Origin of the sequence: Chloracidobacterium sp. (assembly GCA_016715795.1) — a bacterium.
Taxonomy (GTDB): Bacteria; Acidobacteriota; Blastocatellia; order Pyrinomonadales; family Pyrinomonadaceae; genus OLB17.
This window is the reverse complement of the sequence record JADJXP010000002.1, coordinates 173,015-230,685: the sequence shown is the minus strand read 5'-3', so window position 1 is coordinate 230,685 and position 57,671 is coordinate 173,015. Positions and strand designations below refer to the sequence as shown.

Sequence of the window (57,671 nt, the reverse complement as noted above, 5' to 3'; positions counted from 1 at the left end):
TGCCGTTCGCTTCGGGCCGCTTTGTCGTTATCCATTCGAGCAGTTGGTTGAGTTTTTCACGAAGGACATCGTGGTAATCGTCGCCCCAGGCGTAGCGAGATATCTTACCCGCGTCGGCGTGCTTATGCGGCGTGAAGTAGTTGTGGAGGACGACGACGATCGATCTGGCCTCGGGCATCAGCCGACGCGGATCGGTGCGTTTTTCAGGTTCGCGCTCCATCCAAGCCATCGTGCCGTGAAATTCGCGGCCGAGCCAGCCGCGCAGGTGATCGCCCTCAGTATCGAGCGACGCGGCCGCAACAATACCGACGGCGTCAAAGCCGATATCGCGGGCGGTGCGTTTGATTGCGTCGCCAAGGGACATTACATCAGGTATATCAATTGCCGTCCGCTTTAGCGAACGGTTGCCTTGGCCAGACAAATTGGGCTTTAGCCCAAACGCGCGGTTGGGCTAAAGCCCGGTGTCCTAGTTCGATTCGGACCGTTGCCTGAAGGCAACGGCAATAGAAGATATGAAAGAAAGGCCGGGCGGCATTGCGGCCGCCCGGTGGATCAGAGTGGAGAGAAATGTGCCGACTAGAAACCGACCTTGACGCCGAACTGAAACTGTCTCGGATCAAAAGCGGCCTGCGGCTGGCTATAGTATTTACCGTTTCCTGCCCGCTTGTCAAAGGCATTGACGACTTGATAGAACGGGTTGGCCGACGCCTCGTTAAAACGATTGAGGAGATTGAAGCCCTCGGCGATCAGATCGAGCGAGACGCGCTCGCCAAACTTGATCCGCTTTGTCAGGCGGGCATCGAACGACAGGTAGTCGTGCGTGATGCCCATGTTGCGAGGCAGGTTTGGCGTGGTCGGAAAGACGCCCGTAAAGCAGTTGGGATCGACGCCCGTCTGGCAAAGCGTGCCGTCAGAGCGGACGCTGGGACGCTCGTTTGACGAATTAAAGTCGCCATTCGCATCGCCGACGGCGAGGATATTGAACGGGCGGCCCGAGCCGTATTCGACGATCGGTGCAAAGGTGAATCCGTGCAGGAAGCTCTTGAATCCGCCCTTTGAACGCCATGATTCGGGCGTGGACATAAAGCCGCTGAACACAAAGCGATGACGCTGGTCAAAGAGCGAATCCGAACGCTCGCCGCCCATATCGCGAAGGTCCTGCGGCAGCAGCAGCGTCTGCAGGTCGGACGAATCATCGACCGAGTGCGACCACGTGTAGGAGGCGAGGAACTGCATGCTGTTTGAGAACCGCTTCTTCAATTCGAGGTTCAGTGCCTTGTAGTCCGACTTGCCGTCCGAGGTCTGAGCGTTCACCGAGCCGTACGGATTGATCGGCCCAACGCTGCGGAGCGTGCCCGCGAGCAGCGGGTCGAACTGGGCCTTGTTCAGCCCCGTAAGGGCCTTGACAAAGAAGTAGTTAGGCCCAAGCTGGCGGAAATAGTCCGCCGCGATGGGGCTGACGACGCGGCTGTTGAGGTTAGCGACCGGTGCGGCGATAAAGCCCGGAACGATCGCCGCCCATGTCGCAGCAAGGTTGGTAAAGCACAGCGGAGCAGGAACGCCCGGCGGGCATGCAACTACACGCGGATCGGCCGCCGACGACGGGATGCTGATGCCAAATGCCGCGGCCGACAGGCTCGGCGGCGGGCCGCCAAAGAAGCGGCGGAAATTCTCGACCAGCGCCGCCTGATCGACCTGATTCGCGTCGCCGGGATGTGCGAGGTGCTTGACGTTGACCCTGATGTAGCTTGCGGTGAGCAGCGTGTTGCGCCCGAGCGCCTGCTCAAAGGTGATGTTGCCCTGCAGCGCGTCGGGATACTGGAAATCCTTTGCCACATGGAGCGTAAACGGCAGGATCGGCCCAAAGCCTGTAAAGGTTGACGGATCAAAACGCTGCTGTCCAAAGAGGTAGTTGGCCGACTGAGCAATTGCGGGCGTTCGCGTGCCCGGCGGCGCGGCCGCGAGGGCGGCGGCACAATACGGGCTGGTGGCCGTTCCGCGGTTGCAGACCGTGCCGTGGAATACCTGAAACGCATTAAACAGGCCCGTCGGCGATGGCCCGCCGATGGGCAGGAGCGTCGCCTGCTGCTGCTGCGAGCCGTCGGCAATGTTCGAGTTAAAGGCGACCACGAGCAGCGGATGGTCAAAGAACCGCCCGATCGCCCCGCGGATCACCGTAGAACCCTTGCCCGTGACGTCCCATGCAAATCCGACGCGCGGCGCCCAGTTGTTCTTGTCACGCGGGAAGCCCTGCGTTACGCCAAGCGCGTCCTGCGCCGTCTGGATGTCGGCGGCCGAGAGCGTGATGCCTGTGAGCGGGTCGGTAAATGGAACGGGTGAATACTGGTTGGTAAACTCGTAGTCGTAGCGGAAGCCGTAGTTGATCGTAAAGCGCCGCGCGATCTTCCAAGTGTCCTGGGCAAAAAATGCGACGGGCTTATTGGCGAGCTCGCTGTTCGGGTCGCCAAAGCCCTGAATGAACGCCGCCGGAAATCCGAGGCCGTATGCCTGAACGGCCGTCAGTGCAGGGCACCGCTGGGCGAGAGCCGCATTGTCGCAGGCTATCGCCGGATTAGCCGGGCTCGGCGGCGCTCCCGGATTGTTTGGGACCGAAACGAGGCCTCCGCCCGCCTGCGCGCCAAAGTTAAAGAGCGCCGGGAAGTTGAGTTCAAATTTCGCGTTGCCGCTGATCCAGTTAATATCGCCGCCGAACTTGAACGTGTGCGAGCCCTTGACGATCGTCATATTGTCGCGGATCTGATGCCGCGTCTCGGTCCTGAACACAGGCGAGAACGGATTTGACCCCATGAACGCCGTGCCCGATATCTGATGAGCAACGCTCGGAACGGCCGACTGGAACGACGCCTGACGGCGGCCGTAATTGTAGAACGCCTCATTGAGGATGTTGTTTGACAAGACGCTGGTCAGCGAGGTGCCGACCGAGATGTCCTCGACCGCAGTAATACCGGTCCGCGAAAAATCATTCTGGCCGACGGTCTGGTTCTGAGATTCATCCTGAACGCCGGTGATATCGATCGGATTGTAGCCGAGGCGGACCGAGAGCTGATTGGCCGAGTTGAATGCGTGATCGACCCTCAGCGACGAATAGGTCGAGTCCTCCGAGATCGGGAAGACGCGAGCAAGGCCGCTGAGCGGGCGAAATGCGATAAGCCGGCCCTCAGAATCGGTGGTGAGCGGCACCGGAGCACCCGAAAGGATGAACCGCGGCCCAACGACCGAGCCGAGCGGAATGCCGATGCCGGGAACAAAATTTGTCAGCGTGCTCGCTCCGTTGAGGGCCGTCTGGCCGCCGGCGGACGCGAGATGCGCGTAAACGAGCCCGCGGCCGACCTGGCCGGCGTTGCCGCTGCCGACGGCCGCCTGGATATAGGCGATCTGTGCGGGCGTAAGGTTAGTAAATGTCTGCGCGATCGGCATAAAGCCCGGTATCGGGCCGAGCGTGACGCTGCCCGTGGCCGCGCCGCTGGCGTCGCGGCCAAAGATGTCGCCGGTAAAGAAGCCGGATTCACGACGCTTGCGCTGCTCCCATGACATAAAGAAGAACGTCTTGCCTCGCTTTAGCGGGCCGCCAAACGTCCAGCCGTACTGGCCGCGCTTGTAGGGCGGCTTAATGCTGGGATCGCCGTCAATGATCGGGGCCAGAGCGTTCTTGGCCTGGATGGACTTGTGCCGGAAAAAGCCAAAGACGCTGCCGTGAAAATCGTCTGTTCCGCGGCGTGTGACGACATTGACGATGCCGCCGGTCGCACGGCCAAACTCGGGCATGTAGCTGTTCGTAGTGACCTGATACTCCTGAACGGCCTCCTGCGAGACGGTCGAGCGGGCGGCGTTGATCGAATTATCCGTAAAGTCAGCACCGTCAACCTGCACAAGTGTCGAGCGCCCGCGCTGGCCGCCGATATTGAGTCCCGACGTCGGTGCCGGGCCGATCGGACGGCCATTGTCGCGGCCGACGGTCGAGATCGTCAGGGCAAAGCCCGTCGCGCTTCGCTCATTGATCGGCAGATTGTTGATGCGGGCCTGATCGATGGTATTGGAGATATTCGTCTTGGTCGGCTCGATGAGCTGAACGTCGTCGCCCGAGACGTTAACGGTCGCTGATGCCTCGCCCAGCTCGAGCTTGATGGTCAGTTCGGCGCTCTGGCCGACGGTGAGCCTGATGCCTGAGATGACGCTCTTTTTGAACGTCGCGGCCTCGGCCGTGACCTCATATTCGCCGGGCGGCAGGCCAATCATGGTGTAGCTGCCCTGCCCGTCGGTGGAAACCGTTCGGCTGACGCCGGCACCTTTGAGCCGGGCCGTGACGGTAGCACCAGACACGACAGCGCCGGTCGGGTCCGTGACCGTTCCCGCAAGATCGGCCGAATTTGCCTGCGCCTGTGAAAGGGCAGGAATGCTGAACACCAGGGCCGCCGCGAGGCACATCGCCATCTTTGCAGCCACGCGCGTAAGCTCAGACGTGAATACTCTCATTATTGTCTCCTTTACCTGCAGTATGGTCGCCGGATAAGGAACTCTCGCGGTGTATTTCGGACACGTTGCGGGCGCCTGGTCGAGGCGGTTTCCCGGTATCGTGTCAAACAACCTAAGGACTATGTCCGGCAGATATTTTTTCGGAACTGATTACTGTTGAAATTTGTAACCCAAAAAGGTGTTTTAGGCAAGCAAAAACACGAGGGTTTTGCCGGAAATTGAATGAATTGCACAAATATCCTCGCTGATTAGTGTAATTAATCCAATTCGTGGCTAATATCTTGTTAATGAAGATCATCCCTCTGGCCATTCCGACGCCGTTCTATGTCGGCGACGTAAATGTTTATCTCATCAAAGAAGATCCGCTGACGCTGATCGACGTAGGGCCGAAAACGCAGGAGGCGGCGGACGTGCTGCGGCGGAGACTCGGCGAGAATGGCGTCAAGTTCAGCGACGTCCGCCGCATACTGCTGACGCATGCCCACGAGGATCACTGCGGGCTCGCCAAACAGGTTCGCGATGAGGCAAAGGACGCCGAAATTTTCGTGCATGACTGGGAAACGGGCCATCTCTTTGGCCGGTTGGCACGCGAGGAACATCGAGCGTTGATGAACCGGTCCGGCGTTCCGGACACCGTTTTTGACGAGATGCAGGCGTTGTATGAGGAGATCAGTTTGCTGACCGATTCGCTTCGCGCGGGCGAATTTCGGCCGCTGGCGGATGAAATGGAGATCGAATTCGATTCAGGCTCGCTGCGCGTGCTTCACACGCCGGGCCACACGCCCGGCTCGTGCTCATTCGTCCGCGAAGCCGACCGAACGCTCATCTGCGGCGATTGCGTGCTAAAACGCATCACGCCGAATCCGATACTGTCGCCCGACCCGACGGATCCGGCCCGGCGTTTCAGGTCGCTCGCCGAGTATCTCGTGAGTCTCGCGCGGCTGCGGTCGCGATCGCCGACGCTTGTTTACGGCGGCCACGGTGAACCGGTGACGGATTTTGAAGAGATATTCCACCGCTACGTCCGCGCCATCGACGACCGCCAGGCCCGCGTCATCTCATTAGTGACAAAAGACGGCGTCACCGCCTTCGACGTCGCAAAGCGTTTGTTCCCTGATTCCTTCAGCCACGACGTTCACAGGTTTCTGGCCATCTCAGAATCGATCGCACACCTCGACTACGCTGCATCAGGAGGCAAGGTCGGCGTGGAGATGAGTGGGGAGGTTGAGTATTACCGGAGCTTGTAGATCAGAAGAGCGTCAGAACGCCCCGCTCGGGGTCGTCCTCAAAAGAACAAATATCTTCAAAATGGTTTCTCAATACCCATTCGACAGTGTCGGTAGAGCAATTTCCACGCCTTATCCAAATGACTTTCGGAGGCCCGCCGAGAAGAGCGTGCAGCTCGCCATAGTCCGCATCCTTTGTGACAACCGCAAAACCTTCATTTGCCGCAAATGATCTAACCTCACGATCGCTCGTTCGGTCCATATCGAGTTCGAAAACGTGAGCCGAACCTGGAAAAAGGTCGTGTAACTGTCTGATGAGTCTGGGAGAAAGATTATGGTCGAAAAGCAGCTTCATGCCGCCACAAGTATCTGCTGTTTCTCACGGTCTGCGGCGTAGGCAAGGCACGCGAGAATATCATCGTTGGTTAGATAAGGAAAATCAGCGAGGATCTCATCGTGAGTCATCCCGGATGCAAGATAATCGAGGACATCGTAAACGGTGATGCGCATCCCGCGAATACATGGTTTGCCGCCACGCTTACCAGGCTCAATAGTGATGATATCTCGATAGTTCATACGCGCATGATACCACGCATTCGCGTTGCGGATTCACTTTTTTGGTCAAGGGCGCCGCCTCGAAGGGGACGTTTGACGTGGCGGCCATGTGGCCGATGGTGTCGGTGATCTTTGTGATGTCGGCAAAGCCTGGGAGCTGGCGCACGCGTTGGGTTACCTTGGTGTCGATGGTATCGAGGCCGTCGCCCTTTGAGAAGAGCGTTTGGACGAGGTATTGCGTGCGTTGTTTGGCGAGCGAGCCCTGGCCGACGGGCGCCCAGAAATGGTTCGCGACAAAACGCGCGATGCGGCGGGCGGCCTTGTTTCGGCTGAGTTCGAGCTTGGCGACGGACCAGTAGAACTGGTTGTGAGCCGATTCCTCTTTGATAATGGCGTCGAGGATCGGGTTTAGCACCGGATGATCGGTCAACGCCTTTAATCTGCGATAGCCCTGCGCGGCCTCCATTTCATGGATCGCGCCAAAGGTCATGTGCGTGGCCGTAAACCGTTTGCCGATTAGGTTTGTCAGCGTGGTGAGCATAAAGGCGTTCGTCCGATATGCATTTGTCACGTTTCGCCGCACCTGCTCCTGCCAATCTTTGTCCGATTCGTAACCGAGCTCGTTGAGGAAACGATCCATCATCTCGCCGTGGGTGATCTCTTCGACGCCCCAGCGTTCCATGAATTTCGAGATGTGCGGGTCCCTGCCTGTCGGCGTTCGCCGCAGCTCACGGTGATACATATCGGTCAGCGTCTCGACGTCGCGCATGTAAAAGAGCACCGGCACGAACCGCTCATCAAAAGGCGTGTCCCGCACCTTGCCCCACGGTATCGACGAGATAAACTCCGGCGTCAGAGCCCGCTCCTGCCGCTCATACCACTCAAGGACATCCTTGTTCGAATCAAATGCCATGAACGCGAATTACGAATTAACAATTACGAATTACGAATTCAGCGTATCAAATACAAATTCGTAATTCGTAATTGATAATTCGTAATTGACCTTGGTTCGGATGCGCCAAACGCGCGGTAAATAATATAATCGAATATATGACAAAGCTGTATTCCTTTTTGTTTATTTTGACTATTGCGTTACCAAATTCAGCCCAGACGTCGCCGCTCGAGGTAAAGGGCGAGCGACATCTTAACAACATCAGGCAGCTTACATTCGGCGGCGAGAACGCTGAGGCTTATTTCTCGTTTGACGGCAAAAAGCTGAGCTTTCAATCCAAGCGCGACGGACACGAATGTGACCGCATCTATACGATGAACATCGACGGCTCTAATGTTCGGCAGGTGTCGAATGGCGAGGGCCGCACGACGTGCGCTTTTTATATGAAGCGCGACAAGCGCGTGCTCTATGCATCGACGCAGGGCGGCGGCAAGGAATGCCCGCCAAACCCAGACTTTTCAAAGGGTTACGTCTGGGCCGTGTATCCCGATTACGACATCTACACCGCAAAGCCCGACGGCAGCAAGATCAAGAAGCTCACAAAAACGCCCGGCTACGACGCAGAGGCCACAGTAAGCCCGGACGGCAAAAAGATAGTCTTTACGTCGGAACGCGACGGCGACCTTGAGTTGTATTCGATGGATGCTAACGGCAAGAACGTCCGTCGCCTGACCCACGAGCCGGGCTACGACGGCGGCGCATTCTTTTCGCCGGACGGCTCGAGTATCGTGTATCGCGGCTCGCACCCGACCGACCCGAAGCTGATCGAGCGCGACAGGCAATACCTGAAGGAACACCTGATCGTCCCGCTGACGTTCGAGATCTGGGTGATGGACGCCGACGGCAAGAACAAGCGGCAGGTGACAAACCTGGGCGTCGCGTCGTTTGCACCGTTCTACACGCCCGACGGCAAGCGGATCATTTTTTGCACAAACTATTTCGCGACCGACCCGCGCAAGCGAAACTTTGACATTGCGATGATAAACCTCGACGGCACCGGCCTCGAACGCATCACATACAACGAGACCTTTGACGGTTTTCCGATGTTCTCGCCTGACGGCAAAAAATTCGTCTTTGCATCAAACCGCAACGCCGCAAAGACGGGCGATACGAATGTATTCATCGCGGATTGGGTGGAATGATGAATTGCCTCCAGCTTTAGCTGGAGGTCATATGGCAACTTATCTCGGGCTTTAGCCCAAGTTTCGGCTAAAGCCGGGATCCAAGACAGATCGAAACCTCCACCTGAAGGTGGAGGCAATTCATAGGAGCAAGATAGACCGGCGTCCTCGTTCTTAAGGGATATGAAAACAGCACTCTGCATTGGATTATTCGTGTTCACCGGTTTCGCCGCATTCGCCCAAACCACCGACAAGGCCGTCAACGCGATCGATAGGCGTTACAAAGATATCGCCGAAAAGGCGCGGCTGTGCGAGACGGACGATGATCAGGGCGAGTTTGGCGAGCTTGTGATGAATACGCTCGACATCAACGCCCGCAGCCATCAGTGGCGGGCCGTGGGCATCTACCGTCCGGTGTATAAGTTCTTTTATAAGCAGGTCGAGAACGATGAGAAGCGGTTGTATCCTGATCATCTCGTTTTTGTCGTGGGCGAACGCAAAGTGTCGGCGATCACCACTCGCGAGGAATTTCTGTTCAGCGACGCGGGAGCGCTGATTTACTATTCCTACACCGATGACATGGGCCGTCCGGAAATAAAAGCATGGTTCGCCGCAGGCAAGGCCATTCGCATCGAACAGGACGGCAAAGGGCGCACGCGGATGACCAAGGCAGATGTCGAGACGACCGGCCAGAGGCTCGCGACAGCGGCGAAGTTGATGCAGGTGTTTAAGAGGTCGATTGAGTTGTGATGCGGCGACGCGTGGACCTGCGTCACGACCTTGAGTGTGCGTAGCACGCGACGATTACGATAGCTACAGGTGGAGCGTAGCGGAACCTGTAGATCGAAGCGGCGGAAAATGCCGAGCGTGTGTAACACGCGGAACAATGCGGGCCCGGCGATTTTATTACGCGTGTTTCACACGCTTGGACCGATTTCTGACCTTATCTACAGGTTCCGTCCCGAAACGAGACTCCACCTGTAGCTATCGGAATCGTCGCGTGCTACGCACGCTCTGCAACGTGGTTCCTTGATACATTGATTCTTATGAAACGCACTAACATACGCATTCTTTTTGTATTACTGCTGTTGGCATCGACGGCGTTTGGGCAGACGGTCAAGGTCGCGAAGGTCGATCCGGTCGAGACGAACCTTCGCAAGACGATCGAGTATCTTGCGTCTGACAAGCTCGAGGGGCGCATGACCGGCCAACCGGGAGCCGTGACGGCGGCCGGATACGTCCAGAATCAGTTTGCCAAGCTCAGGCTCAAGCCCGGCGTGATGGCACAGAATGGCAAGCGGACGTATCTGCAGAGCTATACGTTCACCATTCCGACCAATCCGCACGGCACGCCCGCGGGCGAGACGCCGGCCGCAAAACCGCCGATCCACGGCTACAACGTCGTCGGCATTCTCGACGGGCGTGACAAGGTGCTGCGTAACGAGGCCATCATCATCGGCGCGCATTTTGACCATCTGGGCCGCGGCGGCAAAGGCAGCGGCAGCCTGAATCCCGACTCGTCCGACATCCATCACGGCGCCGACGATAACGCCTCAGGCACGGCGGCGTTGATCGAGCTGGCACGCATTTTTGCGAAAGAGAAAAAGAACAAACGCACCATCATATTTATCGGCTTTAGCGGCGAGGAAGAGGGCCTGTTCGGGTCAAAGGCATACACGGCGAATCCGGTTTTTCCGTTGGATAAGACTGTCGCGATGATAAATCTCGACATGGTCGGGCGGCTTTCTGACGCAAAGTTGAACATCGGCGGCATCGGCACCGCTACCGAATGGAAGCGATTGGTCGAATCCATGAACGTCAATCCCGAGTCGATCGTCCCGATAGCGCTGAACCCGAAAGTAACGTTTAATCCTGCCGCGGCCGGGCCGCATTTTAATCTCGCGCTCAACGAAGACGGTTTTGGCCCGTCGGACCACGCGTCGTTTTATATGCAAAAGATACCGGTGCTGTTCTTTTTTACCGGCACGCACCTGGACTATCACAAGCCGACCGATACGGCCGAGAAGATAAATTACGCCGGCGAGGCCAGCATCATCCGCTATGTCGCCTCGATCGCACGCTCGATCGACCAAAACCCGCAGCGGCCGACCTACGCGGTCGCCAAGTCCGCGAACACCGGCGGACGAGTGGGCTTTAGCGTCTCGCTCGGCACGATCCCGAGCTATGGCGATTCGACAGACGGCATGCTCGTGGACGCCGTGCGTGAAAATACACCCGCCTCGCGCGCAGGTGTAATGGCCGGCGACAAGATCGTCATGCTCGGCGGTAAGGAGATCAAGAACGTGTATGATTACACCGCGGCCCTCGGCAGCCTAAAGCCCGACGTCGAGGTCGAAATAGCCGTGACCCGCGGCGGCGAGAGATTGACGCTCAAGATAACGCCCGTGAAGCGACAGTAGCTTCCTGTCGCTGAAGGCGACACAGGTAATAGCCTGGGGTGGAACGAGCGAAGGGAGTGTAACCCCAGGAACAGGCCCAAACATCCGCCCGACCCTGAAGGGGTCGCACATCAGCGTTAGGTACGACCCCTTCAGGGTCGGAACGGGTTATTGTCCGTTACCCAGGGTTGCGGCCGCAACGGCCTTACCCTGGGCCATTATCGTTGTCCCCTTCAGGTACAGGATATACTGGATCCATATGAAACAGGCCATATTATTCGCCGCAATATGTCTGGCGATTTGCATGTCGTTGTTTGGGTGTCAAAAAGCCGAGGTCGGGCAGCCTACACCGCCGCCGCATGTGCCGCCGGTGAAAAATCTTGATGCCTCGCCCATGCCCCCAGCTTCGCCGAATGCGGGCATTCCTAAGGACGGCAAGTATGATGCGAAGGGCGTGGTGACGAAGATCAATCTCAAACTCGGCTCCATCGAGATCGATCACGAAGACATTCCCGGCATGATGCCGCCGATGAGGATGGAATTTTACGTTCAAGACAAGCGGATGCTTGACGGACTGGCGGTTGGCGATAAGGTCGATTTTGTGCTGGAATACAAGCACCCGACGGAGACAATAGCGACTATCAAGAAAGCGAAGTAGCGTGTTGGGCCAGCTATTTTGAACGCGGATCGGGCAGATCGAGCGGATCAAACCGATCTATCCAAAAATATTATACCCCTAGTGACAATTCCCTTTTCAAAATACCACGGCTTTGGCAACGATTACATTGTGATCGAGCGCGGCATTGGCGAGAAGATCGACCTGCCGGAGCTTGCTGTCGCGATGTGTAATCGCAATACGGGCGTCGGTGCGGACGGTATCGCGGTGGTCGAACAGCGTGACGGCAAGACGGCGGATTTCTTTTGCGAGATCGTCAATCCTGACGGCTCGATCGCGGGATTCTCAGGCAACGGCACACGATGCGCCGTCGCTCATCTCTATCGAAAGGGCGCGTGGGTCGAGCCGAGATTGAGGCTCGAAACTCGGAGCGGCATAAAGAACTACGACCTGTTCGATCGTAAGGGCGACACTGAATTCTGGTTCCGGGCCGAGATCGGTAGGCCAAAATTCGCCAGCGATGAGATACCTGTGCTGACCGACGTTCGTCGCGAACACGTGCTCAATGAGCCCATCGGCGTTGACGGGCGGCATTACACATTCTCTGGCGTCAACGTAGGCAATCCCGTCGTGTGCGTGTTTGTCGATAGCTTTGACTTTGATTGGCGAAGCGTCGGCAAGGCGCTCGAGACGCACCGAAAGTTTCCCGAGCGCGCAAACGTAGTATTCGTCGAGGTCAAGGACCGTGAGAATATCGAACTGCGCATTTGGGAACGCGGCGCAGGCGAAACAGCCGCCTCAGGCACATGCTCCAGCGGCGCCGCCGTGCTGTCGGCATTTCTCCTAAAGACCGAACGCAAGGTCAACGTCCACTCCGAGGGCGGCATCACCGAGGTCACCTGGCGCGATGACGACGAGATCATCCTCACCGGCCGCGCCGACTATGCATTCAGCGGCGAATGGCCGTAGGAAAGTTTTGCCACAGAGAACACAGAGACGAAGAGAAATTAGAAAGGACTTCGGTGATTGACGAAAAACTTGACCAACTTGGCTAAGTAGGCCATAATGGCCATGTTATGAAAACGACCAATATCGCAGAACTGAAAAACAGCCTCAGCAAATATCTCGCCGAGGTCAAACGCGGCGGCGAGGTGTTGGTCAGCGAGCGAAACGTCCCGTTCGCCAAGATCGTGCCGTTCACCTATGACGAGGACGATTACGACGCCGAAGAGCGCGAAATGATCGCCAAAGGCATCCTGCGACCTGCGCAAGACCCGACTGGTCTGACCGATGATTTTTGGGAAGGTGATGAGCTCCCTGATGTCCCGTTGGAAACGGTGCTGAGGATCATCCGAGAGGAAAGGGATGAGGACTGAACGCGCGTTTTGGGACACCAGCGCAATAATTCCTCTTTGCTGTGTTCAGGAGTTTAGCCCCGCCGCCAGCATGACATTTCGTCGTTTTCCGATGCCGGCTATTTGGTGGGGAACCCCTGTCGAAGTTCGAAGCGCTTTTGAGCGGTTGAAAAGTCACGACGCACTTCCGAATGAAAGAAATGCGATCAGGCATTGGAGCAACTTTAGGGCGAAAGCGATCAAAGTGGTTCCTGATGACGCATTGCTCGGCGTCGCGGAATCCATTCCGGCGACATATGGACTCCGGGCATTGGACGCATTCCAGCTCGCGGCCGCGTTGATATGGTGTGATGAGCGGCCCCGCAACCGGCCATTTGTGTGTGCGGATAAGCGATTAGGCGACGCCGCAGGCGAGGCGGGATTTGATGTCGTTTTGCTCGCGTAAGTTTAAATTATGGCAGAACTTGAGACGGCAACGCTTGCGGCGGGGTGTTTTTGGTGCGTTGAGGCTGTGTTTGACGACCTGCGGGGCGTTGAGGATGTGGTGTCGGGATATTCGGGCGGGAATACTGAGGAGCCGACGTATCAGGCGGTTTGCAGCGAGACGACGGGGCACGCTGAGGCCGTGCAGATCAGATTTGATCCGAACGAATTAACCTATGCCGACCTGCTGCGCGTCTATTTCACGGTCCACGACCCGACGCAGTTGAACCGCCAGGGAATGGACATCGGCACGTCGTATCGCTCCGCCATCTTTTATCACACGCACCAACAGCGCGAGACGGCGCACGAGATCATCGCCGAGATCACGGCATTGGGGCTCTACGACGCTCCGATCGTGACCGAGGTGACGGCGTTTGATAAGTTCTGGCCCGCCGAGGACTATCATCAGGAGTACTTCACCAACAATCCAAATCAGCCCTACTGCATGGCCGTGGTCGCACCGAAGCTGGCAAAATTTCGGCAGAAATTTGCATCGCGGTTGAAGCGATAGGAAGAAAATTCACCACGGAGGCACAGAGGACACAGCGAAGACTAATCAGGTCGGTCTGAAGCAGTCAGCCGATCTCATTTCTATAAATCTCAGTGCTCGCTGTGTCTCGGTGGTGAATTCTGATTGGTAAATAATGTTTGACATTGTTTTGCATGTCCTGCTAGACTTTTCATCTGGCTGCTGACCGGCGGCTGATCTCCCTGCTTTACCTGCCAAAAATACGCGCTCCGCACGGAATCCATACCGCGAAAAGTGAAGTTCTATTCGTGAACCCCGCTTGTCGATCCCCTTATTATGAATCCACTCAATTTTGTGTCCCGTCACCGGGCATTGGCCGCGGCCGCAGTCTGTGCGGCGCTCGCGTTGTCGGCAATGTTCTCGAGAGAGATCGTTGCGGCGGCTTCGTCGCTTGGCTTTAACAGCATTTTTCTTTCGGGGACGATCTCCGGCCGCGTCTTTCAAGACTATAACGGCAACGGCAGCTACGACACTGCTTCGGGCGTCAATTCGATCGACACCGGCACGGCCGGCGTGACGGTAAGCGTATATGACGCGGGCGGGACGCTGCGCGGCACCGATGTTACGGATTCATCCGGGAACTATTCGGTCTCGGCGACCGGCACAGGGCCGTATCGCGTCGAGTTTACGGGCCTGCCGGCGGGTTTCGAGCCATCGGCGCGAAGCACGGATTCTGTCCAAGGCGGATCATCTACCAACTCGGGCTCAACGACGCAATTTGTCAATAACGGCAACACGACCGACGTCAATCTCGCCCTCACCGTGCCGGCCGAGTATTGCCAAAACACACCGACTGTCGTCATACCGCGATACGCGCAGGGAGCGTCAAACGGCCAGTATGGCGCAAACGCTATACTCTACGATTTTCCCTACACGGCCGGGACGACCTATACGGACACGACCATCGCGAATTATGACAATCCGCTGACGCATTCGCTAACCGTTACGGCCGCACAGCTTGGCACGATCAATTCGCTGGAATACAACCGGCAGACGAACCGACTGTATGCCGCGTCTTACTTTAAGCGGCACTCGGGCTTTGGCCCCGGAGCGGACGGCGTGCTCAATAACAGCGACGACGCGGGCGCGATCTATGTCATCAATGCCGCCACAAGTGCCGTTACATCAGTATTTACGGTCCCAAATGCAACCACGAACAACCACGACACCGGCGACTATGCCAGTGACAATTACGACACGGGCTGGAACGGCACGGGCAAATCCAGCCTCGGCGGCATGGCATTGTCAGCGGACCAAAGCCGCCTGTTCGTAATGAACCTTCAGAACCGCCGGCTCTACGCCCTCGACGCAGCGACCGGAGCAAATCTCGGCAGCAGCGCATCCATAACGAGCCTGACCTTGCCGACGCCGGGCGGAACAAGCGCGAACTGCTCGACCGGAGGCAGCAATACTAACAAACGGCCATTCGCGGTGACCTATTACAACAATTCGGTCTATATCGGCGTGGTCTGCACGGCGGAGAACGGTGATACCAGCGCGTCAAATCTGTATGCGTATGTCTTTCAGGTAGATCCGACGACGCTGGCGATCAATTCGACGCCGGTCTTTTCGGCACCGTTGAATTATTCGCGCGGTGTTGGCGATCCGGGTGAGCCGGCCGAGTGGCGTGCATGGGTATCGACCATACAGTCCGACTTCGTATATCCGCAGCCGATGCTGACGGACATCGAATTTGAGAATGGCAACTTGATCCTCGGCCTTCGCGACCGTACGGGCGACAGCGCCCTCGACGCCGGGCCTGACTCGAAGCGAACGGCCGGCGACACCATCCGTGCATGCGGATCATTCGGCTCGTGGACGCTGGAATCGAACGGCCGCTGCGGCGGTGACGGCACCGCTCCGCAGAATACCGGCCAGGGGCCGGGCAACGGCGAGTTTTACCACAACGACGATTTCACGACCGCTCCCAACAACGGAAACTACCACGACGAGGTCTCGTGGGGCTCTCTGCTTTATGTCCCCGGCCGCCAGCACGTGATCACGACGCTGCTCGACCCGATCAATCGCCAGATCGCAAGCAATGCGACGTTCGACGGCGGCCTTCGCTACTTTAACAATACGACCGGCAGCGCCGACCGAGCATACCGCATCTACAACGGGCTTGGCGGCGTAGGCCAGCCTGATTTTGGCAAGACCAACGGCCTCGGCTCGCTCGTTGCGATGTGCTCGGCGGCGCCGATAGAGATCGGCAACCGCGTATCGCGCGATGTGAACGGCAACGGCGTTCAGGACCCCGGCGAGGCCGGCATCGCGGGCGTTACCGTCAGGCTCTATCAGGGCTCGACGCTCGTGGGAACGGCCGTGACCGACGCTAATGGCGAATACTACTTCGTCGGAAGCACGTCTGTTGATCCGAATACGACCGACAACATCGGCCAGGTCAACGGCGGGATCCAATTCAACACATCGTATCAGGTGAGGCTCGACCTCGCCGCAAATTATTCGGGCGGCGGCCCGCTGGCAGGCTTGATGTTGACGACCCAGGACCAGACATCGCAGGCCGGCGACGACGACGCATCCGATTCAGATGCCGCAAACATGTCAAATCCGGCAGGCTCACCGTCGGGCACCTGGCCCGTGATCAGCCTGACGACAGGCGGCAACGGCGCGAACAACCACACATTTGACGCCGCCTTCGCTGCGATACCGACGCCGACGCCGACACCAACTCCGACGCCGACGCCTACACCAACTCCGACGCCGACGCCAACACCGACGCCTACACCGACACCGACACCGACGCCGACGCCAACCCCGACGCCGACACCGACACCAACACCGGAACCGACGCCGACACCGACACCAACTCCGACGCCGACGCCTACACCAACTCCGACGCCGACGCCTACACCAACGCCGACGCCAACACCGACGCCTACACCGACGCCGACGCCAACACCGGAACCGACGCCAACGCCAACACCGACGCCGACACCTACACCGACGCCGACACCTACGCCGACGCCGACGCCGACACCTTCGCCGACGCCAACACCGACGCCGACGCCTACACCGACGCCGACGCCTACACCGACGCCTACACCGACGCCGACGCCTACACCGACACCGACGCCGACGCCAACACCGACGCCGACGCCGACACCGGAACCAACTCCGACGCCTACACCAACTCCGACGCCGACGCCGACGCCAACACCGACGCCGACGCCTACACCGACGCCGACGCCTACACCGACGCCGACGCCTACACCGACGCCGACGCCAACACCGGAACCGACGCCGACGCCGACGCCGACGCCGACACCGGAACCAACTCCGACGCCGACGCCGACACCAACACCGACGCCGACGCCGACACCTACACCGACACCGACACCAACACCGACACCGACGCCGACGCCGACGCCGACACCGGAACCAACTCCGACGCCGACGCCAACTCCGACACCGACACCGACGCCGACACCGACACCAACACCGACGCCGACGCCGACGCCGACGCCGACGCCGACACCAACTCCGACGCCGACGCCAACGCCGACGCCGACACCAACTCCGACGCCAACGCCGACGCCAACACCGACACCGACACCGACGCCAACACCGACGCCAACGCCGACACCGACACCGACACCGACACCTACGCCGACACCGACGCCGACGGCGACGGCGACGCCAACACCGACGCCGACGCCGAGCCCAACGCCGTGTCAGGTCATTACGATCTCACCAACCGTTTTGGTCAATGGCGTTGTCGGCTTCCCGTATTCACAGACCGTGACGGCGAGTCCGGCGGGGACATACACGTATCAGGTCACGAGCGGTTCGCTGCCGCCGGGGCTGACGCTCAACCCGAATACCGGCGTGATCAGCGGAACACCGACCACCGCAGGCAACTATGCATTTACGATAGAGGCCGTAGGAGCGGGCGGATGCTCCGGGACGCAGGCTTATACGATGCCTGTCGGAACACCGATCACGATGTGTCAGCAGCATTTCGACCTTGTCGGGGCACCATCGCTTCCGCTGGGGTGGTCGTCGATCAGCGACGGCGCGATGGCAAACTGGATCACCTCGACGGCCAATCCGCAGACGCCCGTTAACAGCGCATTTGCCGCTGCCCCGGCGACAAGCGGCTACAGCGAGCTTGTGACGCCGAGCTATGTGATATCGCCGACGGGCGGGCAGATGCGATTCTCAGCCGCATTCAATCTCGAGGACGAGAGCCCGTTGTCACCCGTCGGCCACGACGGAATGGTGCTCGAGATAAGCATCAACGGCGGCCCGTTCCAGGACATCCTGGCCGCGGGCGGCAGCTTTGCCTCGGGCGGATATAACAAGACGATCAGCACTGCCTATGGCAGCCCGATCGCGGGCCGGGCGGCCTGGAGCGGACTGTCGGGCGGGACCGCCGCAACGCCTGCCTACATCACCATCACGGTGAATCTGCCGGTGGCGGCATACAATCAATCCGTGCAGATGAAATGGCTCGTCGCTACAGACGCCGCGAACGCGCCGTCAGGCGATTCGGGCGCACGCGTTGACGCCATTATCGGCACAGCCTGCGCGACTACGGCCGCAAACGTCGCCCTCGCCGGCCGCGTCGTCCGTCAGGACGGCCAGGGCGTGAGCGGTGCGACGATCAGGATCACGGATGATCGCGGCATTTCGCGAACGGCGGGGTCGAGCTCATTCGGTTACTACCGTTTTGACGACGTCGAGGTGGGCCGCACCTATCTCGTAACGGTCGAATCGCGTAACTACACCTTTAGCCCGCGCGTCGTCCAACTCATGGACAACGCAATGGACATTGATTTTATTGCGGGCCAGTAACCCAGGCAGGCTCGTAATTGAAGTTGCTCCCTTGTAATTTGGGGCGGCCCACACGGGCCGCCCCTTTTTTTCTCCGCGTCCCTCTGCGTCTTCCCTCTGCGTCCTCTGCGTGGAACCTCTTGTGCGGAAGATTCCACGCAGAGGACGCAGAGGGAAGACGCAGAGGGACGCGGAGAAGAGGTTAGAGCTTGCCTAACAGCATCAGCACGCCGATCGCGATAAATGCGACAGCTACGATCCGCTGCAGCCATTCCGTCGGGACAAACTGTGTCAGCACGCCGCCCAACAGGACGCCAAGCGCCGTTACCGCGATCAGAGCAAGACTCGCGCCGATAAAGACCGACAGCTTCGAATCGGTGTTAGCCGACATCGTGATCACCGCAAGCTGCGTCTTATCGCCGAGCTCAGCCAGAAACAAGGTGATGAATGCAGTTCCAAATATCTTCCAGTCCATCGTATTAGCTCCGGCGGCTCGCACGCTCATCGAGTCCGCTTAATGTTGGTGGACGTCCGCCTTTAGCTCCGTTTCGCCTGGCGGCGTCGGCCTTCGCCGCTGAGGTCTGTTTGCCACCTTTTCGGCCGATCTCTTTCATCCATTCCCTTGTTCCGAAACGCCCTGCCAGTAGGCCGCTCACAGTATAATGAGCGTCAAGGGCGTCCCAATGGATAGCGTCACCCAACGGAGTCAGCTTTCCACCCGCAATGTCGGCATCGGCCACGCTGCGAAGCTCCTTGATATGCGACGCCGGAAATAATAGAGCAAACCCGTCGGCAAAATCGAGCCTGATCTCGCGCGAACGGGCATCGTAGCTATATCGCGAGGCACCGCGTTCGTTCCTGTATTCTTTATCACCGAGCCGTCGCGACTCATCAAGCTGCCGTCTGATCTCGGCTTCGGTAAAGGTAAATTTACTCGCTTTGTTTCTTGCCATGGACCTTCTCCCACAGTGCCACCATCTCCCCGTGAGCTTCGCAGCAAAGCTCAAACGCCCGTCGGGCATCGGCATCATTAAAGAACCGGTTCCTCGGCCCCATCTTCGGCATGCCGGTGCCGACGCTGAGATAGATCTTCATCTTTCCTTTGCCCTTTCGCACATCAACGTGTGGCGGATCATGATCGTTAGAATAGACAAAGAAACGAAATCCGCCCTTTCTTATTGAACTCATGCCCCGCCTCCGAAACACTTCGCTCTTGCATGAAGATAACCCAACCGCTTGGGTTTGTCAATCATTTTGAACTCTGATCGGACTGTAACACGAACAAGAACGTCGCCCAACGGTGTTGCGTTTGCATATTTCCGCGTTTTGCTTCAAAATTCGCCTGTTCAACAGTTCCAAAATTTAACGCGGCAACGGAGAGAAAGTATGGCAAGTTCCCTTTTTCGGAAGAAGTCGATTGCACAGATACAGGCTGACGCGGCGGTCGGCTTTGGCGATCATGAGCAGCTTGTGCCGGGCCAGCCTGCGGGCGAAGGCGTGACGGGGCTGAGGCGTTCGTTGGGGACGTTTGACCTGACGATGCTCGGTATTGCGGCGATCGTCGGTGCCGGTATCTTTGCGATGGTCGGCAACGCGGCGAATCGCGGCGGGCCGGCGGTGATCTTGCTGTTCATCTTTGCGGCGATCGCGTGCGGCTTTGCGGCGCTGTGCTATGCCGAGTTCGCGTCAAAGATACCTATCGCGGGCTCGGCATACACGTATGCCTACGCCTCATTTGGCGAGCTGCTGGCGTGGATCATCGGCTGGGACCTGCTCGTGGAATACGCCATCGGCAATATCGCTGTCGCCATATCGTGGAGCGACTATTTTACAAGCCTGATGGCCGCGAACGGCATTCACATTCCGCTGAATTGGACGATGGATTTTCGCACGGCGTATGACGGATTCAATGCCGTTACGTCCGCGATGACGGGTGGCGGCGCGACCGTCGAATCGCTTCGTGCAGGCTGCGAGGCGGCTGAGGCCGCCGTATCATGCGGCAAGCTCGACGCCTTTGAAGCGTATCTTGGCGCACCGACCATCGGTGGCCTGCCGATCATTGCCGACCTGCCGGCTCTTGGCATCGTCGTGCTGATCACTTGCCTCGTTTATGTGGGCATCCGCGAATCAAAAATGGCGTCGAACATCATGGTCGCCGTCAAGCTCGCGATCATCCTGCTCGTGATCGGCCTCGGCGCCTTCTATGTAAAGACCGACAACTGGTCGCCCTTTATGCCAAACGGATTCTCCGGCGTAATGAGCGGCGTGGCAGCGGTTTTCTTTGCCTATATCGGCTTTGATGCCCTGTCAACAACGGCCGAGGAATGCAAGGACCCATATAAGACGCTGCCGCGCGGCATGATCTATTCGCTCGTGATCTGCACCGTTTTATACGTGCTGCTCGCACTCGTGCTGACCGGCATGGTCAGCTATACAAAGCTCGCCGTGGGCGATCCGCTGGCGTTCGTTTTTGGCCCCGAGGGCGTAAATATCCCATGGGTCGCGGGCATCATTGCCGTCTCGGCGATCATCGCGATCGCGACCGTGCTGCTCGTTTTCCAACTTGGCCAGCCGCGATTGTGGATGGCGATGAGCCGCGACGGGCTGCTGCCAAAGATATTCTCGTCAATTCACCCGCGATTTCGCACGCCTTGGTTCTCTACTATCCTCACCGGCGTGCTCGTCGCCGTTCCCGCGCTCTTTATGAACCTGACCGAGGTAACCGACCTGTCGGTGATCGGCACGCTCTTCGCGTTCGTCATCGTCTGCGCAGGCGTGATGGTCAAGGACAAGGAATTTGCCGGGCAAAAGCGCTTTGTGCCCTACATCAATTCGATGCTCATCGGGCCCGCGCTCTTCATTATCGGCTGGGGAATCGTGATGTATGTCAATGGCGACGCCGTGCGCTCGTTCTTTACGGACTTCACGCCGTCGGCTCACGACATAAAGGCCGGCATCGAGACGGCCGGCGCGGTCTTTATGCACCGAATTCCCTACTTCGTTTTTGCGGTATTCACGCTCGTCATGGCCGTGCTCTGCTTCGTCAAACGCCTGACGCTCATACCGGTGCTCGGCGTGATGTGCTGCACGTATCTAATGACCGAACTCGGCTGGACAAACTGGTTCCGCTTCGGCATCTGGCTCGTGATCGGGCTGGTTGTGTATTTCCTGTATAGCTACAGCCATTCGAAACTGAATGATCGACCGACGGAGGAAGGGCCGCCAGCATAGCTTTTTATTAAGGGCGCGAGAAAGGCGGCTTAACGGCCGCCTTTCTTATGCTTTGAGCGGGTCGGCGGTCTTGAGTCCGTCAAACTTTCGGAAATCCCGGTCGCATGACGCAAGAGTTGCCCCGCGCGACATTGCGAGGGCCGCGAGGTGTGCATCCATAACCAAGTTTCCGGATGCATTAACATCGCGAAGGGCGGCGGCGTAGAGCCCCCATGCAGTCTTGTCTAGTGATATTAAGTCAACGTTGTCACGTGAGAGCCAAGTCTCGACTATCTCAACAGCGTCCTCAAGAGACGTGGGAAGCGACGAGATCTTAGGGTTAGTAATGATGCGAAGAAACGCGGTGATCGTATGCCAACTGAGGAACACCTGCTCGTTATCCATCACGCCTGATAACCATGTTTTGGCTTTGGCATGTGCAGCGGCACGTTCGTCGTACGCGTAGATCAGCAAGTTAACGTCCGGGAGTATCATTTCCGCCGGTCGCCTTCGATCTGGTCGAGAAAACCGTCGAGATCATTCCAGTCGATATCCTTCCTCACCCCGATCGGCCGCGAATCTACGACGAAGGGCTTACGCTTTTCCGACGATCCGTCGTTTCTCAACCCGCGTCGAAGAACTTCATTCACCACGACCTTAAAAGGCTTTCGAGGTTCTGCCGCTTTTATCTTTTCCAATCCGAAGGCAACGTCTTTATCAAGTGTCAGCGTCGTTCTCATGCGAGAACGATAACATATCAGCATCAAGACATCAAGTATTTGATGCGTTGATGTCTAATTCTCAAATCTCAGCGTCTCGATGATCTCGGCCATGTATTGTTTGCCGAGGTCGACGTCGTCGCGTTTCAACGAGACGGCACCGACCACGGCGTGGCCGCCGCCGCCGTATCTCTCGCAGATCTCGGCGATGTTGTGGAGCCGCGGGCGCGGCGACCACGGGTTTGAGCCCACGGATATTTTGGTGCGAAATTCGCTTTGCGTGAGGGCGACGTTGTAGGTCGTCTCGGGATAGAAATAATACGGAATAAACTTGTTATAGCCGTCGATGCCCGTATCGCTCAGGTCAAAGGTCACAACGCCGCGATCATACGTCGCGCGTTCTTTTATCAGGCTGACGGTGTTCCAATGGCGTTCGAGGATGGGAACGAGCTTGGCCTGGAGCTCGTCGCTCTCGACAATATCGGTGAGCGAGGCTTCGGTCAGGCGGTGGATAATGTTGTGGACAAATTCGGGGTCTTTCTCGCCCTCGATCACCTGCATCAATTTGAGTGCAGGCGTCCGCAATTCTACGCACTGGGCGGGCGACTCATACAGCGCACCGTCGATGATATGTGCCCACTCGACCAGCTCGGCGAGCGAGGCATCTTCCCAGCCGAATTGTTCTTTGGCAATGCGGGCGATGAATTCCGCACACGATTTGCTCTCGGTATCGAGGAATTTCCTGCCCGATGTGTCGTTCAAAAAGTGCTTCTCGTCCTCCTTCGAGAGGAACGCCGACTGATGATGATCGAACCACCACGTCAGCCGTTCGTCGGGACAATACTTGAAATCGACGATCGCATTCTCATCACCGTCAAACTGCTCGCGGTCAAACGCATTGCCCGCCCGGTGCATCACCGGCGTGTATTCCACGACCGCGTCAGATGCGAAATTCGCACGATAGAATTTAGTAAACACCGCCGCCGACGAGACGCCGTCGAAACAGTTGCCGTGATAGAGTATCCTTAGCCGCATAGCAAAACATTAAAGGCTAGAGGACGCCCTCGGCTAAGTCAAGGAGATGCTTCGAAGTAAGTGAAAAGTGACAAGTAGTAAGGGATAAGTTCGGACTTTTTACTTCGCACTTTTCCCTTATACCTTATTCCGACGTGATATGAATATCAGGCTCGCACATCGTGACGACACCGACGCGTTGGTCGAATTCAACCACGCGATGGCCGTTGAGACCGAAGGCAAACGGCTCGACCGTGACCGCTTACGGCCGGGCGTTGAGGCGGTCTTTGAGGACGAGAATAAAGGTTTTTACGTCGTGGCGACGGACGCAAACGCCATTGTCGGCGGACTGATGGTCACATACGAATGGAGCGATTGGCGCAACGCGTGGTTCTGGTGGATACAGAGCGTATATATCAAACCTGAGGCCCGCGGACTGGGGCTGTATCGGCGAATGTACGAGTTTGTAAAGCAGCGCGCCGAGGAGGCGGGCAACGTGTGCGGCTTTCGCCTGTATGTCGAGACCGACAACGGCCATGCTCAGCGTGTTTATGACGGCGTCGGAATGACGCGTTCACACTACGTCATGTTTGAGGAGGAGTCAGAACCGCCTGCGTAAGCGGGCGGCCAGTTCCCGCCGATGACCACGATAACCGAAGGCGAGTTTGCACGTATATGTCTAGGCATATATGACGACCGCGAGTCGATCATCAAGCACAACCCGATCGGCACTGACGAGGAGATACTGCTCTGGATGCTGCTGGCGTGTTTGACGAGCTATTTGAACCTCGACAACAAGGAGATGCCGTGTTTTACGGGAAAACCGGATGCCGCGACGTATCGGAAGGCGATAGGGTTTGTTCTGAAAGATCGACGACTTGATGATTTCGACGCGACGCAATTCATTGACCAGTTAACATTTACCATTTAGCAAATGTTTGAGAACAACGTAACGCATGATAAAGCCTACCGATTCGCGATTCGTATCGTTAAGGCCTACAAGCATTTGGTTGAGACTAAGCTTGAATATGTGATGTCGAAGCAATTACTACGTAGCGGAACATCGATTGGAGCAAACATCACTGAAGCGAATGGTGCCATTTCTAAGGCTGATTTTTCGAGCAAGATAAGTATTGGCTACAAAGAGTGCCTAGAGACCAAATACTGGCTCAATCTACTCAAAGATACGGGTTACATTGATGAGCAATCGATCGAAAGTATGCATGCGGACGCGGATGAAATAGCTCGGATACTGTTCGCAATCCTCAAAACATCAATAAGCAATCTTGATCAATGTTAAGTGATAAATGTTAAATGTTAACTGAGACATTTGTACTAACGCCGTTCCAGCAGAACACGCGCGTGGTGTCATGCGCCGAGACAAAACGCGCGATCTGCATCGATCCGGGCGAGGCGTCGGATGACGTGAACAGCTACATTCGCGACAACGGCCTGGAATTGCAGGCGATCATTCTGACGCACGGGCATCTGGACCATTGCGGCGGGACGGCGGCGTTAAAGGCCGAGTTTCCCGGCGCAGACGTGCTGCTGCATGAGGAGGAGATGTATCTCTACGAGACGCTGCCGCAGCAGCCGCTGATGATGGGCCTGCCGCTGCATCAATTGCGGGCGATGGGTATGGAATATGGGCCGCCGCCAGTTCCGACGCGATTTGTCGAACATGGCGAAATAATTGAAGTTGGGAATTTGAAGTTTGAGATCCGCCATTGTCCCGGCCACACGCTTGGGCATATCGTGCTGGTAAATCACGACGAAAAGGCCGTGCTGACGGGCGATTGCCTATTCAACGAATCGATTGGCCGCACAGACCTGCCCGGCGGTAATTACGAACGGCTGATCGACTCGATCAACGCGAATGTGATGTCGCTCGATGACGATTATCGCGTGCTGTGCGGGCACGGGCCCGATACTACGGTCGGCCGCGAACGGTTGAACAATCCGTTCTTAAGATAGGCAGAAACACGAGCGGTAGCGAGGGTGCCCCGGGCAGGGTATCGGGCACACTCGCTACCGCTCGTGTTTCTGCCTGCCTTACGCCACGGTTATCGACGTATCGAGATAGACGTCCTGGATGGCGTTGAGGAGTTCGACGCCTTCGGCCATGGGGCGTTGGAATGCCTTGCGGCCTGAGATGAGGCCCGTTCCGCCGCCGCGTTTGTTGACAACGGCCGTGCGGACCGCATCGGCGAGGTCGCCGGCGCCTTTTGACTCGCCGCCTGAGTTGATAAGTCCGCAGCGTCCCATGTAGCAATTGGCTACCTGCCAGCGGACGAGATCGATCGGGTTGTCGGTCGTGAGCTTTTCATACACGAGCTTCGACGTCTTGCCGTAGCTGCCCTGCTTGTTGAGGGCGGGATAGCCGCCGTTCTTTGTGGGCAGTTTCTGCTTGATGATGTCGGCCTGGATCGTGACGCCGATGTGATTGGCCTGGCCGGTGAGGTCGGCAGCGTCGTGCATGTCGCCCTCGGGCGTCTTGAATGCAGGATTGCGCAGGTAACACCAGAGGATCGTCGCCATGCCAAGCTCGTGAGCGTATGCGAATGCCTCAGCGACCTCAGTGATCTGCCGCGTCGATTCCTCTGACCCAAAATAGATCGTCGCACCGACCGCGATCGCGCCCATATCACGTGCCTGATCGACCGTGCCGAACATCACCTGGTCGAACTGGTTCGGGTAGGTCATCAGCTCGTTGTGGTTGATCTTTACGATGAACGGTATCTTGTGAGCGTATTTACGGGCCACGGTGCCGAGCACGCCGAATGTCGATGCCACGCCGTTGCAGCCGCCCTCGATGGCGAGCTTTACGATGTTCTCGGGGTCGAAATACTGCGGATTCGGCGCGAATGACGCTGCTCCCGAGTGCTCGATGCCCTGATCGACGGGCAAGATCGACACATAGCCCGTACCGCTCAACCGGCCGGTATTGTAAAGCGACTGTAAGCTCCTTAAAACATTGGGGTTACGGTCGGATTGTGCCCACACACGGTCGACAAAATCGCCGCCGGGCAGGTGGATGTTCTCTTTTGGTATCGTCGTCGATACGTGGTCGAGCAGCAAGTCCGCCTCGTCGCCTAACAGTTCCCTGATCTTATTCTCAGCCACAGCTAATATCTTCTCCTCAAAAAAGTAATTGCGTTAATAAACTAAAGATTATAGCACAAGAAGCCCGGGCTTCGCTGTCGGCATATTCGGGGGGCGGGACAGTTTGAATCCTAGCCATCGGAGATGGCATTAGAATGTAGCCCAGGGCAAGTGACCTGGGACGGTGCGCATGCGAATCCGCAAGCTGTCGTAGATAGCGACAGACAGGTCGACGCCTGTCACCCGTTACACGGGCTTGGTTCAATCGCGCGTCTGCTTTCCCAGCCCTCGCGGGCTGGGCTCCACGCTGATGCCATCTCCGATGGCCAGGAATCCGAACTAAGCCAGGATCACCACTCATGTCCGCGGCCTCCGCGGAGAGAAAGAAAAAGGAGCAAGGCCGCGAACGGACTTGCCCCTTTTTGCCATGCTCGGCCGTCAGGTCACGGAGTGACCGTCTTTCCGTCCACGTCGAGGATGGTGAGCGGATAGCCGAGTTCGGCAAGCTTTGGCTCGATCACCTTGCGGTCGCCGACAATGACGATGGCCATCTTTGCCGGGTCAAGGTAATGCTCTGCCGCGTAATTCACATCATCGAGCGTGACCGCATTTACGCGCTCGATGTATTCGTTAAAGTATCCGGCCGGCAGATCGTAGGTGACGAGATTGGCCAGCTGGTTTGAGATCGCGTTTGGCGTCTCAAAGCCTCCCGGTGTCAGGCGTATCAGGCGCTGCTTGTAATAATCCAGTTCCTTTTGCGTGATCGGTATCTCGCCCCGGACGCCATTGATCTCTTTCATCAGTTCCCGGACCGATTCCTTTGTGACGGCCGTCTGCATATCGCCGCCGGCGCGGAATGGGCCCGGCCCCCGGCGAAAGGCAAATGAGCTGTTGGCCCCGTAGGTGTAGCCCTTGTCTTCGCGCAGGTTCATCGAGATGCGGGCCGTGATGCCGCCGCCAAGGATGTTGTTCATCAACAGCACCTTGAAGTAATCCGGATGTGAGCGGCCGATGCCCGGCTGGCCGATGCTGACGACCGACTGCGCGGCGTTTGGGCGATCGACCAGATAGATGCCGGTCGTGGCCGGCGATTCGGCCGACGGCAGGTCATTATGAACTATCTCGCCGGGCTTCCAGCCGGCAAAGGCCGCTTCGAGCTTTGCCTTAAGGGCCGCCTTGTCAAAACTGCCGACGACGATCAGCACCGCATTGTTAGGTCGATAGGTCGAATTGTAATAGCTGACGAGGTCATCACGCGTGATGGCCTTGACCGTTGCCTCGGTATCGCTGCGGCCATAGGGATGGTCGCCATAGAGCACCTTGTTATAGACCGTCGCTCCGATTGCGTTCGGGTTAGAGCGCTGCTGCTTGAGGGCGACGAGCGAACGCGCCCTTAGGCTCTCAACCTCTTTTGCGGGAAATGACGGATTCTGGATGACATCGGCGTAGATGTCGATGGCCTTGTCGAGGTTCTTTGTGAGCGTATTGAGCGTGACATTGGTCGAGTCAAAGCCCGAACCGCTGCCGATACTCGCGCCGATAGACTGCAGTTGATTTGCAATATCCTCGGCCGAACGCGTCGTCGTGCCGTCATCGAGCAGGGACGAAGCCATGCCTGCAAGGCCGGTGCGGTCCGCAGGTTCATCGACCGAGCCCGTGCGAAAGACCATATTCATCGACACCAGCGGCAATTCGCGGTGATCGACCATCCAGAGTTCCATGCCGTTGGCGAGCTTTGTCTTCTCGATCGGCGGCAAGGTCAGCTTGGGATCGGGGCCCGGCTTGGGCAGCTTTGCCGCCTGCTCGGCGATCTTTGCGTCATCGCGTTTCTCCGACTTGACGGATGTTGGCCGGTCGGCACCGCGGGTCGCGCGTGCGGCTTCGCCGGTCCGCGGCGTGTAGGTCAGGACGAGCCGATTCGGCCCGAGATAGGTATTTGCCACGCGTTGAACGTCGGCGGCCGTGACCTTTCGGTAACGGTCGAGGTCGCGCTGGAACCAATTTGCCTTGCCAACGTAGCCGGCAAAGCTTGTCAGTTGGCTCGCCTTGCCCAGCACTGTCGAAAGCCCCGCAACCGATTGTGCCTCGATGCTGTTTAGCGCTCGTGACATCTCTTCGGCCGTAGGCGGCGTCGCCTTGATGCGTGCGATCTCGGCGTCGATCTCATTCTCGATATCATCGAGCGACTTGCCCGGCCGGGCCGTCGCCTGGATCTGAATCGTTCCTGCGATCTCGTTCTTCGCCGAAAAAGCCCCTACGTTCTGGGCCATTTCCTTGCCGTAAACCAGATTGCTCTGCAGCCGCGATGTGCGGCCCGACGAAAGAATGAATGTGAGGACATCGAGCGCCGCCTCGTCCGGGGCAAATTCCCTGACGCCGTGCCAGACAAGATACCGGCGAGCAAGCGGCACATTGTCCTCGACCGTCGTGCGTATCTCCTTATCAAGCACAGGCTGCGCATTGTTTGGTCGCTGGATGGCGTCGCCCTTTGGCATCCAGGCGAAATACTTCTCGATCCAGCCCTTTGCCTGCTTCTCGTCAAAGTCACCCGAGAGCACAAGGATCGTGTTGTTTGGCGTGTAATACTGCCGGAAAAAGGCTTTGACGTCGTCCATCGAAGCTGCCTGCAGGTCTTCGAGCGAGCCGATGGTCGTCCAATGATACGGGTGGCCCTGCGGGAACATAATTTGTGTTATCTTCTCGAACGCAGTGCCGTATGGCTGATTATCGACGCGCTGGCGGCGTTCATTCTTTACAACGTCACGCTGGTTGTCGAGTTTTTCCTGCGTCATCGCGGGCAGCAGATTGCCGAGCCGATCGGCCTCCATGAACAGTGCGAGTTCGAGAAAATTTGACGGAACGGTCTCGAAGTACCACGTGCGGTCAACATTTGTCGTGCCGTTGACGATACCGCCGGCCTCGGTCAGCGGCGTAAAGTAGTCGGCATCGTAATTCTTCGAGCCCTGAAACATCATGTGCTCAAAGAGGTGAGCAAAGCCGGTGCGGCCCACGGCCTCGTTCTTTGAGCCGACGTGATACCACGTGCCTACGGATACGATCGGCGTCGATGTGTCGCGGTGAAGAATGACGCGAAGGCCATTCTTGAGCTTGTATTCCCTTACCTTTACGGGCGGGAGCTTCTCGGCCTTTTGAGCACTCACAGCGAGCGGCAGGGCGAACAGCGTCGCTAATATTACGATGAAAAGGAGCCGATTTCGCATAGCTTACTTGAAAAAGAAAGACGGGCAGCCGAGGATGCATCTCACATCGCACGTATCCGAAACAGTCGCATTTGCAGCTATTACGCGCCTCAGGCCGCGCGGGTTTCAACCTTGGCGAGCGCGGCGACCTTTTCGCGCTTTGAGACGACGACGCCGCCGTGGCGTTCGATCGTAATGGCAAACATCTCAGGCCCCGCGGCCTTGAGCTTGGCATTGATGGGAATGACGATCTCGCCCTCGCCGGTGACGTCAAAGATGCCGCCGTCGATCGGCGTCGCCTTGTCCTGTGCCTTATCGAATATCCATAGCTGATAACACGTCGCTGCGGCGTCATTGACCGGCAGGCCGTGAAAGCGAATAAAGCCGGCCTGCTTTGCTTCGCTCCAGACGATGTCGCCCGAGACGTCCTTGATGTCCTTGACATTGCCCGGGGCCAGATTTGCCCTGACGAGATCGCCGCTCGTGCGGATCATCTCTTCGCGAAGCTCGACGGACGTCGGCGGCCTCGGCGGCTCGACCTGTGCCTGTTCCGGCATCGGGGCGTTCGCCGGCCCGATCTGAGTGAACCAGATATTTAGCGCCAGTGCCACACAGGCCGTGGCGGCGGCGGCCCATCCGAGCCAGCCAAGCAAGCCGATACGGCTCGGCGGCGGGCTGAATACATCGCCGTAGATCGTCGGCGGCGGCGCGGGCGGCCACGGTTCCGGCTCGGCTTCAGGCGGCGGCCCAGCCCCGACGATGGCGACCGCGTCGTCAGCGATCATTGCACGCAGGTGGGCCGGCAGCGGTTCGCTTGTGTCGAGCCCGGCCATGCTGATGGCGGCGGCCGTGAGTTCGACGGCCGCCATCTCGCGCTCGGCGATCGCCTGGTCAAACTCGTCAAACGAGCGCTGTTCCGCATCATCGAGGCCCGTCGAGGCCCTCTTGATCAGAAGGTCAAGCAGCATGTCTCTTTCTTCGGTCACGCGGCGGCCTCCTGTGATAGCTCCGCGGCCACGCCTAATGCCTCGCGAACGTGAATGATGCCCCGGCGGGCGTGCGTCTTGACGGTGCCGAGCGGCAAGCCCATGGCGTCGGCGATCTCCTGATGCGACATTCCCTGAATGATCGACAGCCGCAGCACCTGCTGCTGTTCGGGCCTGAGTGTCCGCATGGCCTCGGCCGCCTGCTGCGCCTCGACCGAGATCTGAACGGCACGATCGGCGCGGGTGAACGGTTCGAGCAGGACGTCGTCGAGCGACTCTGCCGATATCCGCCGTGCCGAATGCCGTATCCGGTCGATCAGCCGCCGCCGTGCGATCATCGCGATAAAGGTCGCCTCTGACGCCTTTGATTCATCAAACCGGCCGGCGTTCTTCCACAGGTCCACAAATATCTCCTGCACGGCATCCTCGGCGTCGTCCGAATTGCGCAGCATCTTTCGCGCTATCGACCACACGAGGCCGCCGTAGCGGTCGAGGCACTCCTCGACGGCAAACATGTCTCCGGCGGCGATTCTGTTCAGGATAGCTTGGGCCACTAAAGTCTCAGATCGAGTATTGCTCTAAAGCTACCGTATTTCTTGGCTATCCACAAATTGCCGCCTGGTCCGATATTGGTATTCGTTAGGAATTGGGTGTCGGTTTCAAGCGGGACCCTCGGCGTTCTCCGCGTCTCCACTCTGCGGTATCTGCGTGGAGTTCGGTTCCACGCAGAGGCCGCTGAGGATTTCGCAGAGAAACGCAGAGAGTGAAGCAGCTAACGCCACGGACGAGATGCCAGGGCGATCACAAATAATGTAAACGACGTTAAGGCCGATAGCAGGCAGAATTGGCAGAACGCACCGATGAGAGCTCCCTGGACGTAGATGAGGTATCCGCTAAAGGCGGCCATCAGGAATGCCAGGACCGCGAAGAGCCGCCACATTCGCGTATCGCCAAAGGCCGCGAGCACCGCCAGCGAGAATGCCGCGAAATATGCGATAGCTCCATACAACGCCAGCGGCAGGCCGGCAAATTCGGCGTAGGCGCTCGTCAGGACCGATTCGCAGCCCTCGATCAGGCTGCACGGCACGGGCTCGGCCGTATAGTGGTGTGCGGTCAGGTAGATCGAATCGCCGAGGCCGATGAGCGCAATGACCGCCGCCGCCACTGGCCATTTGCGGCTCGGGGCGGCGCTTCGTTCGTCAGCGATCTCTGTCTCGGGCGTCACTACTTCGCGGCGTTGGCGTTAGCCGGTGCGGAATTGGCTGCGGGATTCGGAGCAGCACCTTCGCCGACCTTCTTAAGTTCCGCGTCGATAGCGGCCTTCAGCGGGGCCGCCTGCATCTCGGCAAACTGGAATGGCACGCCATTGATGTAGAGCGTCGGTGTCGCGTTGATATTGACGCCCTTGCCTCGCTCGATGTCAGCGTCCACGCGGCTCTTGGTCATCGTCGCGATCATGTCATTTTCCCATTTTGTGACGTCGAGCCCGATCTTCTGCGCATACTCCTTGAACATCGTCTTGTAGGTCGGCGAACTGGCCCATGCTTTCTGGTTAGAGAACAGCAGATTCTGCATATCCCAGAATTTGCCCTGATTGCCGGCGGCCTCGGCGGCTACGGCCGCGTCATATGCCTTGTCGTGCATCGGCAGCGGGAAATTGCGGAATACGAAGCGTATCTTTGACCCGTAATATGCCTTGATCTCGTTCATCACCGGATGCACCGAAGCGCACGAGCCGCACTGGAAATCCGCAAATTCCTCTACCGTCACGAGCGCATTCGGCGAGCCAGCCTGATTGGGCGGATTCGCTCCCGGCGGCGCATTCGCCGGTATGGTCGCGGTCTTTGGGTTGGCGGCGTTCGAGTTGGCAGCGGCGGTGTTGCTGTTGTTAGCCGCGGTCGGGGCCTTTGGCTTTGTCAGCAGATACCAGCCGGCCACGGCGCCGACGATCAGGACGAGGCCGATGATCAGCATCGGCGCGTTGCTCTTTGGTTGCGGTTTTGTCTTGTCAGCCATATGAAAAATTTCCGTTGCGAAAATAGTAACAAATTAGCTTACAGATACGCATCCCGCGCTCGATAGGTTCACGGATCGGCGGCGAGCTCGGCCAGCCACTCGAGAAACGAGTCCTCATACACGAGGTAAGGTGAGCGCGCGCTGCTGCGTGGTGCCGTAAGCAGCCTGCCGTCCTCGCACCATGCGATCAGGGTGCGTCTCGACGGCGGCGGAACGATGATCCTGTGTTTACGAATAAGGCGCTCGACCTCAGAAAGGCGGAGGAGCGTTCGCGGCGATAAATCCAATGTTCGTTGTGTGATGTTCATGGTCGTAATGTGTCAAATTGGTTGAATTTACCGCACCGAGCGGGCCTTTGGCCGTGTTGGGCATGGCCCCACGAGAACCGTAAGGCCCGCGATCTGTGCAGTCTATGCAGTTTTGAGCATTTTGCGTCATTTTGTGCATTCTACGTCGTTCTGCGAGATCTGGCATTTCAATTTTCGGCAAAGTGTTCTAGCTTGTGATCATGCCGGGCGAGATGTAAGCGGCGAGGGAAATCTCGACTTATGAAAGGCTCGCCCCATTTCGTCCGGCTGTTTTATCTTATAGCACTATTCCGTTTCATATGCAAGACGTCCATTCACATACGCAGACTTTTTCTGAAGAAGATAAGCTCAAGGCACTATCGATCATCAACATCTTTGAGACCTCGCGGCCGATGGGCGACGCAGCAGCCGTGGCGGTGCTTGATGACGGTGCGGGCGTGTCGTACGGCATCGCGCAGTTCACACATCGGTCGGGCTCGCTGGCGGCCGTGGTCGATGAATATCTCGCGACCGGCTGCCCCGTCGCACGCGAAATTCTCTTTGAGAAGAGGCCGCTGCTCGGCCGCCGAACACCGGCCGCGATCGAACGACTTGCTGCCGACACGCGGTTCAAACGCGCCCTCGAGGCCGCCGCTGTTACGGTTGAGATGAAAACCGCGCAGCGCGAAACGGCGTTTCGGCTGTATCTCAATCCCGCAATCGATATATGTGAACGGCGCGGCTTCGTATTGCCGTTATCACTCGCAGTCGTTTACGACGGCGTCGTGCACGGGGCGTTTGACCGCCTCGCGGAAAAGACGCAAGCCGACACCGAAAAGGCATGGATCATGTCCTACGTCCGCCGCCGCCACCTGTGGCTGACGAATATCGCACGGCTAAAGAAGACCGCATACCGGACACGCTTTTTTCTCGAACAACTCGCGATCGGCAATTGGGAATTGCGGCTGCCGATGAATGTGAATGGTTTTCGGTTAGCAGAAGCGTCGTTGGCAAACAGGGCAGAACCCCCTGCGTCAGCAGGGGGCATTCAAGTTGAGCCTGCGACGGCGCCCGTTGGCGACAACGCTGACACCGCCGCCACGCCTGCTCCGCCCGCTCACGCAGACGGTTCTGCCCTGAATGCCGCGGTCGACCAGTTCGACCGCGTTGACTCGATCGTAAGCGGCGTCATCCATCGCACCGATCGCGTGAAATCGCTCTGGACGACCGTCGGCGGCACGCTCTGGCAAGCCGCGTGGGCCGTATTCGGCTTCCTCGCGGGCCTGCCCCGCGAAGTCTGGATCGTCGTCGCCCTGATCGCGGGACTTCTGACAGTGATGTTCCTTTACCGCCAGATCATTCTCGGAAACATCCGCGAACAGTCAGAACCGCCTGCGTAAGCGGGCGGCCAGTTCGTCACAAATGCGAACGCCCCGGAGAAAGTTATGAACGATATGAAGAACGCCCTGTTAGCCTGGCTCAGCTCGACGCCTTCGCTCGTCGCTGCGGCCGATCCGATAACGATAATCTCAGCCATCATCGTGCCGGTCGTGCTCTTCACGCTCGGCAAAACGGTCGATGTGCTGATCCAACTGTATGTCACCAAGCGACGACGACGTGACTAGCGCGAGCTTGCTCGTCTATTTGCGGAAAAGCTCTGCTTTTCCGTAAAGCGTTTCTCTGCTGTTGCGGCTATGCCGCCGCCCGGCGGAGGCAAGCCTCAAGAGTTTTTTGGAAGCTAGCCGGAAAAGCAGAGCTTTTCCGCAAATAGGGCGGCAAGCCGCAAGAGATATGAAACCACTCACGAAAACATACATCGCCATCGCCGCCGCCGTCCTGCTCGCGGCCACCATCGCCTGGCTCTGGTCAAATCACAGAATTGCCAAGCTCGAAGGTGCGTCCCGCGATGCGATGCAGCGTGCTGAGGCATTAGAACAACGCGCGGCCCAGAAAGAAGCCGAGGCAGGCCAATACCGACAAAAGATCGAATACATCGAGAGCCGGCTCGCCGGTATTCGCTCGATCGCAATTAAACAAGATGAAGAACTCAAAAAACTCAATTCTATTAGCAATAACGCTCGCTCTGATGTCGAACGCGCTCGCCGCACAAGGCCAGTCGCCGTCACCAATACCGAACTCTGCCAAAAGCTCGCCGACCTCGGGCACGGCTGCTAGGGCAGAACCCCCTGCGTCAGCAGGGGGCGTTCAGGCGGAGCAGAGATCAACGTCGTCGCTGAGCGACCGCGTTGATGTCGGCAAACGTTCCGTGCCACCCGCTTACGCGGGCGGTTCTGCCCTGTCTGCCTGCAGCGCGGCCGCTGACGAACTCAACGCGAGCCGCGTCCTGATCGACGCGCTCGACGCCGAGAACGCGGCCTTAAAGTCACGCCTCGCGACCGAACAGCAGCTCAGTTCGCTGTTGACCGAGCTAAACGACACTCGCCGCGCCGAGAACGACGCCCTACGCACGACCGTTGCCGCCAAAAACGAGACCATCGCCGCCAAGGACGCCGCGATAGCTTCTCGGGACAAACTGATCGAGGCCCTAAAACGCAAACGCCCGTCCCCATGGCGCCGCCTCGGCGACATCCTCATCGGCGCCGCGGCGATAGCGGTATTGAAATGAACGAACCGAGACCATGGCGGTGGCATTCGCCCGAAGAGGTACGTGCGGCGGCCGAGCTTTACAGAGAATACGGCCCGGCAAATCGCGGTCTCATCGTTCGCGGGATGATCGCGAAAGGCTGGCTCGAATTCAGGCTTTCCGACATCGTCGGGCGGCCGCACCGAGGTTTCGACGGGCTCGAAAAGCTTCACGGCTGGCTCGACGAATGGCGGGCGGCTCATCCCGAACAGCAACAAAAACTCCTCACGGTGCGCATGCCCGAATTATCGGGCGAGGCCGCACCAGATGGCCCCGCGGCCGCGGCTCCCGAGCCTGCCGCTGCGGTTGCGGGGCCTTCTCCGCCGTCGGCGGCCAATCAGGACCTGCCGACTTGGCTCGAAGCCATTCGTCCGCGGTGGAAGTGGCGTTGGAAATTCCAACTGTACGTTTACAACGAACTCGACAAGCTCACGACGGCACGCAGCGACCGGCTGATGATCTTTATGCCGCCGCGACACGGCAAATCGGAGCTTGTGACGGTTGGTTACGCGGCGTGGCGACTGGCCCGCGACGCACGGCTGCGGATCATCGTCGGCAGCTACAACCAGCGGCTCGCGAACCGCTTTTCGCGGCGGATCAAGGCCATGTATCTCAGTGCGACAAAATCCGGCGACACCGACGAGCCGCAACTTACCGTGAACGCGATGGACGAATGGGAAACGCCACAGGGCGGCGGCGTAAAGGCCGTCGGCGTCGGTTCGGGCGTCACGGGTTTTGGCGCGGACCTGATCATCATCGACGACCCGATCAAAAGCCGCGCCGATGCCGAGAGCAAGAACAATCGCGAGCGTATCTGGGAATGGTTCACCGACGACCTGATGACACGGCTCGAACCCGGCGGCGCGGTGATATTGATACAGACTCGATGGCACGAGGACGACTTAGCTGGCCGATTGCTCGGCCCGCAAATGCAAAATTCAAAATGCAAAATGCAAAATGGCAGGAAAAAGCGTGACAAATGGAACGTCGTGTGCCTTCCGGCCCTCGCTGAGGGCGAGCCAAAGTCCCTGAAGGGGACAAATATAATAGCCCAAGGTAAGGCCTCGGGCCGCAACCCTGGGAACAGTCACAACAACGATCCCGACCCTGTAGGGGTCGAACATGCCGCAAGCGATCTTGCTCCCCTACAGGGAGCCGACGACGTTGTGCGCGATGTTCCTGGGGTTAATCTCGCTACGCTCGAACACCCCGGGCTATTAAATGTGTCACCTACGGCGACAGGAAAAAGACCGCGCGATCCTTTGGGCCGTCGGCCCGGGCAGGCCCTTTGCCACGAACGCTTTCCGCGTCGCGAATTACTCCGCAAACAGCTTGAGATGGGATCGTATTCGTTCTCGGCGTTGTATCAGCAGAGCCCGCTGCCGGCGGAGGGAGCGCTTTTCAAGCGCGAATGGTTTACGCGGATCGTCATATCGGCCCCGCCGCATCTTCGCTGGTGTCGCGGCTACGATCTGGCCGTCTCGACCAAGACGTCGGCCGATTACACGGCGAGCTTTCGCTGCGCGCTCGACAAAAGCACCGGCGACCTCTATATCGCGGACGGTTTTCGCGCACGGATCGAATACCCCGAGCAGCGTCGCTACATCACGGACCGAATCCGCGACGAACGCGACACCGAGCACGGCATCGAACTCGCCCTGCACGGACAGGCCTTTATGCAGGAACTGTGGCGCGAAACGGGCCTCAGCCGCTTCGCCTTTCGCGGCGTCCGCGTCACCACAGACAAATTCACCCGCGCCCTAGCCTGGGCCAACCGCGCCGAAGCCGGCCGTGTCGTCCTGGTCTCAGGCCCCTGGATCGCCGACTTCCTCGACGAAATATGCACCTTCCCCAACGCCGCCCACGACGACCAACTAGACTCCGTCAGCCTCGCCGTGCAGATGCTCGAAACTCCGAGGAATAGGGCTTGGGCGTTTTGAATGTAACGAGGTCTCTTGTGAGAGAAAATTCGGGGGTTAGACTGTGGCGGCATCAGATCAGTGAAAACCGCCACCGTCTATCGGTTCCTTATGCACGTCGGACAAGCACCCATGTCGTAGCATGGCCGCTCCCCAACGAACATGGCGGGAACCTGTTGTTGATCGCCAGCGGAATGGTGTTTGACGGATGTGTCTGGCATCTATACACACCACTCACCTTACATGTTTCACCGGTTCTACCGGACATATGTTTCTCTTGGTGGACTGTCTGGGCCTTGCAACGGGGAGGAGTTTGGTCTACCGTGAAATGGGTTTATCCAAACTCGGCCGCTTTCGCATCCCTCAGACTCTCCAAGGTACAAGGGGATGCGAAGGCGGTTTCACCTTAAACATTACAATTGTTCTCCATCTAAGGACAGATTGTCAAGTAAGCATGATATTTTGTCATGAGGCTCTTCTTGGCAACGCGTAGTCAGACATCGGAGTCTTATCTACCGATGGACTTGACAAGATGTCAAAAATAGTTGACAATCTGTCAATTCAAGATTTACGATTTCAATAGGAGAAGCAAACAAGCTTGCTTTTTCGGTCAAAAAGTAGCATTATGACCAGCCAAACAGGTTCCCCGACATGGCTGCTCCTTATCCTCCTCGAAAAGCCCTTGATCTTATTCGAAAAATCCTCAATGAAGGCGGGTATATCGCCCCGAGCCGCCGTCATGCCCGACAGGGCCGCATGTCGGAACGAGATGTCGATATGCAGGATCTCGAAATTCTCTTATTAGAAACAGGGACAATCACGAGAAAGGCTGAATGGGAAGATGACCACCAAAACTATAAATATCGAGTCGAAGGTAAGGACGATTACGGAGACGACCTCACCGCTATTGTAGTGATTGATGAAACCAACTGGCGCATAAAGGTCGTAACAGTTTTTGACTAGGTTTGGAGATTTTTTATGGATTGCACAGAATGCGGAAATGACATTGTCCTGGTAAAGAAAACCAAGGTTCACTACAACGGAATTCGCGTTGCAGATGTGTACCTTCGGAATTGTGAAGTAGAGGTGTGCCGACATTGCGGCGCCGAATTCCCGGTGGTTCGAAACATTAAACAAGTCCATCTTGCGATAGCAAGGGCCATAGCATTACAGGCGGCACGACTTACGGGGGAAGAGGTCAGGTTCCTGCGTCGTTCCCTTCGTATGACGGTCGCCGAATGGGCTGCTCGCATTGGAATTGCCCCAGAAACATTCTCTAGGTGGGAAAATGGTCGGTCGCCGGCTCAACAGGTTGAAAAACTCGCGCGGATCGATTTTCTGGCTCGCGCGTCGTCCGGTCAAATGTCGGGTTTCGAATTGTCCGACATGATCGCTGAAACGTTGACAACACAGCTCTCAGAACAGCGAGAATCGGCGATTGTAATCGATGTAGAGGATCTCGATTCTAAGCCACGATACGAGAGTCTCACCTCGCCAGAAATGATCACCCCAAGCTTCGCTCATGTTGAAGCATTAACATTGGGTGTTGTCCGTCTAGCGAATGTCAAACTGGCTCGAAGTCAATCGGTTTCCCAATTGGCAACGGGCCTTAATTACGGAGAGATTTGCGATGCCAGCCACCCTGTCCCGGTTGCAGCTTAAGCGCTACTTTCTGAAAGAGCTGTCTTACTTTCTTAAGGACAGCTTGGAAAAGGAACCTAGCGCGAAAGATCATGCAAAGACGATTGACTTGGAAATAGGCGACATGACAACGCCTGTGGGACGATCGGGTCGAGAATGGCGCTGTGAGCTTACTATCAAATCTACCAATCCGGAGCCGGAGCATTTTTATGACTTTCGGATTGTGATGGTAGGTTTCTTTAGTATCCATGAAAGTGTCGACACTAAGACCGCGAAAATTATCGCCGAAACGAACGCGCCAGCGATACTGTATTCAACTTCACGCGAAATTGTCGCAACCGTTACCCGGCGAAGCCCTTATCCAGGGACGTTGCTGCCAGCAGTTACCTTCTTGCGGGAGTCAGAGGAGCCGAAACAACCCTCGAAACGACAGCCAACGCCTAAGACCAGGTAATCACTATTAATGAGTATCGCTCCGACGTCGCTAGTAGTGCGCTCGTAATGTCGCATCGATAGGATATCTATGCAGGATTGCATTCATCACGAAACAACAAAATATGAACAAACACATCGAACAAGCAATTGAGAACCTTCGCTCGGCGGCGGTTAGGGTTGAGAGGCCGGAGAGGTATTACGACGGGAGGCATGACCTGAGGTTTGCTACCGAGAAATTTGAGAACACGTTTGGGACGCTGTTCAGGGAGTTTGCACTGAATCTGTGCCCTGCCGTTTGTGACGCGCTGAAGGACAAGCTGCGCATCGTCGGATTCTCCGTCGATGCTGTCAGCGGTCAGCCGTCAGCCGTCAGCGGGAAGAACGAACCACCCCGTCGGCGAAGCGCCGACACCCCTCCTTCTCAAGGAGGGGAGCTTTCGGAGGCTGCCAGCCTGCGGTCCGACGCGCGGGAGATCTGGTCGCGGAATCGGATGGCGCTGCGCGCCGGAGAGGTTCATAAAGAGGTGCTGAAGAATGGCGATGCATATTTGATCGTGTGGCCCGACGGGCAGGGACGCGCGCGGTTTTATCCGAATCGGGCGGCGAACGTCACCGTGGCCTATGACGAAGAGGACGCGGGGCGCATCAACTGGGCGGCGAAGGCGTGGATCGCGGCGGACAAGCATGTGCGGCTGAATTTGTTTTATCCGAATCGGATCGAAAAGTACGTTTCGAAGGAGAAGTCAGAGGGCATTCTGCCGGAGGCGAAATCGTTCGTGCCTTTCGTTCTGAGTTCGCGCTTTAGCGTGCCTGACGGCGAACGCGGGCAAGCTGAAGCTTGGACTCAGAACAATCCTTACGGCGTCGTTCCCGTTTTCCATTTCGCGAATAACGCCGATCTTGGGACGCTTGGGCGGTCGGAGTTGGAGGCGGCGATTCCGGTGCAGGACGGGTTGAATAAAGCGGTGCTGGACATGCTGGTGGCGATGGAGTTTTCGGCCTTTCGGCAGCGGTGGGCGGCCGGTATCGAGGTCGCGACGGACGAGGAAGGCAAGGCCGTCGTGCCGTTTCAGTCGGGCATCGACAAGGTCTGGATGGCCGAGAACCCGAGCGCGCGCTTTGGCGATTTTGAGGCTTCGCAGTTAGACCAGTTCCTGAAAGTAAAAGACAGCTTTCGCACGGACATCGCTTCGGTGACAGGCACGCCGCTGCATTACTTTATGCAGACGACGCGGGCGTTGCCGTCGGGCGAGGCTTTGCGCAAGGCAGAGACGCGCTTCATCGCCAAGGTCCGCGACCGGCAAGAGGCATTCGGCCAGGTGTGGGCCGACGCGATGGAGTTTGCGCTGCGCATCGAGGGCCGCAGCGTTGATTCGAGGTTGATCACCCAATGGGAAGACCCTTCGCCGCTATCTGAGCGCGAGATGCTGGAGAACATTTTGTTGAAACGACGGATCGGCCTGCCGGTCGAGGAAGCTCTCGTCGAGGCCGGCTACGGCGCGGCGGATGCAGATGGAATGACGGAAATCGCCGCGTAGCGGCGGGGTGATTGTAGCCGTGGGTTTGAACCCACGGTTACGGTCGGTTGACCGATCCGTCGCCGATAGCGACGGTTGAAAACGAACGCGGCGGAGATTCAATCGTCGCTATGCGACGAGGACGAAATCTGACGACGTTCCGTGGGTTGAAACCCACGGCTACATTCACGGGACCGCTACGCGGTCGAAAAGAAACGAACGGGCCGCGCGCGGTCGAATGAATTATGAAACAAGAAAAAACACAAGACGATTCGCCTGCACCGGTGGGCGAGGACATTAACACGGAAGAGCAGGGCGAGGACGCGAGTCTCGCGGAGCTTCAAGCCGAGAACGAGCAGCTTAGGGCGGCGATACGCTTTGGGGCGGCTCGGGATACGGTTCTTGAGGAACTGAAGCGGGCCGGGGCGCGTTCGCCCGTGCTGCTGTTCGATTCGGTAAAGGGTGATCTGCAGTTTGACGACGAGGGCAAGCCGGCGAATACGGCAGCCATCGTCGCACGGCTTAAGACGGTATTTCCCGAGCAGTTCGGCAGCGATGCTCCGCGATCGATAGACGGTGGTGCTGGTCTGGTGCGCAAGCCTTCGCTGACACGAGAGGCATTAAAGCGGATGAAGCCGGCGGAGATCGCCGAGCTGGATTGGAGCGAAGTGAAACGCGTGCTCGCGTCAGCTTGATAAGTTGCCACGGGCTTCAGCCCGTGGTGACGATGACCCCGAAACCGGCTATAGCCGAATGCCCTTTTGGGCTAAAGCCCGGTTATTTGTTGAACAGAAGCCACTAGCTAAAGCTAGTGGCAATTGAAAAGAGAAAAGAATATGGCTTTAGATTTTATACCAACAGTTTGGGCGGCGAGATTGCTTGTCGCTTTGGAAAAATCGCTCGTTTACGGGCAATCGATCGTGTGCAACCGCGACTATGAGGGTGAGATCAAGGAGGCCGGCAATACGGTCAAGATCGCGTCCATCGGCGAGGTCACCATCGACGATTACACAAAGGACACAGACATCAGCGAGCCTGAATCGCTGACCGACACGGAGCAAAACCTGCTGATCGATCAGGCGAAGTACTTTAACTTTTACGTCGATTCCATCGACCGCGCGCAGCAGAACGTGAACGTGCTTGACGAGGCGATGCGGCGCTCGGCCTGGGGCCTGCGAGACGTGGCGGACAGCTTTCTCGCCGGCCTGATGGCGGCGGCGGTGCCCGTCGGCAACACCATCGGCTCGACGCTGACGCCCGAGGTGCCGACCAAGGAAACGGCATATGAATACCTGGTCGATCTCGGCGTCAAGCTCGATGAGGCCAACACGCCGATCGACAGCCGATTTGTGGTCGTGCCGGCGTGGTTTCACGGCCTGCTGCTCAAGGACGAGCGGTTCATCAAGGCCGGCACACGCATGTCCGACACCGCGCTAAAGAACGGCGAGGTCGGCGAGGCCGCGGGCTTCGCCATCCTCAAATCGAACAACGTGCCCAACACTTCGGGTGCGAAGTACAAGATCATCGCCGGCCACAGCCGCGGCACGGCCTACGTCGAACAGGTCGTCGACCTGCAAAACTACAAGCCCGAAAAACGCTTCGGCGACGCCGTCAAGGGCCTCCACGTTTACGGCGCGAAGGTCGTCAGGCCGACGTGTTTGGCAATGCTCATTGCTGACAAAGAGTAAACCGAAGGTGTTAGGTACTAGGTGAAAGGTGTTCAGCCTTCTACCTAGCACCTATCACCTCAACACCTATCACCTATGGAACACTTAGACAAACTTAAACTACTAACGGCGTGGGACGCCGAGCCCGCGTTGACCGAGGAAGAGCTTGAGGAAACGCTCGCGGCGGCGGCATTACAGGACGCGAACGGCCTCGCCCCACTTCACGAAGAATGGACGCCGACCTACGACCTCAACGCCGCTGCGGCCGCTGCCTGGCTCATCAAGGCCTCACGCTCGGCAGCATTGGTCGATGAACCGACCGCCGGTGTGGTCACGTCAAAGATATTTGACAACTGCCGTACGATGGCGAGAATATTCGCCGGCAAGCGCGTTACAAGCGTCTCGGTGCGGTAAACTCTCGATGTGGAGTTAGTCAACATCGTCGGCGGCGGCCTCGCGGGCGTTGAGGCTGCCTGGCAGGCGGCGCGGTTGGGTGCAAACGTGCGGCTGTATGAGATGCGGCCCGTGATGCAGACGCCCGCGCACCGCACGGACAAGCTGGCTGAGATCGTTTGCTCGAATTCGCTCAAGTCTGACGAGCCCGGCAGCGCACCATATCTGTTGAAAGAAGAACTCCGCCGCGGCAGCTCGCTCGTGATGGAAGCGGCGGAAGCAACCCGCGTCCCCGCCGGAGCGGCGTTGTCGGTCGACCGCGCGAAATTTGCCGAATACATCACCGAAAAGATCGAGCAGCATCCGCGCATTGAGATAGTTCGCGAAGAGATTCGGAGTGCGGACACTCTTGTCCGCATGGACGCCGCTTCGGCGTCCAGACGTGCCGCGAGTAGGGGTGAACCGAGTGAAACCGACGTACCGTTCGCCGGAGGAACCGGCGATGCGGACAAGAGTGTCCGCACTCCGACCGGCACTCCGACGGTGATCGCCACCGGGCCGCTCACGTCTGACGCACTTACGGCAGACATTATGCGGTTTACGGGCGGCGATCAGTTGTATTTTTACGACGCGATCGCGCCGATCGTGGCGGCGGATTCGATAGATATGTCGGTCGCGTTCAAGGCCGCGAGGTATGGCAAGGGCGGCGACGATTACATCAATTGCCCGATGAATGAGGCGGAATACGCCGCGTTTTACGAGGCGTTGACCGGAGCTATTTCGGTGCCTGTGAAGCGGTTTGAATCGACGCAGTGGTTCGAAGCGTGTTTGCCGCTCGAAGAACTAGCTCGTCGCGGCGTTGATACTTTGCGATACGGCCCGATGAAGCCTAAGGGCCTATATGACCCGCGAACCGGTGCCGAGCCGTACGCCTGTGTTCAGTTGAGGCAAGAAAATCTCATGGCCGACGCGTTTGGCATGGTCGGCTTTCAAAACCACCTGAAATACGGCGAACAGGCGAAAGTTTTGCGGCTGATCCCAGGCCTCGAAAACGCAGAATTCCTGCAATACGGCCAGATACACCGCAACACCTTTATCAACAGCCCAAAGATCCTGAACGAAACGCTCGCGACGCGTGCGAATCCATTTCTCTTCTTCGCCGGCCAGATCACCGGCGTCGAGGGCTACGTCGAAAGCGTCGCCACAGGCTGGCTCGCGGGCCTAAACGCGGTGCGTGCTTTACGCGGCGAGCAAATGCTCGTCGCTCCCGTAACATCCGCGATCGGCGCGTTATGCCGCTACGTATCGAACGTTGAGACAAAGAACTTTCAGCCGGTGAATATAACGTTTGGATTACTTGAGCCGATGCCCGTAGAACTCCGCAAAAAACACCGCAACAAACGCGAACGGCACATGGTCCAGGTCGAACGGGCGTTGAAAGATTGGGATGAGTGGCTTCATCGCGTAGCGATGCCTGAATGTAGCCGTGGGTTTCAACCCACGGAAGGAGCGTTTCCGTTATCCGCGTCGCGTAGCGACGGTTGATTCAATCGTCGCGACGCGACGGTTGGTTTGCGATCCAATTTCCGTGGGTTGAAACCCACGGCTACAATCATCTTGCCGCTACGCGGCCTTCGGATATGGAACCAACGACATTACTAATTATTCTCGCGATCTTCATTGTTGCCGTGCTGTACTCTTCGGTCGGGCATGGCGGGGCATCTGGGTATTTGGCGGTGATGGCGTTCTTTGCCGTGACGCCCGAGCTGACGCGGCCGACGGCGTTGGTGCTGAACCTGTTTGTGGCGTCGATCGGGACGATACAATTCTGGCGGGCCGGGCATTTCAAATGGGGCACGTTCTGGCCGTTTGCCGTGACGTCGATCCCGTTTGCCTTTATCGGCGGAATGATAAAGCTGCCGACAAATGCGTATCGCGTCGTTCTGGGGCTGGTACTGCTGTTTGCGGCGTTTCGGCTGGCGTGGAAATTTGCCTCCGACGATAAAGAGGTCAAGCAGCCGAACCTCGCGGTCGCTCTACTGATCGGCGCGGCCATGGGGCTGCTGTCGGGGCTCGTCGGCGTGGGCGGTGGCATATTCCTGACGCCAGTGCTGCTGTTGATGCACTGGTCCGAGACAAAAACGGCGGCGGGCGTGTCGGCGCTCTTCATCCTCGTGAATTCCGCATCGGGCCTCGCGGGCAATTACTCTCAGGTCAGCGTGCTGCCCGGCGAGGTTTGGTTCTGGGTCGGTGCGGCCGTCGCCGGCGGACTTGTCGGCTCAACATTGGGTGCAAAGAAGTTTGACTCTCTAACGCTCAGGCGCGTGCTGGCGCTGGTGCTGGTGTTAGCGGCGGTGAAGCTGATCGTCGTATAGCGGGCAGGATGCCCGCGTTCCGACGCCGCGAGAGGCATATTTTGGGGACTTTTCGTAATCAAACATTTCGGTTGATGAGTTCTCGCTCCTTCTTCTTTGTTTTAGCATTTTTCGCGTGTTTCGCGGTTAGTTCTCCTGCGCAGTCGGGAAGGGCAAAGCCGACGCCCACGCCGACGCCACGCTCCATCACCGGCCCGTCGGTTGTTAGCTCACCATCGCCAACGCCAAAGCCGGTTGATACGCCGCCCGACAAAAAGGACGATGGCGACGTGATCAAGGTCGCGGCCGCGCTCGTGCCGATACCCGTCTCGGTCACAGACGAGAGCGGCCGCGTTGTGGCGGCATTGAAGCTCATCGATTTTGACCTAAAGATCGACGGCCGGCCTGCGCAGGTCGCTGAGATGTTCCGCTCAGAAGCGCCGATCAGGCTGGCGATGCTTTTCGACAATTCGTCAAGCGTTCTGCTCGCGCGCGAGTTTGAAAAGGATGCGGCAACACGCTTTTTCAAGCGCGTCATTCGCCCCGACAGAGACATGGCCGCGCTGTTCTCGGTTGCCGACTACACACGTCTTGAACAGCCGCTGACCCGCGATCTTTCCCTGCTTACGAAGGCGATCGAGATGTTCCCCGATCCTAAGGGTGCGACGGCGCTGCTCGATGGGATCATCGAGGTTGCGCAATACTTAAAGTCGGCTGAGGGCCGCCGCGTGATCGTGATCGTGTCAGACGGCGAAGACACATATAGTGACCTCAAGACGACGCTCGACGATGTGACGCGCGCCCTGCAGGTGAACGATTGCCAGGTCTATGTCGTGCGCACAAAAGATTTTGAGAACCTGAAGCGGACGGGAGTGCGCGCCGGCAACGCCAACATCCGCACGCTTGCCGCCGAACGCAGAATGCTCGAGATCACACAGCAGACCGGCGGGGCCGTCTATTCGCCTATCGACGAAGACGAAATGAACACCGCCTTTGCCCGTATCGCCGCCGATCTGTCGCAGCAATACGTTCTCAGCTATTACCCTGAGGACGACACCGGCAAGCCGGGCGATCTTCGCACGATCGAGGTCACGGTCAAAGAAAAAGAAAAGCTCACCGTGCGGGCACGCAAGGGTTATTATGTCCCTAAGAAAAATAACCATTAATAATTAGTAATTAGCCAATTAGTAATTATTAATGACAGACAAGCTTTCGCCGGTCATGCTGCAAGAGTCCTTAGTCCAATTCCTCCAACACCTAAAATACGAGCGCAATGTGAGCCCGCATACGCTGCGGAATTACGCATCGGACCTGGGGCAGTTTCAGCAGTTTCTGTTCAATGTCGAGAAGCGTGACGATGTGCCTATCGATCAGATCGACCGACTGACGATACGCGAATGGATGGCGGGCCTTCACGGCGATCATAAGAAGACATCGGTCGCGAGAAAGCTGGCGTCATTAAGAACGTTTTTCCAGTTTCTCGTCCGCGAGGGCAAGCTCGAATCTAATCCCGCAAAGCTCGTCGCCACGCCAAAGATCGAGCGAAAGCTGCCCAACCACCTGTCGATGGAGGACGCCGTGCGGTTTATCGAGACGCCGGATGTCAACACCGACCTAGGCCGGCGCGATAGGGCGATACTTGAGTTTCTGTACGCGACGGGCATTCGCGTGGGCGAGCTGGTCAATATCGACCTCGGCGATGTGGATTTTCGTGAACGCATGGTCCGCGTCACCGGCAAACGAAAGAAACAGAGGATCGTGCCATTCGGCGAGCCTGCCGCACAGGCCGTGATGCACTATCTCGAAGATACTCGCAGCGTTTTTTTGTCGGGTGCTCCCGAGGCCGAGCGAACAAATGCCCTGTTTCTCCACCGCCGCGGCGGCCGTCTGACGACACGATCGGTCGGCCGGATGATCGACAAATACATCCGCCACTGCGCTGATATCCACGACATCTCGCCGCACAGCCTGCGACACACCTTCGCCACGCACCTACTCGACCAAGGTGCCGACCTGCGAGACATCCAGGAACTCCTCGGCCACGCGCGGCTCTCAACTACACAGATCTACACGCAGGTCTCGATGGAAAAGATGATCGAGGTGTATGACAAAGCGCATCCTAAGGCTTAGGAAGTTGGAACACGGATTACACGGATCTTTGGAGAATAAACACGGATGAAGCCAAGGTCAGATCGTCTGTGTTAATCCGTCTTATCCGTGTTTATCCGTGTTCCAATTCTTGGTATTATTCAGAAAATATGAAAAAAATACCCTTGCTCGTTTTTGTCCTTTTTGCGTTTTTCGCGATTTCTCATGGCCAGGATCGGCTGCTGTCGATTGACGACATTTTCTCAACCGACTCGTCGCGGCGGGTCCGCTTTGGCGGGACGCCGGTGTTTGTGCAGTGGGCGGCGGACGGCAAGTCGTTCAAACAGATCGTCGGCGGCAAGCTGATGCGCGTTGATGCCGTTACGGGCAATGCTGCACCGTATTTTAACAGCGACCGGCTGGCGGCTGAGCTGTTACGCATCGGCGTAAAGCAGGACCAGGCGAATGGGCTCGCAAATTCGCCGGGGCTGCAATTCAATGAGACCGAGAGCGGCATCGTGCTGAGCCATGCAGACGATCTGTGGTATTTTGACGTCGCCGCGGGCTCGCTAAAACGGCTGACGAATACGCGGGACGAGGAGCTCGAGCCCGAATTCAGCCCTGATGGCCGTTGGGTCAGCTTTGTGCGCGGCAACAATCTATTTGTGGTCGATATCGCAAAGGCGAATGAAAAACAGCTCACGCGCGACGGCCGCGAAGGCGATAAGGCGATCTATAACGGCTATCTCGACTGGATCTACGAAGAGGAACTCTACGGCCGCGGGCAGAAACGAGGCTATTGGTGGTCGCCGGATTCGAAGTTCATCGCGTTTCTCAGGCTGGATGAGGACAAAGTGCCCAAGTTTATCCTGCCCAATGACATCCCGAATGATCAGAAGGTAGAGACGACTTTCTACCCGCAGGCAGGCGACCCGAACCCGACCGTTAAGCTCGGCATCGCCGATGTCGGCAAGACGGCCCTCGTGCCGAATGCCGGCCGCATCCCGCGGTTAGGCGAACGTCTGCCGCCATCGCTGCAGCGGCTCGGCGACAGCGTGAAATGGGTCGATCTCACCGGCTACAAGCCCGACGACCTGCTCATCGCACGTGTCGCATGGGCCCCCGACAGCAAGAATGTGATGTTCCAGGCCCTCAACCGCGAGCAGACGTCGCTCGACCTCAATTCGGCCGGGCTCAACGGCAAATCTACCAAGGTCCTGAACGAGATGACGCCCGCGTGGGTCGAGGTGTATGACGATCCTGAGTTCATCGGCGACGGTCAAACGGCCGTCTGGCAATCGGCACGCAATGGATTCAAGCACCTGTATCTTTACGACAATGGCGGCCAGCTTGTCCGCCAATTGACGAATGGGAAATGGGAGGTCCGCAACCTGCTGGGCGTTGATGAAAAGAATGGCTGGGCATACTTCTCGGCAAATAAGGACGGCCAGATCAATGATAACGTCTATCGTGTCAGCCTGAACGGCGGCGAGCCTGAGCGCCTGACAAAAGGTGACGGCTGGCATTCGGCGTCGTTCAACAAGGACCATTCGCTCTTTGTCGAGAGCTACTCAGATGCGATGACGCCGACACAGACGCGGCTCTTTCGCGCTGACGGCACCCTCGTGCGCGTCATTAACGAGAACAAGACGGACGTGCTCGGGCGATACAAGCTCAGCAAGCCCGAATTCCTAACGGTCAAGACACAGGACGGCTTTGAGATGGAGGCGATGATGATCAAGCCGCCGAACTTTGACCCGGCGATGAAGTATCCCGTCTTCCAATACACATACGGCGGCCCGCACGCGCCGTCGGTCTATAACCGCTGGGGCGGCAATCGGATGCTCTGGTTCCAGATGCTCGCGCAAAAGGGTTACATCGTCTGGGTCTGTGACAACCGCTCGTCAAGCGGTAAGGGTGAAGAATCGGTTTGGCCCGTGTATAAACGCCTCGGCGAGCTCGAACTTCGCGACATCGAGGACGGCCTCTCGTATCTTAAGGCGCTTCCCTACGTTGACGGCAGCCGTATCGGCCTGCACGGCTGGAGCTATGGCGGATTTATGACGAGCTACGCCCTCACGCACAGCAATTCGTTCAAGATCGGCATCGCCGGCGGCACCGTTTCTGACTGGCACCTCTATGACTCGATCTATACCGAACGCTACATGGCGACGCCGCAGAACAACCGTGACGGCTACGAGAAAACCTCGGTCGTAAGGGCCGCCAAAAACCTCTCAGGCAAGCTGCTGCTCATCCACGGCCAGATCGACGACAACGTCCATATGCAAAACATGACCCAACTTGCCTACGAGCTGCAAAAGGCCGATAAGCAGTTTGAAATGATGTTCTACCCCACCGCCCGCCACGGCCTCAGCAACCCGGCGCAGGTGAAGCACTGGTACACGATGATGACGGAATTTATTTTGAGGAATTTGTAGCTACAGCTCGAGCCGGGACAAGAGTTCGTCTCGGCTCGACATTCTATAGAATCTCTGTTCGGAACCTAAGGGAGATTATTATGAACAAGATCTATACTCTTGCCTTCGCCGCAGCGATCATGCTGTTTGTTGCCGGTGCCACCTTAGCTCAGACGTGTCCCGGCAGCTATGTGACGTATCTGATCCGCGATAAGAACGGAAAGCCAGTCGATGCCGCCAGTTCCAAAGTGACATTAGCCGCCGGGGCATCGGGCGCCTCAAAACGTTGGAAGGTCAGCCTGAAGGAATGGGCCCCTTCGGGCTCGATTGTCTTGCCGGACGTAATAAAACCGCTCAACGGCACCATCTCAGGCCTTACCACGTCGCAATTCTGCAACTTCCCTGAACCCGCAACGCTCAGCGTGACCATCGGCAGGAAAACGATGCACCTGACGTTCAATTTCCCGCCGATGGACGAATACGATAGCGCCGATTTCGTCGTCGATTCCCCCAAATTCAAGGCCGGCAAATACGCGATCACACTAGCGATGCCCACCGGCCGCCGCGGCGATTACTACGCCGCCACGGGCTGGAAACGCGTTCGGTAGTTAGCTCGCTATATCACACTTTTTCCAACCGCTCGGCGATCCAGACCTTTACGAGGGCTTGGCGACTGATGCCGAGGCGCTGGGCTTCGCGGTCGAGGCGGTTGACGACCCAGCGAGGGAAATCGATATTAACGCGCTGCGGCACTTCATTGATCCTGCGGCCCGAGCCGGGAACCACGTAGGGCATCATATCTTCGCCCTCATCAAATCGCCGCTCTAATTCTTCAGCCGATATCTTCTCCATAGTCTTGTACCTCTCCTGCTCTCGAACGTCGGACTGAAATGATGCTGACCTTTTCATCGCGATACGTATAGATCGCGCTCCAGTGTTTTTCCGCGATCACCCCGACAAGCAGAAACCGTGTTTCCATTCCGGTCCCAAGTAACGACTCCTTTGCCCGCCCATCTTTCCAAAGTTCCTGAGCTTCTTCAAAGTCAATTCCGTGTTTGATCTTGTTCGACTCGCTCTTTTGCGGATCGTATTCAAAATCCATACTGATTATATACCAAAACTATACCATAATACAACTGTTATTCTCCATGTTTATCATCCACGGCAATTTCGGGGTTGGCGGCGACGAACTGATCGCGGGGCGTCGTGTCGATAAGCCCGCGCAGCGGTTTTGAACCGACATTCGGCTTAAAGTTGCCGGTTTCGTCGTAGAGGCGGCGGTATTGGGCGGTGTTACGGATCACGCCCTGGACGTAGATCTTAGTCTCCTTGAAGGGGATGGCCTCGACGAATTCGTCGATCTCGGCGGGCAGGCTTGCACGCCACGGGGCGACGCGGCCCGGGCCGGCGTTGTAGGCGACGGCGACGTATTCTATGCGGCCGAATTTGGCGAACTGGTCCTTAAGATATGCAGTGCCAAGCTCGATGTTGAGCGGGGCGTGATACAGATCAGCCGCGGTTACAGACGAGGTTTTTGAGATGTATTTTTTTGCCACCGAATTCGCCGTCGGCACCAGCAATTGCATCAGGCCATATGCATTCGCGGGCGATTTGGCTCGCGGATCAAATACGGATTCCTGACGGATCAGGCCGGCGACCTGATATGAGTCAAGGCCACGCTGCGCGGCCCAATACTTGACCTCGGCCCAGTTGATGAGCGGGTAAAAGATCTCCCATTCCTCGCGGCCCATCTCTTCGGGGAACATCTGGGCATAGTCAGGATAACTGGCCCTGAGTGCGAGGAAAGCCTTGACGTTGTCGCCCTTCCACCGGTAATGGCGCGCGAGGGCCATGTTGATCGAGGGGCTGTTGCCCGCCGTCCGCTTGGCTTCGTTCAACTCGTCTATTGCCCAGTCAAAAAGGCCGACGATCGATAGCTCGTCGCTCTTTGCCGCACGGTCAAGCTCGGGCTTGCGGGCTGTCTCGGCCGCGACCGTGACGATCTTGAGGTTCGCGGCGGCCTTGGCGATAGTCGGGTTTGGTGCGTATGTTGAGGCACATCGCCGCTGCGAGCGCATCACGGCCATACGCTGTGCGGCGAGATAGCCGTACCAATTCGCCGAATAGCGATACATGACGGCATCGTAAAGCGCACATGCCTCGGCAAACTTTTCGGCCCGCTCTGAGTCACGAGCGGCCCAATAACCGGCCTTCCCGCGATTTGTATTGTCCTTGTCAACGTAACGGGCAAGGTGGTCGATAAACATTTGTGACGAGAGGGCCAGGCTTCCCTGCTCGTGTTGAAACCACGCGGCCTCAAATTGTGCCTGCGCGACCTCGATAGCGTTTGGGTATTCTGTATGCGCGAGGTTTAGAAAATAGCCTTCGTCAGCTCGGCTCTTACCGTCGCGGGCGGCCAGGCCCACGTCGATCAGCATCCTTGGGACCATGGCTCCGTGCGGAAATCTCTGGCGCATCTCATTCGCCACGCGTCGAGCATCGGGCCACATCCGGGCCTTTGCATAGCCGAGAGCGAGCTGATAATAGCCCTCTTCGCGTTCTTTCGTTGCGGCCTCCGGCAGCGAATCAAAGGCGCTTTGGGCGTCGGCCATTTTCTTCAGGTTCGAGGTTACGATTATCCGCCGAACGCGCGTCTGCGGCGTGATCGATGTCGGAAACTGGTCAGCTAACGCAAGATACGTGGCGTGTGCCTGGTCCCATTTCTGCGTTTCAAAGAAACGCTCGGCCCGAGCCTGAAGTTCGTCCGCCGATTGCGGCACCAGCGCTTCGGCTAGCGACGTCAGCTTTGCCTCGGCCTCTTTTGCCGCGGCCGAATCAGCCGCGAAAAAATATGTCCGGCGATAGTACCGGATGGCTTCGGCCTGCGAGCCCTGGGCCTCGTATGCTTTGGCCGTCGTAAGCAGCGCGTCGGCATCATTCTTTTCGCTCAGATCGACGAGCATCGGCGGTGCTTCGACAGCACGTCCGGCGGCTATCGCGGATGACGCCCAGAGAAGTTTTGCATCGTGCATGCGGACAGAATCGCCGTACTGCTTGATGAGTTCGCCGAGCACCACCATCGCCTCGGCGTGTTTGCCGGCCTGGCTAAGGGCTTTGCCGCGAAGCCACAACGCGTGGTCGGCGAGTTTTGTTCGCTTCTTGAAAACGTCCGAATCCAGCATCGCCGCCGCACCCTCGGCGTCGCCGTTCTCAAGCCTGATGCGGGCCCGCAGCAGCTTGGCGAGGGCGCCTGTTCGTTTGCCGGCAAACCTCGACTCTATGGCGGCCACGGCGGCTTCGGCAGGCAGCTTTCCGCTGCTTGTCATCGCGCGCAGGCTCGCCAGGGCCTGGTCCTCGGTCTGCGCGCTGCAGCCGATCGAGAACGCGGCCATTACAAGGAAGATCGATATTGCGGGCTTAACAAGAAACTGGATCATAGCGTTCTATCGAAGGGTTGGATGCGGGCGGGCGCGGCCATTCTGCCCGGCCAAACTACTTTCGAAACATTCTCAGACCGTATTATGATAACAAACATCCTAATCTCATCCGCCGATGTACCAATGAAGCAGCTTTTACTCAGTTCCGCAATACTCCTGCTTTGCGGGCTTCCGGCAGCAGCGCAAGAGGCGACGCCAACACCTGCGCCGCTGGCCGAGGACGTTGTAAAGATCTCGACCAACCTGATCCAGATAGATGTCACCGTCACGGACAAGAAGGGCAACCCCGTCAAGGACCTCAGGCCCGACGAGATCGAGGTCTATGAAAACGGCAAACGTCAGGACGTAACGGCCTTTTCATTCGTCGAGAGCGGCCAGCGGTCGGTACTCAAGGAGCCTTCGGCCAAAGGCAAAGATGCCGGCGCGATACTGCCTCCGCGGCCCGTTCGGCCCGAGAATGTCCGCCGGACGGTTGCCCTCGTCGTTGACGACCTGACGCTCTCATTCGGGAGTGCCAACAGAGTTCAGCACGCTGTGAAAAAATTCGTCAACGAACAGATGCAGGACGGCGACCTCGTGGCGATCATTCGCACAGGCACCGGCATCGGAGCACTTCAGCAATTTACGACCGACAAACGGCAATTGCTAAAGGCGGCAGAAAAGATCCGCTTTAACATGAGCGGCAGCGCCCGCATCGGCGTATTCAATCCCATCGACGCGTCGCTCAAAGCGCAGACGTCCGACGAAACGAGTGACTCAACCGACGAGATCGAATCTGACCGCGACATCGAGCAGGAGATGAACGACTTTCGCGAATCCATCTTTGCCAGCGGGACCTTGGGTGCGGTCAATTATGTCGTCCGCGGAATGAAGGAACTGCCGGGCCGCAAATCTGTCGTCCTGATCACGGACGGCCTTAGGCTGTCGCTTGATAAAGATCGCGGCACCGATCGCGTGCTCGATCTGCTGCGCAAACTCGCAGACCTTGCCACGCGCTCATCCGTGGTGATCTATACGGTGGATGCCCGAGGCCTGGTAGCACCGTTCCTGTCGGCGGAGGACAATGTCGCGGGCATGAGTTCCGAGCAGATCGATGCTGCGGTCGAGGGGCGGCGGCAAGACCTGTCTGATTCGCAGGACGGCCTGCGATTTCTTGCATATGAGACCGGCGGCACGGCCTTTGTCAACCAAAACGACATCTCATACGGCATCCGCAAGGTCCTTGACGATCAGAGCTATTATCTCGTTGGCTACGAACCGGACTCAGCCACCTTTGACCCTAAAACGGCCCGGTTTAACAAGCTTGCCGTTAAGGTAAAGCGCGATGATGTCAGGGTCAGATTCCGGTCGGGCTTCTTCGGCGTATCTGAGGAAAGCCTGGCCGCCACGAAGAAGGTGTCGTCATCACCGCTTCAGAAGCTCTACGACGCCCTAACATCGCCTTTTGCAGAAAACCAGGTGCCTGTCCGGCTGAATGCTCTGATGACGGCCGCCCCCGACCGCACCGTCAATATCCGCTCGCTGCTGCATATCGATGCCGATAAATTATCGTTTACAAAAGGTGCTGACGGCAGGTTCTCGACGTCATTCGACATTGTGATATCGACATTTGGCGACAATGGGGTTCCGGTCGAGGGTCAACGCACAAAGTTCAGCTTTAGCGTTTCTGATGAGGGGCTCGCAACGGTCAAGCGGACGGGATTGATCCATAATTTCATGGTTCCCGTAAAGAAGCCGGGCGCGTATCAGCTTCGCGTGGCCATTCGCGATAATACAAGCGATCAGGTCGGCTCGGCATATCAGTTTATCGAGGTGCCGGATCTGAAGAAGAACCGCCTGACGATGTCCGGCGTCCTGCTCGAGAATGTTGATTACGAAACGTGGAGAACGCTCGACACAATGGATGCCGCCCAGGCCAGACGCGTGATAAACCCGCTCGCCGACACGGCGATCAGGCAGTTCAAGCCCGGCAGCGTTCTCACCTATACGGTCAATATTTATAATCCCCGCACGGGGAAGGAGCAGCGGCTGGACCTCAACGTCCAGGCAAGTATCTATGACGAGAAAGAGCTCGTCTTCGCCGCAAAGCCCGTAGCCATCACGCTCGGCGGGCCGGCGCCGGTTGACGGAGTTCCGGCACGAGGCACGATGCGTTTCGGCAGCGGATTTGCCGCCGGCAACTACACACTTCAGTTGACCGTGACCGACAACAACGTTAAGGGAAAGCGAAAGGTAACGACGCAATTCGTCCCGTTTGAGATCGTCAAATAGCCGCGATTGAAAAAGGACTGTGTAGGGACTAAATTAGTTTTTTACCGCATGCTCGCCATCCGCTCCATCGAACTCGTCGAGATCAACCTGCCGCTGGTCCATTTTTTTGAGACGAGCTTTGGCCGAACATATGAGCGGCGGATAATTCTCGTCCGCGTTGAGGACCGCGAGGGTGCCGAGGGCTGGGGCGAGATCACGTGTGGCGAGACGCCCGGCTACTCGGACGAATGGACCGATTCGGCCTGGGTGACGGCTGAGAAAATTCTGGCGCCGATGGTCGTTGGGAAAGAGGTTGAGTCAGCCGCCGATGTCTGGGGCCTGATGAAATGGGCCCGCGGCCATCGTATGTCAAAAGCCGGAATCGAGACCGCGTGTTGGGACCTTGAGGCGAAAAAACTCGCCGTCCCGCTGTGGCGGCTTCTTGGCGGCGTTAACCAGACCATTGAGTGCGGCGTTTCGATCGGTATTCAGGACAGCATCGAGCAGTTGTTAGACAAAATTCGCGTCGAGGTCGATGCGGGTTACAGACGGATCAAGATAAAAATAAGCCCTCGTTGGGACTACGATGTGATCAAAGCCGTGAGGAAAGAGTTTGGCGACATTCTGCTGATGGGGGACGCTAACTCGGCATATACATTAAACGATATCGACAAACTTCGCTCGCTCGACGAATTCGATTTGATGATGCTCGAACAGCCGCTCGGCTACGACGACATCATCGATCACGCAAAGCTGCAACGCGAAATCAAGACGCCGATCTGTCTCGACGAACCGATCAAATCGCCCGAGGACGCACGCAAAGCAATCGAACTAAAGTCCGGCAAAATAATCAACCTAAAAAACGGCCGCGTCGGAGGCCACACACAATCAAAACTCGTCGAAAAGGTTTGCCGCGAAGCCAACATCCCCGTCTGGTGCGGCGGCATGCTCGAGAGCGGCATCGGCCGCGCCCACAACATCGCCATCTCAACCCTCGCCGGTTACACAATGCCCGGCGACGTGTCGGCGAGTAAAAGATATTGGCACGAAGATATCATCGAACCGGAAGTCGAGGTTTCAGCCGACGGCACTATCATGGCCCCGGACAAGCCGGGAATTGGGTTTGGTATTTCGAAGGGTCGAATCGAGGGTTTTTCGGTTAGATCGGTGGTCCTATCTTAAGGTACCTTAACGATACTGCCGTCAGGGTTTACGAGAGCCTCCTTACCGGTGAACATAAGAAGGCCAGAGAACGCCTCATTCGAGGGCCGAAACTTCCATTTCTTAACCGCACTGCTAAGAGTAACTCGTAACAGTGGGTGGCCCGTAATCGGCTCTGAACAGCCAACGGTCCCGTCCGGTTGAACCCTCATTGCGATCAAAACCTGGCCAACCGCCCTGACGGCCCTCGCCGCAGGCGGATATTCCGGAATTTGTCGACTGACAAGTCGCTCTAAGAGTTTGGTTGGCTTGAGAAACAGAGCTTTTCCACCCTCTAAACATTCCTTTGCCGAGGGCGAGAGTATTCTCGCATCAGGTTTAGGTTCATCGGCAGGGTCGGCCTCTAAGACATAACGCAAACTCGCGAGCCGATCCTTTTTTTCATCCAAAACCCTACCGTTGCTTAGATCTACGCGAACGGGAAAGTATTTGGCCTCTTTTTCATCCCCTCTTGGGCGCTCTACAACCTGTAAAATAAGCTGATCGGCCATGTAGTCAATATAGTGTTGACCACCCCACCAGATTGAACTTACAGATGCAGGAAGTTGATCGATATCGCTTTCGGTCAAAAACTCCGACAATCCAAATTTCCTGACCAAAGCGCCAGTGCCCGCCTGATAAATGGCTACG

At 57.6% G+C, this 57,671-nt stretch carries 57 protein-coding genes (2 of these 57 running past the window's edge); 35 read left to right on the top strand and 22 right to left on the bottom strand.

The window, feature by feature from the left end; translation table 11 throughout:
* Together queG and IPM59_06040 are read right to left on the bottom strand one after the other, a co-directional pair.
* Positions 1-364 carry the start of a tRNA epoxyqueuosine(34) reductase QueG gene (gene queG, locus IPM59_06045; GenBank protein MBK9215147.1) on the bottom strand. 575 nt of this gene lie to the left of the window's left edge, so the window shows 364 of its 939 coding nt (coding positions 1-364); its start codon is at positions 362-364; the stop codon falls past the left edge of the window.
* A gap of 212 nt (positions 365-576) precedes the next feature.
* Positions 577-4,494, bottom strand: coding sequence for a TonB-dependent receptor (locus IPM59_06040; GenBank protein ID MBK9215146.1), 3,918 nt, complete (start codon positions 4,492-4,494; stop codon positions 577-579).
* 287 nt (positions 4,495-4,781) lie between these two features.
* On the opposite strand from IPM59_06040, the gene IPM59_06035 reads away from it, so the two are divergent.
* Entirely contained in the window at positions 4,782-5,741 is a 960-nt protein-coding gene (locus tag IPM59_06035) for an MBL fold metallo-hydrolase (GenBank protein ID MBK9215145.1), read from the top strand.
* A 1-nt stretch (position 5,742) separates the two neighbouring features.
* On the opposite strand, the gene IPM59_06030 is transcribed toward IPM59_06035, so the two are convergent.
* The 3 genes from IPM59_06030 to IPM59_06020 are packed head-to-tail and all read right to left on the bottom strand — an operon-like array spanning position 5,743 to position 7,188.
* Positions 5,743-6,075, bottom strand: a complete 333-nt coding sequence (locus IPM59_06030; protein ID MBK9215144.1) for a DUF5615 family PIN-like protein — start codon at positions 6,073-6,075, stop codon at positions 5,743-5,745.
* Positions 6,072-6,296, bottom strand: coding sequence for a DUF433 domain-containing protein (locus IPM59_06025; protein ID MBK9215143.1), 225 nt, complete (start codon positions 6,294-6,296; stop codon positions 6,072-6,074). Before IPM59_06025 ends, IPM59_06030 begins: the two co-directional genes overlap by 4 nt.
* Positions 6,268-7,188: a hypothetical protein gene (locus IPM59_06020; GenBank protein ID MBK9215142.1), complete on the bottom strand. Its 921-nt coding sequence runs from the start codon at positions 7,186-7,188 to the stop codon at positions 6,268-6,270. The genes IPM59_06025 and IPM59_06020 overlap by 29 nt, the downstream gene beginning before the upstream one ends.
* A 137-nt stretch (positions 7,189-7,325) precedes the next feature.
* On the opposite strand from IPM59_06020, the gene IPM59_06015 reads away from it, so the two are divergent.
* The 9 genes from IPM59_06015 (at position 7,326) to IPM59_05975 (ending at position 18,545) form a co-directional block, all read left to right on the top strand.
* On the top strand, positions 7,326-8,369 hold the full coding sequence (locus IPM59_06015; protein ID MBK9215141.1) for a PD40 domain-containing protein: 1,044 nt from the start codon (positions 7,326-7,328) through the stop codon (positions 8,367-8,369).
* Positions 8,370-8,531: 162 nt separating this feature from the next.
* Positions 8,532-9,098: a hypothetical protein gene (locus IPM59_06010; protein MBK9215140.1), complete on the top strand. Its 567-nt coding sequence runs from the start codon at positions 8,532-8,534 to the stop codon at positions 9,096-9,098.
* A 296-nt stretch (positions 9,099-9,394) separates the two neighbouring features.
* Positions 9,395-10,768, top strand: a complete 1,374-nt coding sequence (locus IPM59_06005; protein MBK9215139.1) for a M20/M25/M40 family metallo-hydrolase — start codon at positions 9,395-9,397, stop codon at positions 10,766-10,768.
* A gap of 283 nt (positions 10,769-11,051) precedes the next feature.
* Positions 11,052-11,405: a copper-binding protein gene (locus tag IPM59_06000; protein MBK9215138.1), complete on the top strand. Its 354-nt coding sequence runs from the start codon at positions 11,052-11,054 to the stop codon at positions 11,403-11,405.
* An 81-nt stretch (positions 11,406-11,486) separates the two neighbouring features.
* The gene (gene dapF / locus IPM59_05995) at positions 11,487-12,332 is read left to right on the top strand and encodes a diaminopimelate epimerase (GenBank protein MBK9215137.1); all 846 of its coding nucleotides are present in this window, start codon (positions 11,487-11,489) and stop codon (positions 12,330-12,332) included.
* A 107-nt stretch (positions 12,333-12,439) separates the two neighbouring features.
* Positions 12,440-12,739: a type II toxin-antitoxin system prevent-host-death family antitoxin gene (locus IPM59_05990; GenBank protein MBK9215136.1), complete on the top strand. Its 300-nt coding sequence runs from the start codon at positions 12,440-12,442 to the stop codon at positions 12,737-12,739.
* 145 nt (positions 12,740-12,884) lie between these two features.
* The gene (locus IPM59_05985; GenBank protein MBK9215135.1) at positions 12,885-13,163 is read left to right on the top strand and encodes a hypothetical protein; all 279 of its coding nucleotides are present in this window, start codon (positions 12,885-12,887) and stop codon (positions 13,161-13,163) included.
* A 9-nt stretch (positions 13,164-13,172) separates the two neighbouring features.
* Positions 13,173-13,712, top strand: coding sequence for a peptide-methionine (S)-S-oxide reductase MsrA (msrA, locus tag IPM59_05980; protein MBK9215134.1), 540 nt, complete (start codon positions 13,173-13,175; stop codon positions 13,710-13,712).
* A gap of 294 nt (positions 13,713-14,006) precedes the next feature.
* Complete coding sequence (locus IPM59_05975) at positions 14,007-18,545, top strand: carboxypeptidase regulatory-like domain-containing protein (GenBank protein MBK9215133.1); 4,539 nt, start codon at positions 14,007-14,009, stop codon at positions 18,543-18,545.
* A gap of 181 nt (positions 18,546-18,726) precedes the next feature.
* Here the strand turns inward: IPM59_05975 and IPM59_05970 are convergent, their stop codons facing one another.
* The 3 genes from IPM59_05970 to IPM59_05960 are packed head-to-tail and all read right to left on the bottom strand — an operon-like array spanning position 18,727 to position 19,712.
* A complete protein-coding gene (locus tag IPM59_05970) occupies positions 18,727-18,999 on the bottom strand; it encodes a TMEM165/GDT1 family protein (protein MBK9215132.1) in 273 nt (90 codons plus the stop codon).
* A 4-nt stretch (positions 19,000-19,003) separates the two neighbouring features.
* Positions 19,004-19,477, bottom strand: coding sequence for a DUF2442 domain-containing protein (locus IPM59_05965; protein MBK9215131.1), 474 nt, complete (start codon positions 19,475-19,477; stop codon positions 19,004-19,006).
* Positions 19,455-19,712 (bottom strand): DUF4160 domain-containing protein, encoded by a 258-nt coding sequence (locus IPM59_05960; GenBank protein ID MBK9215130.1) that lies wholly within the window; start codon positions 19,710-19,712, stop codon positions 19,455-19,457. Before IPM59_05960 ends, IPM59_05965 begins: the two co-directional genes overlap by 23 nt.
* Positions 19,713-19,910: 198 nt before the next feature.
* Here IPM59_05960 and IPM59_05955 point away from each other — a divergent pair, with 198 nt between their 5' ends.
* Positions 19,911-21,755: an amino acid permease gene (locus tag IPM59_05955; protein ID MBK9215129.1), complete on the top strand. Its 1,845-nt coding sequence runs from the start codon at positions 19,911-19,913 to the stop codon at positions 21,753-21,755.
* A 45-nt stretch (positions 21,756-21,800) separates the two neighbouring features.
* On the opposite strand, the gene IPM59_05950 is transcribed toward IPM59_05955, so the two are convergent.
* From IPM59_05950 to IPM59_05940, 3 genes are read right to left on the bottom strand one after another with little or no spacing between them, the layout of a single operon-like run.
* The gene (locus IPM59_05950; protein MBK9215128.1) at positions 21,801-22,229 is read right to left on the bottom strand and encodes a PIN domain-containing protein; all 429 of its coding nucleotides are present in this window, start codon (positions 22,227-22,229) and stop codon (positions 21,801-21,803) included.
* Positions 22,226-22,474: a hypothetical protein gene (locus IPM59_05945; protein ID MBK9215127.1), complete on the bottom strand. Its 249-nt coding sequence runs from the start codon at positions 22,472-22,474 to the stop codon at positions 22,226-22,228. The genes IPM59_05950 and IPM59_05945 overlap by 4 nt, the downstream gene beginning before the upstream one ends.
* Before the next feature lie 54 nt (positions 22,475-22,528).
* Entirely contained in the window at positions 22,529-23,488 is a 960-nt protein-coding gene (locus IPM59_05940) for a phosphoesterase (GenBank protein MBK9215126.1), read from the bottom strand.
* A 139-nt stretch (positions 23,489-23,627) separates the two neighbouring features.
* On the opposite strand from IPM59_05940, the gene IPM59_05935 reads away from it, so the two are divergent.
* Genes IPM59_05935 through IPM59_05920 form a run of 4 tightly spaced genes read left to right on the top strand, consistent with a single transcriptional unit; the run spans position 23,628 to position 25,441 of the window.
* Positions 23,628-24,086 (top strand): GNAT family N-acetyltransferase, encoded by a 459-nt coding sequence (locus IPM59_05935; protein ID MBK9215125.1) that lies wholly within the window; start codon positions 23,628-23,630, stop codon positions 24,084-24,086.
* Positions 24,087-24,107: 21 nt separating this feature from the next.
* A complete protein-coding gene (locus IPM59_05930) occupies positions 24,108-24,398 on the top strand; it encodes a hypothetical protein (protein ID MBK9215124.1) in 291 nt (96 codons plus the stop codon).
* A 3-nt stretch (positions 24,399-24,401) separates the two neighbouring features.
* Positions 24,402-24,767: a four helix bundle protein gene (locus IPM59_05925; protein ID MBK9215123.1), complete on the top strand. Its 366-nt coding sequence runs from the start codon at positions 24,402-24,404 to the stop codon at positions 24,765-24,767.
* Positions 24,768-24,781: 14 nt separating this feature from the next.
* Complete coding sequence (locus IPM59_05920) at positions 24,782-25,441, top strand: MBL fold metallo-hydrolase (protein MBK9215122.1); 660 nt, start codon at positions 24,782-24,784, stop codon at positions 25,439-25,441.
* A 78-nt stretch (positions 25,442-25,519) separates the two neighbouring features.
* Here IPM59_05920 and IPM59_05915 read toward each other — a convergent pair whose 3' ends face one another.
* The 7 genes from IPM59_05915 to IPM59_05885 all read right to left on the bottom strand — a co-directional run bounded on the left by IPM59_05915 (position 25,520) and on the right by IPM59_05885 (position 33,079).
* Positions 25,520-26,590, bottom strand: coding sequence for a class I fructose-bisphosphate aldolase (locus IPM59_05915; protein MBK9215121.1), 1,071 nt, complete (start codon positions 26,588-26,590; stop codon positions 25,520-25,522).
* Positions 26,591-27,012: 422 nt separating this feature from the next.
* Positions 27,013-29,790 (bottom strand): insulinase family protein, encoded by a 2,778-nt coding sequence (locus IPM59_05910; protein ID MBK9215120.1) that lies wholly within the window; start codon positions 29,788-29,790, stop codon positions 27,013-27,015.
* A gap of 89 nt (positions 29,791-29,879) precedes the next feature.
* Positions 29,880-30,755: an anti-sigma factor gene (locus IPM59_05905; GenBank protein ID MBK9215119.1), complete on the bottom strand. Its 876-nt coding sequence runs from the start codon at positions 30,753-30,755 to the stop codon at positions 29,880-29,882.
* A complete protein-coding gene (locus IPM59_05900; protein MBK9215118.1) occupies positions 30,752-31,309 on the bottom strand; it encodes a sigma-70 family RNA polymerase sigma factor in 558 nt (185 codons plus the stop codon). The genes IPM59_05905 and IPM59_05900 overlap by 4 nt, the downstream gene beginning before the upstream one ends.
* Before the next feature lie 218 nt (positions 31,310-31,527).
* The gene (locus tag IPM59_05895) at positions 31,528-31,980 is read right to left on the bottom strand and encodes a vitamin K epoxide reductase family protein (GenBank protein ID MBK9215117.1); all 453 of its coding nucleotides are present in this window, start codon (positions 31,978-31,980) and stop codon (positions 31,528-31,530) included.
* Positions 31,980-32,771, bottom strand: coding sequence for a thioredoxin domain-containing protein (locus IPM59_05890; protein MBK9215116.1), 792 nt, complete (start codon positions 32,769-32,771; stop codon positions 31,980-31,982). The genes IPM59_05895 and IPM59_05890 overlap by 1 nt, the downstream gene beginning before the upstream one ends.
* Before the next feature lie 68 nt (positions 32,772-32,839).
* Positions 32,840-33,079 (bottom strand): hypothetical protein, encoded by a 240-nt coding sequence (locus IPM59_05885; GenBank protein MBK9215115.1) that lies wholly within the window; start codon positions 33,077-33,079, stop codon positions 32,840-32,842.
* A 299-nt stretch (positions 33,080-33,378) separates the two neighbouring features.
* Here IPM59_05885 and IPM59_05880 point away from each other — a divergent pair, with 299 nt between their 5' ends.
* The 18 genes from IPM59_05880 to IPM59_05795 all read left to right on the top strand — a co-directional run bounded on the left by IPM59_05880 (position 33,379) and on the right by IPM59_05795 (position 50,741).
* Entirely contained in the window at positions 33,379-34,458 is a 1,080-nt protein-coding gene (locus IPM59_05880) for a chitosanase (protein MBK9215114.1), read from the top strand.
* Between the two features lie 45 nt (positions 34,459-34,503).
* Entirely contained in the window at positions 34,504-34,683 is a 180-nt protein-coding gene (locus IPM59_05875) for a hypothetical protein (GenBank protein MBK9215113.1), read from the top strand.
* A gap of 166 nt (positions 34,684-34,849) precedes the next feature.
* A complete protein-coding gene (locus IPM59_05870) occupies positions 34,850-35,233 on the top strand; it encodes a hypothetical protein (GenBank protein MBK9215112.1) in 384 nt (127 codons plus the stop codon).
* A complete protein-coding gene (locus IPM59_05865) occupies positions 35,145-35,684 on the top strand; it encodes a hypothetical protein (GenBank protein ID MBK9215111.1) in 540 nt (179 codons plus the stop codon). Before IPM59_05870 ends, IPM59_05865 begins: the two co-directional genes overlap by 89 nt.
* The gene (terL, locus tag IPM59_05860) at positions 35,681-37,642 is read left to right on the top strand and encodes a phage terminase large subunit (protein ID MBK9215110.1); all 1,962 of its coding nucleotides are present in this window, start codon (positions 35,681-35,683) and stop codon (positions 37,640-37,642) included. The genes IPM59_05865 and terL overlap by 4 nt, the downstream gene beginning before the upstream one ends.
* Positions 37,643-38,272: 630 nt before the next feature.
* Positions 38,273-38,584 (top strand): DUF4258 domain-containing protein, encoded by a 312-nt coding sequence (locus IPM59_05855; GenBank protein ID MBK9215109.1) that lies wholly within the window; start codon positions 38,273-38,275, stop codon positions 38,582-38,584.
* Positions 38,585-38,599: 15 nt separating this feature from the next.
* Positions 38,600-39,283 carry a type II toxin-antitoxin system MqsA family antitoxin gene (locus IPM59_05850; GenBank protein MBK9215108.1) on the top strand — a complete coding sequence of 228 codons (684 nt, stop codon included), beginning with the start codon at positions 38,600-38,602 and terminating at the stop codon, positions 39,281-39,283.
* Entirely contained in the window at positions 39,252-39,716 is a 465-nt protein-coding gene (locus IPM59_05845; GenBank protein MBK9215107.1) for a protein-export chaperone SecB, read from the top strand. The genes IPM59_05850 and IPM59_05845 overlap by 32 nt, the downstream gene beginning before the upstream one ends.
* A 103-nt stretch (positions 39,717-39,819) precedes the next feature.
* Positions 39,820-41,235, top strand: coding sequence for a phage portal protein (locus IPM59_05840; GenBank protein ID MBK9215106.1), 1,416 nt, complete (start codon positions 39,820-39,822; stop codon positions 41,233-41,235).
* A 224-nt stretch (positions 41,236-41,459) separates the two neighbouring features.
* A complete protein-coding gene (locus IPM59_05835) occupies positions 41,460-41,909 on the top strand; it encodes a hypothetical protein (protein ID MBK9215105.1) in 450 nt (149 codons plus the stop codon).
* A gap of 141 nt (positions 41,910-42,050) precedes the next feature.
* A complete protein-coding gene (locus IPM59_05830) occupies positions 42,051-42,902 on the top strand; it encodes a P22 coat protein - protein 5 domain protein (protein ID MBK9215104.1) in 852 nt (283 codons plus the stop codon).
* Positions 42,903-42,977: 75 nt separating this feature from the next.
* Positions 42,978-43,295, top strand: a complete 318-nt coding sequence (locus IPM59_05825; protein ID MBK9215103.1) for a hypothetical protein — start codon at positions 42,978-42,980, stop codon at positions 43,293-43,295.
* 9 nt (positions 43,296-43,304) lie between these two features.
* A complete protein-coding gene (gene trmFO / locus IPM59_05820; protein MBK9215102.1) occupies positions 43,305-44,819 on the top strand; it encodes a methylenetetrahydrofolate--tRNA-(uracil(54)-C(5))-methyltransferase (FADH(2)-oxidizing) TrmFO in 1,515 nt (504 codons plus the stop codon).
* Positions 44,820-44,914: 95 nt separating this feature from the next.
* Positions 44,915-45,649, top strand: coding sequence for a sulfite exporter TauE/SafE family protein (locus tag IPM59_05815; GenBank protein ID MBK9215101.1), 735 nt, complete (start codon positions 44,915-44,917; stop codon positions 45,647-45,649).
* 74 nt (positions 45,650-45,723) lie between these two features.
* Positions 45,724-46,794: a VWA domain-containing protein gene (locus tag IPM59_05810; GenBank protein ID MBK9215100.1), complete on the top strand. Its 1,071-nt coding sequence runs from the start codon at positions 45,724-45,726 to the stop codon at positions 46,792-46,794.
* Between the two features lie 58 nt (positions 46,795-46,852).
* Positions 46,853-47,758, top strand: coding sequence for a tyrosine recombinase XerC (gene xerC, locus IPM59_05805; protein MBK9215099.1), 906 nt, complete (start codon positions 46,853-46,855; stop codon positions 47,756-47,758).
* A 128-nt stretch (positions 47,759-47,886) separates the two neighbouring features.
* On the top strand, positions 47,887-50,154 hold the full coding sequence (locus IPM59_05800) for a S9 family peptidase (protein MBK9215098.1): 2,268 nt from the start codon (positions 47,887-47,889) through the stop codon (positions 50,152-50,154).
* An 80-nt stretch (positions 50,155-50,234) separates the two neighbouring features.
* Positions 50,235-50,741 carry a hypothetical protein gene (locus tag IPM59_05795; protein ID MBK9215097.1) on the top strand — a complete coding sequence of 169 codons (507 nt, stop codon included), beginning with the start codon at positions 50,235-50,237 and terminating at the stop codon, positions 50,739-50,741.
* A gap of 13 nt (positions 50,742-50,754) precedes the next feature.
* Here IPM59_05795 and IPM59_05790 read toward each other — a convergent pair whose 3' ends face one another.
* From IPM59_05790 to IPM59_05780, 3 genes are read right to left on the bottom strand one after another with little or no spacing between them, the layout of a single operon-like run.
* Positions 50,755-50,976 carry a CopG family transcriptional regulator gene (locus IPM59_05790; GenBank protein MBK9215096.1) on the bottom strand — a complete coding sequence of 74 codons (222 nt, stop codon included), beginning with the start codon at positions 50,974-50,976 and terminating at the stop codon, positions 50,755-50,757.
* The gene (locus IPM59_05785; protein MBK9215095.1) at positions 50,966-51,235 is read right to left on the bottom strand and encodes a BrnT family toxin; all 270 of its coding nucleotides are present in this window, start codon (positions 51,233-51,235) and stop codon (positions 50,966-50,968) included. The genes IPM59_05790 and IPM59_05785 overlap by 11 nt, the downstream gene beginning before the upstream one ends.
* 37 nt (positions 51,236-51,272) lie before the next feature.
* Positions 51,273-53,570 (bottom strand): transglycosylase SLT domain-containing protein, encoded by a 2,298-nt coding sequence (locus IPM59_05780; protein ID MBK9215094.1) that lies wholly within the window; start codon positions 53,568-53,570, stop codon positions 51,273-51,275.
* 123 nt (positions 53,571-53,693) lie between these two features.
* Here IPM59_05780 and IPM59_05775 point away from each other — a divergent pair, with 123 nt between their 5' ends.
* Complete coding sequence (locus IPM59_05775; GenBank protein MBK9215093.1) at positions 53,694-55,841, top strand: VWA domain-containing protein; 2,148 nt, start codon at positions 53,694-53,696, stop codon at positions 55,839-55,841.
* A 48-nt stretch (positions 55,842-55,889) separates the two neighbouring features.
* The gene (gene menC, locus IPM59_05770; GenBank protein ID MBK9215092.1) at positions 55,890-57,002 is read left to right on the top strand and encodes an o-succinylbenzoate synthase; all 1,113 of its coding nucleotides are present in this window, start codon (positions 55,890-55,892) and stop codon (positions 57,000-57,002) included.
* Here the strand turns inward: menC and IPM59_05765 are convergent.
* On the bottom strand, positions 56,999-57,671 hold the 3' portion of the coding sequence (locus IPM59_05765; GenBank protein MBK9215091.1) for a hypothetical protein. 395 nt of this gene lie beyond the right edge of the window; 673 of the gene's 1,068 nt are visible here — the last part of the coding sequence; its start codon lies beyond the right edge, outside the window — the gene reads right to left on this strand; it ends in the stop codon at positions 56,999-57,001. The genes menC and IPM59_05765 overlap by 4 nt on opposite strands.

What these genes read in the sequence shown, in the direction of transcription:
- msrA (MBK9215134.1), top strand. Translation starts at nt 13,173, where the DNA reads ATGGCAGAACTTGAGACGGCAACGCTTGCGGCGGGGTGTTTTTGGTGC.
- IPM59_05960 (MBK9215130.1), bottom strand. Translation starts at nt 19,712, where the DNA reads ATGAGTTCAATAAGAAAGGGCGGATTTCGTTTCTTTGTCTATTCTAAC.
- IPM59_05785 (MBK9215095.1), bottom strand. Translation starts at nt 51,235, where the DNA reads ATGGATTTTGAATACGATCCGCAAAAGAGCGAGTCGAACAAGATCAAA.
- IPM59_05835 (MBK9215105.1), top strand. Translation starts at nt 41,460, where the DNA reads ATGAAACAAGAAAAAACACAAGACGATTCGCCTGCACCGGTGGGCGAG.
- IPM59_05875 (MBK9215113.1), top strand. Translation starts at nt 34,504, where the DNA reads ATGAACGATATGAAGAACGCCCTGTTAGCCTGGCTCAGCTCGACGCCT.
- IPM59_05970 (MBK9215132.1), bottom strand. Translation starts at nt 18,999, where the DNA reads ATGGACTGGAAGATATTTGGAACTGCATTCATCACCTTGTTTCTGGCT.
- IPM59_05965 (MBK9215131.1), bottom strand. Translation starts at nt 19,477, where the DNA reads ATGGCAAGAAACAAAGCGAGTAAATTTACCTTTACCGAAGCCGAGATC.
- IPM59_05800 (MBK9215098.1), top strand. Translation starts at nt 47,887, where the DNA reads ATGAAAAAAATACCCTTGCTCGTTTTTGTCCTTTTTGCGTTTTTCGCG.
- IPM59_05955 (MBK9215129.1), top strand. Translation starts at nt 19,911, where the DNA reads ATGGCAAGTTCCCTTTTTCGGAAGAAGTCGATTGCACAGATACAGGCT.
- IPM59_05830 (MBK9215104.1), top strand. Translation starts at nt 42,051, where the DNA reads ATGGCTTTAGATTTTATACCAACAGTTTGGGCGGCGAGATTGCTTGTC.
- IPM59_05815 (MBK9215101.1), top strand. Translation starts at nt 44,915, where the DNA reads ATGGAACCAACGACATTACTAATTATTCTCGCGATCTTCATTGTTGCC.
- IPM59_05780 (MBK9215094.1), bottom strand. Translation starts at nt 53,570, where the DNA reads ATGATCCAGTTTCTTGTTAAGCCCGCAATATCGATCTTCCTTGTAATG.
- IPM59_05810 (MBK9215100.1), top strand. Translation starts at nt 45,724, where the DNA reads ATGAGTTCTCGCTCCTTCTTCTTTGTTTTAGCATTTTTCGCGTGTTTC.
- IPM59_05850 (MBK9215108.1), top strand. Translation starts at nt 38,600, where the DNA reads ATGGATTGCACAGAATGCGGAAATGACATTGTCCTGGTAAAGAAAACC.
- IPM59_05920 (MBK9215122.1), top strand. Translation starts at nt 24,782, where the DNA reads ATGTTAACTGAGACATTTGTACTAACGCCGTTCCAGCAGAACACGCGC.
- IPM59_05775 (MBK9215093.1), top strand. Translation starts at nt 53,694, where the DNA reads ATGAAGCAGCTTTTACTCAGTTCCGCAATACTCCTGCTTTGCGGGCTT.
- IPM59_05975 (MBK9215133.1), top strand. Translation starts at nt 14,007, where the DNA reads ATGAATCCACTCAATTTTGTGTCCCGTCACCGGGCATTGGCCGCGGCC.
- IPM59_05885 (MBK9215115.1), bottom strand. Translation starts at nt 33,079, where the DNA reads ATGAACATCACACAACGAACATTGGATTTATCGCCGCGAACGCTCCTC.
- IPM59_05945 (MBK9215127.1), bottom strand. Translation starts at nt 22,474, where the DNA reads ATGAGAACGACGCTGACACTTGATAAAGACGTTGCCTTCGGATTGGAA.
- IPM59_06025 (MBK9215143.1), bottom strand. Translation starts at nt 6,296, where the DNA reads ATGAACTATCGAGATATCATCACTATTGAGCCTGGTAAGCGTGGCGGC.
- IPM59_05890 (MBK9215116.1), bottom strand. Translation starts at nt 32,771, where the DNA reads ATGGCTGACAAGACAAAACCGCAACCAAAGAGCAACGCGCCGATGCTG.
- IPM59_05910 (MBK9215120.1), bottom strand. Translation starts at nt 29,790, where the DNA reads ATGCGAAATCGGCTCCTTTTCATCGTAATATTAGCGACGCTGTTCGCC.
- IPM59_05950 (MBK9215128.1), bottom strand. Translation starts at nt 22,229, where the DNA reads ATGATACTCCCGGACGTTAACTTGCTGATCTACGCGTACGACGAACGT.
- IPM59_06030 (MBK9215144.1), bottom strand. Translation starts at nt 6,075, where the DNA reads ATGAAGCTGCTTTTCGACCATAATCTTTCTCCCAGACTCATCAGACAG.
- IPM59_05930 (MBK9215124.1), top strand. Translation starts at nt 24,108, where the DNA reads ATGACCACGATAACCGAAGGCGAGTTTGCACGTATATGTCTAGGCATA.
- terL (MBK9215110.1), top strand. Translation starts at nt 35,681, where the DNA reads ATGAACGAACCGAGACCATGGCGGTGGCATTCGCCCGAAGAGGTACGT.
- IPM59_05840 (MBK9215106.1), top strand. Translation starts at nt 39,820, where the DNA reads ATGAACAAACACATCGAACAAGCAATTGAGAACCTTCGCTCGGCGGCG.
- IPM59_06035 (MBK9215145.1), top strand. Translation starts at nt 4,782, where the DNA reads ATGAAGATCATCCCTCTGGCCATTCCGACGCCGTTCTATGTCGGCGAC.
- IPM59_06000 (MBK9215138.1), top strand. Translation starts at nt 11,052, where the DNA reads ATGTCGTTGTTTGGGTGTCAAAAAGCCGAGGTCGGGCAGCCTACACCG.
- IPM59_05855 (MBK9215109.1), top strand. Translation starts at nt 38,273, where the DNA reads ATGGCTGCTCCTTATCCTCCTCGAAAAGCCCTTGATCTTATTCGAAAA.
- IPM59_05795 (MBK9215097.1), top strand. Translation starts at nt 50,235, where the DNA reads ATGAACAAGATCTATACTCTTGCCTTCGCCGCAGCGATCATGCTGTTT.
- IPM59_05940 (MBK9215126.1), bottom strand. Translation starts at nt 23,488, where the DNA reads ATGCGGCTAAGGATACTCTATCACGGCAACTGTTTCGACGGCGTCTCG.
- IPM59_05925 (MBK9215123.1), top strand. Translation starts at nt 24,402, where the DNA reads ATGTTTGAGAACAACGTAACGCATGATAAAGCCTACCGATTCGCGATT.
- menC (MBK9215092.1), top strand. Translation starts at nt 55,890, where the DNA reads ATGCTCGCCATCCGCTCCATCGAACTCGTCGAGATCAACCTGCCGCTG.
- IPM59_06010 (MBK9215140.1), top strand. Translation starts at nt 8,532, where the DNA reads ATGAAAACAGCACTCTGCATTGGATTATTCGTGTTCACCGGTTTCGCC.
- IPM59_05825 (MBK9215103.1), top strand. Translation starts at nt 42,978, where the DNA reads ATGGAACACTTAGACAAACTTAAACTACTAACGGCGTGGGACGCCGAG.
- IPM59_05870 (MBK9215112.1), top strand. Translation starts at nt 34,850, where the DNA reads ATGAAACCACTCACGAAAACATACATCGCCATCGCCGCCGCCGTCCTG.
- IPM59_05865 (MBK9215111.1), top strand. Translation starts at nt 35,145, where the DNA reads ATGTCGAACGCGCTCGCCGCACAAGGCCAGTCGCCGTCACCAATACCG.
- IPM59_05935 (MBK9215125.1), top strand. Translation starts at nt 23,628, where the DNA reads ATGAATATCAGGCTCGCACATCGTGACGACACCGACGCGTTGGTCGAA.
- IPM59_06005 (MBK9215139.1), top strand. Translation starts at nt 9,395, where the DNA reads ATGAAACGCACTAACATACGCATTCTTTTTGTATTACTGCTGTTGGCA.
- IPM59_06015 (MBK9215141.1), top strand. Translation starts at nt 7,326, where the DNA reads ATGACAAAGCTGTATTCCTTTTTGTTTATTTTGACTATTGCGTTACCA.
- IPM59_05880 (MBK9215114.1), top strand. Translation starts at nt 33,379, where the DNA reads ATGCAAGACGTCCATTCACATACGCAGACTTTTTCTGAAGAAGATAAG.
- IPM59_06020 (MBK9215142.1), bottom strand. Translation starts at nt 7,188, where the DNA reads ATGGCATTTGATTCGAACAAGGATGTCCTTGAGTGGTATGAGCGGCAG.
- IPM59_05990 (MBK9215136.1), top strand. Translation starts at nt 12,440, where the DNA reads ATGAAAACGACCAATATCGCAGAACTGAAAAACAGCCTCAGCAAATAT.
- IPM59_06040 (MBK9215146.1), bottom strand. Translation starts at nt 4,494, where the DNA reads ATGAGAGTATTCACGTCTGAGCTTACGCGCGTGGCTGCAAAGATGGCG.
- IPM59_05845 (MBK9215107.1), top strand. Translation starts at nt 39,252, where the DNA reads ATGCCAGCCACCCTGTCCCGGTTGCAGCTTAAGCGCTACTTTCTGAAA.